Below are 57,671 nucleotides of genomic sequence, written 5' to 3'. Positions count from 1 at the left end.
GCCGCTGTACCATCGGGAGTTATTAGCCGAAGCACCAGAATATGCCCAAAAAGCTTGGCAATGGACGGCTGATTCTTTGCCAAATTGCACGGCTGCGGGTATTGAAATTGGGGGAAGTTGGCAAAGTTGGAATGATATTTTATTAACTTTGCTAGATACGCCCACTATTGCTTCTAAAAGCTGGGTATATCGCCAGTATGACCATCAGGTGCAGAATAATACCGTAATCCTACCAGGGGGCGCAGATGCGGCTGTGGTGCGCTTACGTCCCCTTGAAGGAATTCAAAATTCAAAATTCAAAATTCAAAATTCAATATCTGGGGTGGCGGCGACGGTAGATTGTAATCCTCGCTATGTTTATCTTGACCCCTACGAGGGCGCTAAGGCAGTGGTGGCAGAAGCAGCCCGCAATCTTAGCTGTGTGGGTGCTGAACCTCTGGCGGTGACGGATAACTTGAATTTTGGTTCTCCCGAAAAACCGATTGGTTACTGGCAATTAGCTGAAGCTTGTCGCGGTTTGAGTGAAGGTTGTCTCGAATTGGCAACGCCAGTCACTGGGGGGAATGTCTCTCTGTACAATGAAACTCTTGATGGACAAGGCAATCCCCAACCAATTTATCCGACTCCTGTTGTGGGGATGGTGGGGTTAATTCCTGATTTAAGCAAAATTTGTGGACAAGGTTGGCAAGGGGTAGGCGATGTAATTTATCTGTTGGGATTGCCGATCGCCAAATCATATCCAAATCTAAAATCTAAAATTGAATTGGGAGCATCAGAATATTTAGCCACTATCCACGGGATTGTTGCGGGTAAACCGCCACGGGTGGATTTTGACTTAGAACGTCGGGTGCAAAAAGTCTGCCGTGAGGGTATTCGTGCTGGGTGGGTACGTTCAGCCCATGATAGCGCTGAGGGGGGAGTGGCTGTTGCTTTAGCCGAATCTTGCCTTTCTGGCAACTTAGGCGCCGTGATCAATTTAGAAATTTCCGCCAACCAGTCACAACGCTTTGATGAACTGCTTTTTGGCGAAGGTGGGGGGCGAATTTTAGTTTCTGTAGCGTCAGCACAACAAGAAATTTGGGAATCCTACTTACAGGAACATCTGGGGACAGAGTGGCATCAACTGGGTACAGTGACTGATGCAAAGGCAGGTATGGCGATTTTTACCGCTGATAACCAAACCTTAATCAAGGTTAGCATCGAAGATATGAGCGATCGCTATTCCCATGCGATCGCTAGACGTCTAGCCATCCACACCACTACCCCTCAGTCCTGAGTTCAGAGTCCTTCCGAACTGAGTCGAGTCTAAATACTCAGTTCGGAATAAATCGGCATTATTCGCATCACCGAGCATAAATACAGTACTGTTTTAATAGGTAGTTAAAGTTTTGTTAAGAATACTGCAACTACCCATCGACATAGTCCCAGTGACTTGATACCCCCACCAGGAGCAAAGCCAGCATGATTCCCATTCATTCCGTCACTTCGGATGATCTTCCCCAACAGATCAATAGTCTGGAAAATCGTCCAGACAAGCCAGAAGAAGCTTGCGGTGTTTTTGGTATCTACGCACCCGGAGAAGACGTTGCTAAACTGACCTACTTTGGATTGTATGCCCTCCAGCATCGGGGTCAAGAATCAGCCGGCATTGCCACCTTTGAGGGTACACAAGTACACCTGCACAAAGATATGGGCTTGGTGTCCCAAGTTTTTAATGAAACTATTTTGGCGCAATTGCCTGGTAACCTAGCTGTTGGTCATAATCGTTATTCCACTACCGGTTCTAGCCGCAAAGTTAATGCCCAACCGGCTGTAGTTGAAACCCGCTTGGGTTCGTTAGCACTTGCACACAATGGTAACTTAGTCAATACAGTGCAACTGCGGGAAGAGTTAATTCAGAGCCAAGTTAACTTAATCACGACAACAGACTCAGAAATGATTGCTTATGCGATCGCACAAGAAGTCAACGCAGGTTTAGATTGGTTAGAAGGTGCTATCCGGGCGTTTCACCGCTGCGAAGGAGCCTTTAGCTTAGTTGTAGCTACCCCCGACGGCGTCATGGGAACCCGTGACCCTAATGGCATCCGCCCCTTAGTAATTGGCATATTAGAGGGTAATCCAGTTCGTTACGTTCTTGCTTCGGAAACTTGCGGTTTAGACATTATTGGCGCTGATTACCTGCGGGACGTAGAACCAGGAGAGTTAGTTTGGATCACCGAACAAGGTTTAGCCTCCTTTCACTGGAGTCAACAGCCCCAGCGGAAATTGTGCATCTTTGAAATGATTTACTTTGCCCGTCCTGATAGCCTCATGCACAACGAGAGCTTATATAGTTACCGGATGCGGTTAGGGCGGCGAATAGCACAAGAATCACCCGTAGATGCCGATATGGTTTTTGGTGTTCCTGATTCTGGGATACCTGCTGCCATTGGATTTTCCCAAGTATCCGGTGTTCCCTATGCTGAGGGACTGATAAAAAATCGCTACGTTGGGCGAACCTTTATTCAGCCAACCCAAACCATGCGCGAGTCGGGCATTAAGATGAAACTCAACCCCCTCAAAGATGTGTTGTTCGGTAAAAGAGTGATCATTGTAGATGATTCTATTGTCCGGGGAACCACTAGCAGAAAACTGGTTAAAGCCTTGCGTGACGCCGGTGCAGCGGAAGTACATATGCGAATTTCTTCCCCCCCAGTGACTCACCCTTGCTTTTACGGCATCGATACCGATACCCAAGATCAACTAATTGCTGCCACCAAGTCAGTTGCAGAAATTGCCAAACAACTAGAAGTAGATAGCCTCGCTTATCTCAGTTGGGAAGGAATGCTAGAAGAAACCCGCGAAGACACGAATAGTTTCTGTTCTGCTTGCTTCACTGGTGATTACCCTGTAGCGATTCCTGAACAGGTGAAGCGTTCTAAGTTGATTTTAGAAAAGGTTGTGGTTTAGGTAATTCTACAATCTTGTAGGGTGGGCTGTCCCGCCCACCCCAAGATTAATAGCAGGCTTTCCCGCCTGCACCACAAGGCAAAGAAGAAAATTTGAATATGAGGTGAACATAGATTTAGAGGCTGAAGATATCCAACAGACTCTTAATTATGCTGCTGCGGTTATTAAAAATAGATGATAATAGGAATATCTAAGAACTTTACCCAAGATAACAGATATGACAATTGTTGTTTCTCTCAGCCCTGAATTAGAAGCAAGATTGCGTCAAAAAGCTGTACAGCAAGGACAAGATATTAGTTTGCTTGCGGCTGAGTTATTAACAACAATCTTAGAGTGGGAAATACAAGACTCAGAAGAGGCTGTCAAGGGCATTCAACAAGGTTTAGATGATTTTGAAGCTGGTAGATTTCGTCCATTTCATGAGTTTGCAGAGGAACAGCGGCGTAAATATAACTTGCCAGCAGATTCATGAAATACCGCATTGAAATTTCTACTATAGCTGAGGCTGATAATGCTTTTATGAGATTATCTCAAGTTACCTCACCTACAGAAGCCAGTCAATGGTATGCAGGATTACTTCAAGCAATTGAATCTCTTTCACAAAAGATGAATTACTCATGTCAAAGAAAGCCGAGAAATAGAAAAAGAAAATTCAACCTGAATACAATAAGCGAATGTAATATATTAAGCAATATCAAGTTCATAGGTTAAAATAATCAAATTCCCACACATCAATGCTTTATGAACCAGCCGACAACAGAAAGAGTGCGCTGGACAACCGCCGATTTAGAATTGTTTCCCGATAACGGGAATCGCTATGAAATTATCGACGGAGAATTATTTGTGACAAGAGCGCCTCATTGGAATCATCAAAAAGCCTGTGTCAAAACTACCACTGCTTTAGATAATTGGTCACAAATTACAGGTTTGGGAGAAGTCGTACCTGCTCCAGGTATCATTTTTGGCGATAATGATAATGTTATTCCTGATGTTGTCTGGGTTAGTAAGGAAAAATTAGCCGAACTGTTAGATGAAGCGGGACATTTGACGGCTGCACCGGAATTAGTGATAGAGGTGCTATCTTCTGGTGTTGAAAATGAAAAGCGAGATAAAGAACTTAAATTAAAGCTTTACTCATCAAGAGGAGTAAGAGAATATTGGATTATAGATTGGCGTAGACAACAGGTGGAAGTATATAGACGAGAACAAGGGATTTTAAAGTTAGCTGCCACCTTGTTCAAGGATGATGAATTGACATCACCGATTTTACCTGGATTTACTTGCGCGATCGCTTCCTTGTTCACCTAAAAGCTTAACTATGCTGCAAAAACTCAACCTTGGGTAACAAAGGGTCAGTAACAATCCCCACACCGCTAAAACCCCAGCGTTTGACCAAGTTTCCCACCTGAATACCAGGAATCGATTCTACAGCAAAGCGGTTTGCCACCTCAGCCGCGTGGGTGTTGAGATAGCTTAAGGCATCATAGTTTTCACGAAATAGCAACAGATAGCCAGATGCTTCAGCGTTGGGACGAGCTGTGAGATAACGACCATCAGATTGCGATCGCACCAGATAATAAACTTCAGACAACATGAGACCAATAACTAATTTAAATCTTCTAGGCGAATGCGAGGATCAGCAGCTTTTAGCAGCAAGTCGGCGATTAAGTTACCGACAATTAGCAGCACAGCACCCATGATCAAGCTAGCCATTAACAAATATAAATCTTGCGCTTGTAAAGCCTGTAAAGCTAATCTGCCTAAACCAGGCCAGTTAAAGTAAAATTCGGCAATGAATGCACCACTTAATAAACCAGCTAATTCAAAACCCAATAAGGTAATTAAGGGATTAATCGCGTTGCGGAGAGCATGAACATAAATCACGCGGTTTTCTGGCAATCCTTTGGCGCGAGCCGTTTGGATGTAATCTTGACGTAGAACATCGAGTAATTCGCCGCGAGTGATTCGTTGCAAACCAGCAAAACTGGTAATCGACAGCGCTATAGTCGGTAAAATCATGTGCCAGCCGATATCTAGAATTTGGCCAAACCATGACAGTTCTGTATAATTGACGCTTGTCATGCTCCCTACTGGAAACAGAGGCGTGGTAATTTGGGCAAAGACCAGCAACGCTAAGGCAGTGATGAAACTAGGTAACCCTTGTCCGGCGTAGCTAATCACCTGTAAACCGCGGTCAAATAACTTATTTTGATTGACAGCAGCGAGAATACCTAAAGGAATGGCGATCGCCCATGTGGAAATTAAAGATGCGATCGCTAAGAGCAAAGTCGCCGGTACCCGTTCCCACAACAGCGACGCAACCGAGCGCTGGTAAACAAAACTCGTGCCAAAATCCCCTTTAGTCAAAATTCGCCACAACCACAGCCCAAACTGCTCTGGCCAAGACTTATCTAACCCAAATTGCTGCTTGATTTCCGCAATTCTCTCCGGGGAAATCTTTGGGTTTTGCCGTAGCGTGTCTACATAATCCCCCGGAGCCAGTTGAATAATAAAGAACGACAACGCCGACGCTAACAACAAAGTCAGCAACGCCTGCAACAGCCGCTTCACCACATAAACAAAAGTCTCGCTTGTGACCAGCTTAATCAGCCAACCCCTGTTTGTTTCCCAAGAAATTTTCGTAGAAGTCATAGCAGTTTATCAGGTGTCAATTGGTAGGGTTAGGGTTTCCCCGCTCTTAAAGTCGTCAGTTGTCAGTCTTTCAAACCACTGACCGTTCACCACTGACCACTCACCACATTAATATTCAATTAGAGAGATTATCGGCACATCCGGCAGATATTTACGCCCTTGCAAATCCCGCAGCTCGATAATAAACCCAAACCCCACTAATTCGCAGCCAATCTTCTGTAGCAACTTTGCCGTGGCGATCGCAGTTCCACCCGTAGCGATCAGATCATCCACAATCAAAACTCGGCTACCTGGTTGTAAAGCATCCTGATGCACTTCCAAGCTGTCTGTACCATACTCTAGTTCGTATTCAATCGTGTGAACTGCTGCTGGTAACTTACCTCTTTTGCGGACAGGAATGAAACCCGCTCCTAATTGATAAGCCAGAGGTGGGCCAAAAATGAACCCCCGCGCCTCCATCCCCACGATGTAATCTGCCTGTATTCCCGATTCAACACACTTTTGTGTTAAAAAGTCAATAGTGTAGCGCAGTCCCTCTGGATCGCGCAGTAGGGTGGTAATATCCCGAAATAAAATTCCGGGTTTAGGAAAATCTGGGATGTCACGAATCAGAGACTTCAAATCCATAAAACAGGGATTGGTGATTAGGGATTGGGAATTAGGGATTGGGAATTAGGGATTAGGGATTCAGTAAAGATTTCCCAGTACCCAGTACCCAATACCTAGTACCAGATACCAGATACCTAAAAAATCGTACACTATAATGTCATACGCTGGGGATCGAAGCTCCAGATTCGCTATCCATTGACGATCATGAGAATTTAACTCAAGCTAGTGATGGAATTTTACTACTAAATAAGGAAGGTACACCTATGCTTTAAAGCCTAAATTTCAGTATACGGGAACCTTTGAGTAGAAAGACTAAGTAATGTATATATTGGGCTGCTCACGCCCCAACCACAAGCCTAACGTTCTAGTTTGGCTACCTATCTTAAATTTGTTTTGCCCAGTCTGTTGGAACCGCACAAGGTATTTTATAGAATGAATGTCTCCGCAAGTTTAACGCCGTTCAACAGTCCAACATCCCCAGCATTACCGATGATTCTGGACACCCTACCAGATCCGGCGATCGCCGGACAGGGATGTCCTCGGAGAACTAGGTTGCAAATTGACCTGATTTTACTGGCAATTGAAGCTTTAGAACTTGGTGGTTCTGAAGCCATCCTCGGTTTTGCCCAGGAGTTGGAACTGAAAGAAATTATTAAAGACAGAGTGAATTTATGGCGGATGCGTAGCTCGAACCCTCTACGCAGAGCGCATATCCGCCGCCCCTTAACCATCTTGGAAGCAAAAGCTCTGGTAGTCATTGCTTGCTACATAGCGCGGCGGTTAACGGTTGTCATCCGTCAGCTACTAATGATATATCAACAATTGTATGAAAAGCAGATTCCACCAGAACAGAATTTGCGGTTATCTAGTTACCTAGAACGGTTTAGAGCGCATTTTAAGAGCCGGATGAATGCCCGACGTTCTGGTTTATTGGCATTAAATTCTGATGAAAAATTAGATGAACTAGCTATAAATTTATTAGGACAATTACTATTCTGTACCGGTACAGCTGGAATGCAGCGGTTCTGGATTGGTCTTTTTGACGGTGAAGTAGAATGAATATCCAACGTAAGTACAGTTTACCTAATTGTACGCTGCTTTTAGAAGGGTTAAGCGATGTCACCAAGGCTGCACACTTTCAGGAACTGCGCCCGGAACTGTCTATATTGGTAAATGCAGAATGCTATTTATCTAGCTATAGTCAACCCCTAGCAGGAGGGCGGGAATTTTTTGAAAGTTTGGTGAGGGCGGTTAGTGCTTATGCCCAAGAATTTTTGAGCAACGTCCCGAATCCGCAAGCCCATAACCAGGAATCAGAACTTGTGGAGTTGCAGAAAATTAACAGCAACCGACACAGGCTGATCGTGCATTCGGAAATTGCACCAGAGGGTTTTGAGTCCAACCCTAACTATAGTAAACAGCCCCCCGTTCAAATTGACTTGAATACGGTACAGTTGTTTGATTTAGTGGAAGCAGTGGATCAGTTTTTCGCTGATACTCAAACCTTACCAGAGTTATCACTAGAACTACAAACAGTTACCAGACGCTATAGCGGCACTAGTCAAGCCTTAATCAAGCAGGCGGTACCTGCTGCTGTGGGAGTGTCGAGTCTAGCAGCAGCAGCATTCGCCTTTAGCTTGATTCCCGCTCCCCAAGTGCGTCCACCAGAGATCAAGCCAGATGAGCAGGCTAGCACTACAGCACCCAACGTCACTCCTTCTCCATCAGCTGCGGCAATCCCCACACCGACAACAGCACCCACAGAGGCGGCAATCCCCACACCGACAACAGCACCCACAGAGGCGGCAATTCCCACACCGACGATAACACCCATAGCTGCTGTAACACCTATACCGTCAACAGCACCCGCAACTGCCGCAACGCCTGTAGTTAGAGATTTAGAAGCACTTTTAACTACGGTTCCCGAAATTGCTGACCCGTCCCAGCTGCGTGCATTGAATCGCCAAGTGTATAACAAAATTCATCCAGCTTGGAATAATCGCTCAGGATTCGCACAGGATTTGGTCTATCGTTTGGGTGTGGCTGCGGATGGTGAAATCGTCGGTTATAAAGCAGTGAATCAAGGGGCGAATGAAGCAATAGGGCAAACTCCTCTGCCTAATCTCCTTTACAATCCTGCTAACCGCCCTCCTATTGCCAATGAAGCGATCGCACAATTCCGAGTAGTCTTTACTAAACAAGGTGTACTAGAAGTTAGCCCTTGGCGGGGTTACGCCAAGACACCGCAGGTGATTGGGGCAAAAATCGCAGACACCAACGTGGTCAAAGATTTAAACCAAAAGCTTTATGGTACAGTTCGCCAAAGCTGGAGTGGCACTCCCACCTTTACACGAGATTTGAAGTACCGAGTAGCGGTGAATAAAGATAGCGTCATCGCTGACTATGAGCCACTCAACCAAGTCGCCTTTGACTATTTTCGGGAAACACCCTTACCGAAGATGTTCCAAGCCATTTATGGCTCAAATGTAGCTGCCCCCAATAACAAGGACGCTCTCGCCCACTTCCAAGTGGTATTTAAGCCTAACGGCACACTGGAAGTTACCCCTTGGCAGGGATATCGGTAATGGTTAATGGGTAATTGGTAATGGGTAATTGGTAATTGGTAAAACTCTTACCCGTTACCCATTTATCTTGTGATTCTCCCCATATAATTCCCCCAAAGCTGTGCTGCTTGAGCGCTGCTGCCAGATGTGGGGGAATTATTGTCATTTCCTAGCCAAATACCAGTCACGAGTCGCCGACTAGGAATAAAGCCAATAAACCACAAGTCAACGTTGTTATTAGTCGTACCGGTTTTACCCGCTTCCCCCAGTCCAATGGCAGCACTGCGACCGGTTCCACTGGTGATCACGCCGCGCATCAAACTAGTCATCTCATTGGCAACTTCAGGTTTGAGAACTCGCTTGTTTCCATCTGGATCTTGGTCGAAGGAGTAGATGACACGGCAGGTTTTGAAATCCTTGCGATCTTTGCAATCACTGCTGTCTAGAATGCGGCTAATAGCATGGGGAGGATTCCACACGCCGCGATTACCAAGAGTGCCAAAAGCACCGGTCATTTCTAAAACATTAACTACACTTTGACCCAGCACCAAGCCAGGAACTGGATCAAGGGATGATTTTACCCCCAAACGCTTCGCCATCCTCACAACTTTATCTAGTCCGATATCCCTAGCAACTCGTAAAGCGATCGGGTTTTCTGAAAGCGCTAGCCCTGTAGCAATATCTAAACTGCCACCACCACTCCGACAGGGTCTATAGGTGAAGCCTTGCCAAGGTAAGGCGGCGCAAGAATAACTACTGGATCGCGATCTTCCCTGCTCAATCGCGGCGGTATAGGCAAAGATTTTAAAAGTGGAACCTGGTTGTCTTTGGGCTTGGACAGCACGATTGAACTGGCTTTTTTTGTAATCAGTCCCGCCCACCATCGCCAGGATACCGCCTGTGCTGGAGTCTAGGGTGACGATCGCACCTTGGGAAAAACCAAAGCTTGAGCCAGCATTGCTGACTGTATTCCGCAGCGCCGATTCTGCTTGTGCCTGAATGGCTGGATCTAGCTGAGTTTCGATAATATAGTTACCTTCATTAGCCGCTCCCTCCCCTAAAATTGATTCCAGTTCCCGAAAAACGTAACTGTAAAAATACGGGCTAATAGTTTTGGCTTGCTGTTCGCAGACTCTGGGGACAACTTTAACCGTGGAGCGTCTAGCTCGGTTGGCATCCTCTTGTTTAATTGTGCCCATCTCCAGCAGCCGCTTAATTACGCGATTGCGGTAATCCGCCGCTTCTAGCTTATTTGGACCATCCCCACAAAAATCAAAAGCGTTGGGGCCAGGTAAAATTCCCACCAAGGTTGCAGCTTCTGCCAAAGTTAATTCTTTAGCTGGCTTATCAAAGTAATATCGAGCAGCATCTTCAAAGCCAGAGGTGTCCCCCCCCAGAAAAACCCGATTTAAGTAGGTCAGCAAAATTTCATCTTTGCTGTAAAACGTTTCTAACTTCAGGGCAACAACAGCCTCTCGCAATTTGCGCCCCAGGGAGTCTTGCCTACCCACATAATCGCGGAACAAACTGCGGGCGACTTGCTGGGTAACTGTGCTAGCACCTTGTTTCGCATCACCCTTGCTATTGATTAGCAAGGCTCGCAATATTCCCAAGGGGTCAACTCCAAAGTGCCAGTAATAACGGCTATCTTCAGAAGCGATCACAGCGGCAGGTAAATAAGGACCAAAGTCTGCCAACTGCTTCATATCGATGTGAGCAGTAATCCGAGGCTCCCTTAGTGGGGTAGAGCCATCACCTGCATAAACAACCACCGGGGCGCGAGTGGCTGTTGGTAGAGGTCTGACGGAAAATTTCAGCCATTCAATGCCAATTGCTAGGGCTAACACGGCACTGACACCGCCAACACCATAAGCAGACAAAGTCGCAGCTTTTACATACCAAGCTGGTGGATCAACGTATTGCAACCGCACGGAAGCGGCCAGCTCTGGTGGCCCTAGGGTAAAGACATCCCCGTGACGCAGTTCTAGAGAACTAACCCGACGCTTGCCGCGATAAATACCATTAGTGGAGTTTTCATCTTTAATGATGAAACCAGGGGTGCGTTGCGTAGAGTCCCGCGACAGTGACAGGTGAATTTGGCTGACAACTGGGTTGCGGATCACAATATCACAGGATTTGGAACTGCGACCTAGAATATAGCGATCGCCCAACAGCGGATATATTTCCGCCTTATCCGCCCCCGCATCCTGCACCCAGAGTTCCGGTACTTTAGCATTAGGCTTGAGCGCCAGTTTGGAAAAATCAACCCTAGCTTGAATAGTATGTACTGCTTGAGTCAGTTGACCAAGTAACGTTTGTGGCTTTTGAGGGGGATGGGGGGAACTCATCGGCTATTTACATCACAGTTTATTAGTTAAAAATTGGGCAATTGCCATCTTGATGCTGGTATTTCACTATTTTAATCACAAGCCAAAAAATAAATTGGCTGTACGGAATTTTCCCGAATCAATCTTACACCTAGACCATATCTAGCGAGCAAGATTAATTTGTAATTTATTTCACTTGTTTACCTAGGAAATAATTTTTCTCCCGACTCTAGAATGCCTATTCTATCTATCATTACTAGCTTAAGAACTACAGCTAGTAAATAAACGTTAGTATTTATGAAAACTACCATTTAATCAACAAATAATTTAATTCTTACAGCATTAACATATCCACACATTATGCATCAAAGCTATACATCTTCATTTAGGAAGATTTTCTCCAATTGATTGTTTGATTTAATGGGCTGAGTGATCCGTTGACCTTGAGGTTAATTTCAGAATGAAGGGAAAATCTCTGACCCTGATTGGTACAGCCATGACTTTGGCTCTCACCACCAATGTGGCTGTAGCCCAGTCTAGTAAATCCCCTATAGAAGAATCCAGCAGCTCGTCCATTACTTCACCAACGGAAATAAAACTGTCACCAGAAGGTATGAAAATTCTGTGCGAGTATTTCCCGCTCAATTCCCGTTGTCCGGGTGGCACAGCAATTAATTCGAGTTCTCCTAGTAACACTAAGATACCAGAAGCAAAGCCTACTGAGGACAACACTAATTCTGGCAGTACAGTTGTACCAACAAATTCAACTTCACCTGAGTCTGACAATTCTGGGAACTTAAATCCAGCACCAGCAAACCCCACTTCAACAGAGTCTGGCAATCCTGGGAACTTAAATCCAGTACCAGCAAACCCCACTTCAACAGAGTCTGGTAATTCCGGCAACTTAACTCCAGCACCAGCAAGCCTCACTTTACCTAAGTCTGGTAATTCCGGCAACTTAACTCCAGCACCAGCAAGCCTCACCGAACCAGGTGCTAGTTCCCCCAGTCAATTACCCGATACAAGTTTGCCACAAACTCCTGCTCTGGGCAGTTAACTACCTTATTGGGAAGTCTCTAGCAATAACATACTCATTTAATAGGATTGAGTAGGAGTTTTATTTATCAGCAGCCTGGGGGTGATCAACCTCCAGGCTTGTTATTAGAGCGAGTAGTCAATACCCTTCAGGCAGGGTGCAGGGGAATAGGGGAACCCATAACTAAAGTTAGGGGCTTGATATAAGGATGCTATCAACAAAAGCACTGCGTGTCTCGGTTGATATCTTTAATATTTTTTCATATTTCCTTCGGGGCTAATCTCTCCCTACAGCCTTACACCTGAACCTTCGGGGCTTGGTCACGGTAATCTACGACTTCCTGTCGGTGTTTTTTGTACCGAGGCAATTAGCAGGCAAACAATGCCGATACTTATAAATGAATCAGCCACATTAAATACAGCAAAGTTAATCAGTCGGAAATCGAGAAAATCAACGACGTAGCCTAAAACAAACCGATCGATGCCATTGCCTATAGCTCCACCTAAAATTAAGCCATAGCCTAACTGATCCCAAAGACTTAACGTTGGGCCAAAGGCTGCTATGGCAATCAATACTAAACTTACTCCTAAAGATAGCCAACGCAACCACTCTACTTTCCCGCTTAACAGACTAAAAGCTGCACCAGTGTTTGTGACATAGGTAAAATGAAATATTCCCGGTATGATTGGTAGTGTCTGTCCCAAACTAAAGGTTTGCATCACCCAATATTTTGTCAGTTGGTCTAAGAAAAAAGCTATGAAGGCAGCAATCCAGAAGAATCGATTTTTTAAACGCATAGTGAATTAGTCATTAGCCATTAGTCATTAGTCATTAGTCATTAGTCATTTGACAACTGACAACCGACTAATAAAACATTAAGTGTCGTAGCACGTATGCTATTACACTGACGGCGCAGATTACAGCTAGTTGCCCTGGCAGGTCAAACCAGGAATATCTGAGGATTGCTTGCATTAAGGGCAGATTTTCTGTACCTTTCAACTGAAAAAGATAGCTGAGGATTAAATAAGCAATACCGCAGCTGTGGACAGTTAACAAACCACAAACGCAACTAAAGGTGAGAGTTTCTAGTCGAGGTCTAGCTTTAAAGGCAAAATGACCACAAATCCAAGCTCCAGGAATAAAGCCTAGGAGATAACCAAACTGTGACAGTTTAACATAACCGATACCTCCACCCTCAGAAAATACAGGTAACAAGGTTAACCCCATAACTAAATAAGCAATTTGCGAGAGCGCACCAGCATTTTTGCCTCCTAAACAACCCACCAGCAACACTGCGCCAATTTGATAGCTGACACCTAAAGAAAAGGTTTGAATTCCTTGCTGACTCCAACTCCAAGGTAAAGTGATTCCATAGGCTTCTAGGAGAGTGCCACCCATTGTCAGGAGTAAGCCAATCATGGACCAAAGTAATTGATTAGAAGCAGCAAACATTTATCAGGCAGAAGGGAAAAGGCAAAAGGGAAAACCGACAGCAACCAGTATAGGCGAATGGCGGGAAGATCAGGTTTCGGAGGGGGGTGAGATAGCTAGGCAGAAGTGTTTATCGAATCATAGCTTTGCTGTGCTTATCCTATGGTTCAAGCATATCTCTACCTAACTTCCGCCTGATGAAGATCCACGGGTAAAAATCATTCCTTGATCTCCAAGGCATTGAGATCGGCAGGGGAGAAAAAGTGGGTCAAAAAATAGGTTTTGTACATATGTATGGTAATGAATTTTACGTCTTTTTTATTACAAAATATTACGCGAGTAAGTAGAAAATTGCTTAGTCCATAGAAGAAATAAAAATTTGCTATTCATCTAAGAAAACCATAGATTTTTCTCTTTGTTAACCTCTTGTTTACCATAAGCTGCACCAATTAGGGGTATCTTAGAACCGCAAATAGAAGTTTATAAAAAAATTGACAGCAATGCTCTCACTTCTAAACGTAGTAAAAAATAATCGCTTCACAACTTCAATAACCGTATTAACACTGGGAATCAGCTTGACTGCTTGCGGTGGTTCGCCAAGCCCAGACAGTTCAGCTACCAAAGAGAGTCCTGTCCCGGCTCAAGATACTGTTGCCTCCAGCCCAACCAAACTGGATCTTGGTGGAAAAGTTACCTTAACTGGTGCTGGTGCATCTTTTCCAGCACCGCTATATGCAAGTTGGTTCATTGAGTTGAACAAAAAATATCCGAATTTGCAAGTCAACTATCAGTCAGTAGGTAGCGGTGCTGGGGTTGAGCAATTTATTAAAGGTACTGTAGACTTTGGTGCCAGCGATGTGGCAATGAAGGATGAAGAAATCCAGAAAGTACCACAGGATAAGGGCGTCATTTTGCTACCAGTAACTGCTGGGAGCATTGTGCTGGCTTACAACTTGCCAGATGTTCCCGAACTCAAGCTACCACGAGCAGTTTACATCGATATATTATTAGGCAAAATCAAGTCTTGGGACGACCCCCTAATTGCTAAGGCTAATCCTGGAGCAAAGCTGCCTAAACAGCCGATTACGGTTGTGTATCGTTCTGATGGTAGCGGCACTACTGGTGTATTTACAAAACACCTTAGCGCCATTAGCCCGGAGTGGAAGAGTAAAGTTGGCGACGGTAAAAGTGTAAAATGGGCTGTAGGAGTTGGTGCTAAGGGGAATGAAGGTGTGACCGCCCAAATCCAACAAACTCAAGGGTCTATTGGTTATGTCGAGTATACCTACGCTAAAGAAAATAAACTCAATTTTGCTGCTTTGGAAAATAAATCAGGCAGTATTGTGGTAGCTAGCGACAAGTCAGCAGCTAAAACCCTGGAAGCTGTAATTCTGCCGGATAATCTCCGCGCTTTTATTACTGATCCAGAAGGTGCAGATTCCTATCCTATTGTTACCTATACTTGGGTTCTGGCGTATAAAAAATATCCCGATGCGGCAAAAGCAAAGGCAGTGGAAGCGGCAATTGAGTACGCTTTGACTGATGGTCAGAAGTTGGCTACTGAATTGGGGTATGTGCCTCTACCGCAAAGCGTGATTGCCAAAGTGGCTGCCGCAGCTGACCAAATCAGTCCTGACTATAAAATCGCTGTTAGCAGTGGTTCTAGCGCTAGCAAGTAGTCGAGCGAGATTGATTAAGCGATCGCAATTAAAGCACCATCGCTAGATTTGTCGCTCTCTGGGTGTTTATAGGTGGGAACCCTGATTTACTGATGTCTCGGATTCACTCATCTGATGAGGCGAAATTTCCCTAAATCTGGTTCCCCCCTTACATATTTACAGCTTAAATTGTTACAGTCAGTAGTCATGACTACAAATTCTCAGAACCTGCCATCAGCGATTAAACAGCGATCGCCACTAGATAAGTCTCTAGATAGCGGCTTTATTACCCTAACTCGGATTTTTGCTTTAGCGATCGCCGCCACTTTATTATGGATTACCTTACAAGTTGCCATTGGGGCAAGTCCAGCCATCCAAAAGTTTGGCACCGACTTTCTCGTTAAGACCAGTTGGAACCCCGTTAATGATGAATATGGGGTGCTGCCACAAGTTTATGGCACTCTCATGAGTTCTTTTCTGGGTTTGCTGTTAGCTGTCCCTATTGGCGTCGGCACCGCTGTTTTACTCAGCGAGAACTTTCTGCCATCCAAGGCGCGAATCGTACTGGTATTTTTGGTAGAACTGCTGGCTGCCATTCCCAGCGTCGTCTATGGAGTATGGGGCATTTTTGTTTTGGTTCCCATCTTAACCAACTTGGGAAAATGGCTCCATAGTTCCTTTGGCTGGCTGCCAATTTTTAGCACTCCTCCCACAGGGCCGTCCATGTTATCTGCGGGAGTCATTTTAGCGATTATGACTTTGCCAATCATCACCGCTATATCCCGTGATGCCTTAATTTCTGTACCCCCCAGTTTGCGCCAAGCAGCCATCGGACTGGGTGCAACCCGTTGGGAAACTATTTTTCAAGTTATCATCCCCGCTGCCTTTTCTGGCATTGTCAGTGCGGTGATGTTGGCACTTGGTAGGGCTATGGGAGAAACAATGGCTGTAACGATGTTGATTGGCAATTCCAACAACATTAGCGCTTCACTTCTAGCACCTGCCAATACAATTTCGTCTCTACTGGCAAGTCAATTTTCCGAAGCTGGTGGTTTGCAAGTTGCAGCTTTAATGTATGCTGCTTTAGTTTTGTTTTTCTTGACACTAGCAGTCAATATTTTGGCAGAGTTTATCGTTCTCCGGGTCAAGCGACTGTAGTTATAGGTTGAATTATGTCTTCTCTTTTTCCCGAAAGCAGCCTGACTCGCTCCTCTTCTTCCCGGACAATGTTTAACACGGCAATGACCGTGGTAGCATTCATATGTGGGGCATTGGTGCTTTTGCCTTTGCTGGCAGTGCTTTCTTATGTCCTGATTCAAGGCTTTAGCAGTCTGAGTCTCAGCGTGTTTACGGAATTGCCACCAGCACCTCTACGCAAGGGAGGAGGCTTTGGTAATGCTATTTTGGGAACGCTGCTAATGGTGGGGATTGGTGCGCTGATTAGCATTCCTTTTGGTGTATTAGCAGCAATTTATTTAACAGAATTTAGCTCTAGTAAAGTAGCTAGGTGGGTGCGGTTTGCGACTAACATCCTCAGTGGAGTACCCTCAATTATTGCCGGGGTATTTGCTTATGGGATTGTAGTTTTGACATTAGTAAAACTCAACTTAGGTTCCTACTCAGCTTTTGGTGGGGGGTTTGCGCTGGCAATTTTGATGTTGCCTATTATTGTGCGAACCACGGACGAAGCTTTGCAGTTAGTATCCCAAGATTTGCGGCAAGCATCTGTGGGGTTAGGAGCGACTAACTTTCAAACGGTGACACAAGTAGTGTTACCAGCAGCTCTACCAGCAATTGTAACTGGTTCAACTTTAGCGATCGCCAGAGCATCTGGAGAAACAGCACCATTACTGTTCACTGCACTATTTTCCTCCTTCTGGCCTGAGGGCTTATTCAAACCCACAGCATCCCTGGCTGTTTTGGTTTACAACTTTGCGACTACTCCCTTTAAAAATTTGCAGTCACTAGCTTGGGCGGCGTCTCTAATTTTAGTGTTGATGGTGCTGATTACTAGTATCATCGCTCGCTGGGCAACCAGGCAAAAAGCTTAGTGGAATCTCAGAGCGCATAACCATTCCGAAAACTTAAACCAGACTATTTATGGCTACTAACATTAGTACAGAGAATGGTACCGAAACCGTTTTACGTACAGAAAATCTCAACGTTTACTACGGCAAATTTTTAGCCTTGCAGAATATTTGGCTAGACATCCCGAAAAATCAGGTAACAGCTTTCATCGGCCCTTCGGGTTGCGGTAAAAGTACGTTACTACGATGCTATAACCGCCTCAATGACCTCATAGAGTCATTTCGGGCAGAAGGCCAGATTTATTATTATGGTAAAAACTTGTATGCATCCGAGATTGATCCTGTAGAAGTACGCCGGCGTATTGGGATGGTGTTTCAAAGACCAAACCCATTTCCTAAATCAATTAAAGACAATATTGCTTTTGGTGCCAAAATCAATGGCTACAAAGGCAATATGGATGAATTGGTAGAACAGAGTTTGCGGAAAGCGGCTTTATGGGATGAAGTGAAAGACAAACTCAACCAAAGTGGTCTTTCCTTATCCGGTGGACAACAACAGCGGTTGTGTATTGCCAGAGCGATCGCCGTACAACCAGAAATTATCCTAATGGATGAGCCTTGCTCCGCCCTTGACCCCATCTCCACCTTGCGGGTTGAAGAACTGATTCACGAACTCAAAGAGCAATACACCATCGTCATCGTCACCCACAATATGCAACAAGCAGCACGGGTTTCTGATAAGACGGCCTTTTTCAATGTCAGAACTACAGAAACAGGCGGTCGTAACGGCTATTTGGTGGAGTACGACGAGACGGCAACAATTTTCAACAATCCGCAGCAGCAAGACACAAGAGATTATATCAGCGGAAGATTCGGTTAAATTCCTCCCTTAGACTGAAGTTTGCCAACGTCGAAATAATCTAGCCAACCATCAAAATTAAACCCCCATACCCTCAACGGGTGAACGGGGAAATTTTCTCAGGCAAAATTCAAAACCCCTAAATTCATTTATGGGGTTATAAACCCATTTGGGGCTAAAACCGACTTTTCTTGCTTGAAAGTCAACAAGCTAAAAGAAGTTAAATCTAATATCTATCCCTAAAATTTTACCTTCTTACTTTTGGAGAATAGATATTTTTTAAAGCGCGTGGCGGGAATCGAACCCGCATTATTAATTAGCTTGGAAGGCTATGGATTCACAAAAAAATAGACACAACGAATACCTTGCAAATAATATTAATTTTAGTTGAGTCACTATCTAATGAATAACCAAGAAGTTAAAGAGATATTTGCTAATTTTTGGAGAGCGCGTCGTCTCCTTGATTTAGCTGTAAAATTAAAAAACGAGCATACACAAGACAGTAAAAGAACCAGTCAAGATTTGCTTGGTGCTTCTGTGGTATTTCTTCATGCAACTTTAGAAGAACTTTTACGAACGGTAGCTCGTGCAAGATGGGTAGAATTAAGTAATGATGATTGAAAAAAAATAATAAAATAAACAAGTATAGTGGTCGAATTAGAAATAAAAAAGCTAAATTAACTTTGTTAGAGTTAATAGATGGAAGAGAAGAGAAAATTGAATCAATCCTCTTGAATGAAATGGAATATTTTATTGATAACGCTATACTGTTTAATTCTCTTGATGATGTGACTTCCTTTTTAAATCTTCTTCATATTTCAGTACAAGAAGATGGCGAAAAATTGAAAAAACAAGATTTGGATAATATTAATTTATTGATTCAGAAACGCCATTCAATAGCGCATAAAGCAGACTGTAGCAACTTAGAACCCGATCAAATAAAAATTTGGGGTAAGTCTTTATTAAACTTTTTCCGCTACATAGCACAAATTTTTGGCGTGAAGATAGGGGTTGACGAGAATTAAGGATACTGCCTCTTACATAGAAATGTTAAATGTTAGGAGTCCCGTTTCCTGAACGTCTCTAAGAATTATTAATTTGACGATAAAAGGTTATGAGTCCCAATGAGTTAGACAGTTTAGGATGTTGAGTATGCAACTTAGGGTGTTGAGTATGCAACATTTTTAGCTAAAATATGCAATGACAATTATATGTGCTTTATATAATACTTAATGTCAGCACTTGTATCAGTTCAACTGTCTAGTAGCTGTATTTTTGGAAAATTTACTCTTGGTGGAAAATTGGTAGATGCTATTTTCCACACCATACAAATGTACTAACTACTAACTACAAACTAGTTCACTGAGTAGTATTTACAATTGGTACAAAATTGCTAGAAAGTGAGTCAAGGGAGTTTTTCACTTTCTACCAATAAAATACTGAACCCATATACAATATGGATGTTTTTTAAAGCGGGTGGCGGGAATCGAACCCGCATTATTAGCTTGGAAGGCTAAAGTTTTACCACTAAACTACACCCGCGTAACTCCAACCGTTTTAAGTTAGCACAGTCTCGGTGAAAAATCAAGCATCTTTTTACGGCTGGCTGTCACTGATTGTGAACTCTACAAACACATTACTTAAGGAGGGCGGTGTTTTACCATCGGGGAAGCGAGCCGGCTGAAATTGCTGTTTTTGGAAAGTTTCTTTGGCGAATTCTGCCAATTTTTTCTTTTCCTGTGGTGGTAAGTCTGAACCTTGAACCTCAGCACCTATACACTTACCAATGTTATCAATTACTAAGCTAACGAGGAATACACCTTTGGGGAGATTTTGGTTAGTGTTGCCAGTTAAATCAATTTCGCCTTCGCCAGTCCTGATTGTGGGTAGAATTAAATCATCAGGAGGGCGATCGCTTCGACTCTTTTCCCTCTGTTCCTCTGGATTTAAAATTTTCCAAGCAGCTATTAGTCCTCCCCCTGTCTGAGATTCGGGAGTTTGGCTAGTCGGACTTGGTGAAGGGTTCGCAGTCGGACTTGGTGAAGGGTTCGCAGTTTGACTTGGTGAAGGGTTCGCAGTCGGACTTGGTGAAGGGTTCGCAGTTTGACTTGGTGAAGCGTTCGTAGTCGGACTTGGTGAAGGGTTCGTAGTTGGACTTGGTGAAGCGTTCGTAGTCGGACTTGCTAAACCTGATAGAGGGTCTTTTGGTAGTAGTTTTCCCTCTCCCAGTATGACTTGTTGACGGCGGTTTCCGGGGAAACTACCAACTGGATTTGTCGGTGTTGGTGTCGGTGTTGCTTCTGGTTTCGGTGTTGGTGTTGGTGTTGGTGTTGGTGTTGCTTCTGGTTTCGGTCTCGGTGTTGGTGTTGGTGTTGGTGTTGGTGTGAGCCTCGGTTCTGGTACGAATATAGATGTCGGTGTCGGTTCTGGAGCAAGTGTTGCTGTCAGCTTAGGCTGGGTTGTCGGTGGTTTTGGCGAAACTTTTGTGGCTATTGATGTGGATTTGGCTATTGGTTTTGCTGATGGAGAAATATCTACAAAGTCAATGGCGATTGAGCCAGGCGATACTTGAGGAAACCAGGGTTTAAACTCATTAGATGAGCGCATTAGCCAAAACCCCAGCAAGTGCAGGGAAACTGAACTTATAGCTACAGTAATCCACAAAAGAGGTGGATCTGTATGTCTCCTCCAGGCTTTGGTGGGAATTAGAGTTTTATCCGTAACCGATGGTGCCATATTAAAAAATTTGAAGCAAGAAACCCACCAGTATAAACCTCCGACTTTTAGCGGCTAGCCATTAGCTCTGGTGAAACAGAGAAAGTTAGAACTGTTTCATCTATTCCTTTGAGTTCTAGAGGACTACCTTTAGTAATTTCTTCTTCCTGCAAATAATCGGCTACAGCAGCAGAAACCAGAATGGTACCGGGAAGAGCAGCAGATTGTAGTCTGGCGGCAATATTCACACTTGGTCCGATGGCGGTGTAGTCGGCGCGTTCAGCGCTGCCAAACATCCCCACAACAGCTGTGCCTTGGTGGATACCGCAGCGAAACTGTACGCCATTGCGTCTGTCGGAATCAAAAATACCTTGGTCATGCCAGCGCTGGTTCAACTGAGCTAGCGAGCGGTGCATTGCTCTGGCTGTACTAATAGCACGGCGCACCTGCTCATTTGGTGTTAGTTCTTCTGGCGCTCCATATAAAGCTAAAATAGCGTCTCCCATAAATTTATCTACAGTGCCGCCATTGTCAAAGACAACTTTGGACATAGCTTCTAAATATTCATTTAGCAATTCTGCGACTCTTCGAGAGCGGAGGGTATTTGATAGCTGAGTAAAACCGACAATGTCACTAAACAAAACTGTAACCAAGCGCGGTTCCGGTCGCAAATCTAGAGTCAAAGTCCCTGCGGCGGCTTTTTTTACCAATGCAGGCGGTAAAAAGCGCTTGAGTACCGATTCTGTGAGATAAGTGTTTAACTCCAAAACTCGGCGTTCGTTTTCCTTTAAGGCTAAAAGATTCCGCACCTCTGCCAAAAGTTCCCGGTCATTAAATGGTTTAGCTAAATAAGCATCAGCGCCATGTTCTGTACTTTCAATGCGGGTTTCCTCATCAACTTTGGCTGTGAGTAGAATGATCGGTGTGCCTCTCAATTTCTCCTCGCTGCGGATCATCCGAATCATCTCTAGTCCTGTCACCAAGGGCATCATTAAGTCAGTGACAATTAAGCTGGGTGCAATTTCCTTGGCTATACCGTACCCCTCATAACCGTTACGAGCCGTCTGCACTTGATAGCCACTGCGGCGGAGTATATCAGCTACATAGCCTCGGAGATCTGGGTTATCGTCTACGACTAAAAGTAGGTGTCCATTTCCTAGGGGAACAAGACTTTGCCCGCTGGAGTTCTGAGTGTCAGTACTAGGTGATAAATTTCCGCTAATACCTTCAAAGTTATCTGTGGTTGACTCTACTTGTTCTAAATCAGCCAATTCGACCCTAGCGCGGCTGGTGTTTATTTGTTCAGGAGTTTCTAGTACTTGCTCGGTGGGTAAGTGAGCTGTGCCAGTGACTAGCAATAAGGTAAAGGTGGTACCTTGTCCATAAACTGATTCCACAGTGACTTGACCACCGTGCATTTCCACCAATTCTTTGACTAAGGCTAAACCCAAACCACTGCCTTCATAGGAGCGATTTTCGGAGCCTTCAGCTTGGCGGAAGCGCTCAAATAGGTGGGGAATTTGTTCTTGAACAATGCCAATGCCTGTGTCTTCTACTTGTAAGATGCAACATCCATCTCCTGGTTGCAGTCTGACAGTGATCGTGCCCCCTTCGGGAGTAAATTTCATCGCATTTGACAGCAGGTTGTAAACAACTTTGTCAAATTTTTCTATATCCAAGTACACTGTTGGGCATTCAACCAACACTGTAGCGAGATGCAGTTCCTTTTTCTCACAGTAAGGGCGAAACGATTCGACAATTTGGTTGACAAATTCGACTAAATCACAGGGACGGAAACTAGGCTGCATTTTCCCGGCATCTAGGCGTTGTAAATCTAGTAGTTGATTTACTAATCGCAGCAGACGGCGGGAATTGCGGAGGGCGATCGCACTTTGGGAATAAGATAATCCCTCACCAATCGCCACCGCTGACTCTAAAGGACCTTGAATCAAGGTGATCGGAGTCCGAAATTCATGGGAGATATTTTGGAAAAATTCAGTTTTTTGTTTGTCTAGTACTAATAAGCGTTCTGCTTGCTCGCGAGTTTTATGGTATAAGCGGGACTGCTGAACGGCGATCGCGGCTTGTGCTGCTACTGCCAACGCCAGTTCAATATCCGATGCCAGCCACCGTCGCACTTTACTCCCTTCTCGCAGGGTGATGCTGCCGATACATTTGCCATCAGCCACTAGGGGAACAACCATCAGCGATCGCGCGGAGTGAAGTGCCGTAAGTCCTGCGGACAGGCTATGCCAACGTTGAGCATCTACGTAAGCATTTGGCGATTGCCCTGGCACATTCAAGGGTAAATCAAAACCCTGAACGAATGCCGGAGAATTGCTGACATCCGCAATTACCACAGGTTCCAGTGTTCGCAAAATTTCTTGCAGTATCGGATTTTCCTGAATTGGGGCTTGCGAGTGAGGCAATTGCAGTAGCTCAAGGCGATGATTGCTATTTAAGTGATTGTCCTGACTTGACTCTAGAGATTGAGAACTATCATACAAACCTACACACTGAACAAATTCATCATCTTCTGTCCACAAAGACAGGGCACAGCCATCAACTTGTAAAGCTTGTCCCAGTTGTTGAGTTATAGCCGCAAATATATCTTGAGGGTCTAGGCTAGAGCGAATCGCACTAGTAATCGTATTAATCAGAGCTTCTCGCTTGGCCAAAGCACGTACTTGCTCGTAAGCATAAGCCTGAGACAAAGCTAGAGCTGCCTGATCCGCTACCATTAACACCAGTTGCACCTCCTCCTCCGCCCAGAGGCGTTGTTGGGAGCACTGGTGTAGCGCCAGCACTGCCATCAGTTCTTGCTGGCAAATCAGCGGCACAATTAAGCTGGAGCAAATATTAGCAGCAGCAAAAGCTGCGGCACGTTGGTCAGAGATGCGATCGTCACCAACCACATCGGCAATTACCTGCACTTCACGGGTTTCCCACACCGTTTGAGCTAATAGGGCGGATGGGGAACCAGAAGAAGCAATACTGCTGCTATCGCCTGAAACCTCTGCTTCACCTTCACTAGCCGTTTTCAGGTAAATAAATCCCGCCTCCGACAACTGCTCATCATGTACGGGACGCAACAGACAGACATCCGCCACCAACATATGGCCCACCGTGTCCACAATTGCTTGCAAAATTTGCCGATAGTCTAAGGCACTGCGAATCGTATTGGTGACAGTATTCAGCAGCGATTCCTGACGGAGTGTACGGGTGAGTTCGCGGGTGCGGGCTTTGAGAACATTGTGGGTGTCTAAAGCTTGGCGTACCACGGCTTTGAGTTCCTCTGACTCCCACGGTTTAGTTACATATTTGAATACCTTACCAGCGTTAATTGCTTCCACCAAGTCTTCGACATCGGTGTAGCCAGTTAAAATAATCCGGATAATATCTGGATATTGAGTTGCTGTCAAACTCAAAAATTCTGTACCGCTCATCATCGGCATCCGCTGATCGGAGATGATCACAGAGACCTCCCCCTCTTGGGAGAGCAGTTCCAGTGCCGCAGGACCAGAGGTTGCCCTCAGCACCTTATAGTCGCGATAGAAAGTGCGGTAAAGCAAGTCAAGGTTGTCTGGTTCGTCGTCGACAACCAAAATTTTAGGCTTACTGTTTGCTTGAGATTTCATGCACCGCTTTCCTGCTGCAAAGGCAGTCGGATAAAGAATAATCTGATCTCTTAGAGATATTTCTGAATCAGGTAAGAGCAGAGCATTTTGACCAAGAAGACTGTCTGGCTACATGACTGCTGAATGTAGGAGCGTTTACTCACAGTAACCGATCTCAATGGCTCGTACCGATTGCCCCTGGCTCTGGTGCAGCGCAATTGGTTTCATGTAATTTTTAGTGTAAAAAAGTTGAAGTTGACTTGCCAAATCTGCCCTCACCTCTGCCGATAACTTTCTCATACTACATACAGTGCTCCTATCTGGCTGAAAAATCCACCCGTTGCCGCTTATTAAGTTTGCCCGTTGTAGAAGTTGTACTAACACTTGCAGGTCAATTTTATTTATTGTGGTCATGGTAGAGTCAGAAATATTACAACAATAAGATTTAAAGGCAAAGTATACTATCTATTAGACAAATACCTCTTTCCCATTTAGAAATCAGAAATAATACTCAGACAAGTGGCACTGGATATTAAATTGGGGATTGAGCATTGGGTGGCTTTGCAGATTCTTCTCCTAGTATCCAGCACCCAGTACCCATACAACCAGTCCCCTTGATCAAATAGCAGCCAAGAAGCCAGTAGCTGCTGCCAGGGGTGATTGGAAACCAGAGTCGCCTTTTGGTTTGCTGGGCCAACAATTAGACAGGTTCTGCTACGCTTGTAGGTACTCACCCAAGTCAGATCACTGCCAACCAATTTTTTATTGAAGATCTTGCTCACCTCTCTACCCTCAAACCAGGGATACACCTGAACTTCATGAACTCAGCAGGGTGGATTTATCAAAGAGCTAGTCCTAGCCACTTTGACGAGTACAACGAACGAAACCCCAAACAAAGTTTTACACTTTGTTTGATTCACGATCAACAGCGAATTGTAAATTCTGTACTGAGTTGCTGTTTGAAGATAATAACTGAAGTATAGGAAAATGCACAGTAACCCACAATCTGCACCCCGTATGAGGCTATTTCTGCTCGCGACTTAGTATCACCGCCAGTTGCATCTTCTAGGGAATTGAGATTTTTCATCCAGGTTGGATGGTGTTTGAGCATACTTGAGAAGATTTTCATTAAATAAAATCAATAATAAACTAGCCTTGACATCCTGGTTTTTTCACCCATACCACCAACAGCCAGTCACAAATGCTGCCGAAGAGACTTCTTGGCAATTGCAATTCCGTGTGGCTACACCTGCCGATTTTACTGGTGTTACCCAAATTATTGCCGAAAGCTTTCACTCTCAAAAGGGTCTATGGGGATGGGCTTTCCCGTTGCTACGGTTGGGTATTTACGAAGACTTAAGGCACCGTTTAGCCTCGCCTTCACCCCATCACGTTTGTTTGGTTGCGGTTGACACTACTACTGGTGGAGCTAATAATGTCGTGGGAACTGTGGAACTGGGTGTACGTTTCAGTGACTCGTGGACAAATGTTAGCCGGAGTTTTCCTTACCTATCTAATTTAGCTGTTCACCCAAAATATCGTAGGCATGGTGTGGCAACTGGATTGCTGATTAGCTGTGAACAAGTTTGCCAAGAATGGGGATTTAAAGATTTATATCTTCATGTTTTGGAAAATAACCATCAGGCACGGCAGCTTTATTTCAAGTTGGGATATCGGGTGCATAAAGTCGAATCTCATTGGAATCTATTTCTCCTCAGCCGCTCACGGCAAATATTCTTGCACAAGCATTTGAGCCCTAACTCAAATATGTGACATCCGAACAGTGGGCTGGAGTGCAAATATTATTTGAAAATAGCAAATTTGCCTGGGGGGTCTTAAGACTCCCTAGCCCCCAGAGTAAGCGAGAAGCGCTATGACTAATTCTCCGGTAGAGATTTTATCTAGGCTTTTTTCAAGCTAAAATAACTATTATCTGGGCTTTGCTACTTATCAATATTAAGTTATATCTTAATTTATTGTTTTTGTTTAACAATAAATATTATCCGCCAAATCACATTTAGTAAATTTTCCCTTCCTCATCCTAACTTTGTATTTAGGATTTCATCTTTATAAAAGCTTTAAAAAATGACCCCCACAGTTGGAGACAAATCCAGCCAAATCCCATAGAATATGATTAAATTACTGAACAACACCTATTTATTTCTAACTTAGTTAAATTTGCCAGCCATTGCTTGAAAATTTCATATAAATCAAAAACTTGATTTGATTGAATAGCCAATTTTGTCTTGTAAGTGCATAGTACTACCAAATTCATCGGAAGTTTGAGAAAAAATGGATAGCGAAAAGCGTCGCCGCTATCAGACTGCTATGGTATCAACTTATTGCTCTGACACCAGTTTCCTTGACCCTATGGTCATGCTAGATGGAGCCGAGCAATCTCAAGGCTCGGATATACTCACGCTTCTGCACAGTGGAAAAGTTTTTATCGTCAATAGTCGTAGGCGGAATGGGTTAATACTCTTTAAACAATACCATGCAGAGTTTGCTGGGCCGGGAGCAGCAGTGGGTGGAGATCATGATGCTGATTGCCAATGGGTGCTGCCTATAGGTAATCTGTCTTTATTAACTCCTGACTCGAATGAAGATCGCCAGAAAGCTTACTTGATTAGGCGACAATGGATTCGGTTGATCAAACAAATTACAGAAAACCCAGTGTCCGGGCAGCGAGTGCATAAAATTCTCGACCAATTTGAACAATGGTTTACACCAGAAATGGTGGCTGATTTACCGGATGTGGCTTTTGCCCAGTTAGTGGGTGTGCTGCCACAAACGGTGGGAATAGTCAGCCGTCTGGGCAGCGAGATAGACAGTAGTTTTAATTAATCAGTCAGTAGCTAAAGCAGCTTGGATTCGAGCCAGTGTGCGGGCGTTTTCTTCGGGAGTGCCTACAGTAATTCGCAATCCGTCACTCAGCAGCCGCACAAGCGTGCCGAGATTCCTCAGTTTTTGGTTTAGGCGGAAAGCTGCGTCTTGTGGCTGAATCGGAGGATAGGAGCCATTTGGTTGAAGACGCAAGTAAATAAAGTTAGTGGCACTTTCTGTTATTTGTAATGCTGGGTGTGGGGATAAAGCGGTGATCAGTTTGGCTCGTTCGCTGAGGGTTTGGGGAATTGAATCTAGCAAAAGAGTGCGGTTTTGCAAAGCTACTAATGCTGCGGCGAGAGAGAAGCTAGGAAGATTATAGGGTAAGCGGACTTTTTCTAAAATAGCGATCGCATCTGGATGAGCAATACAATAGCCAACACGTAGCGCTGCTAACCGAAAAGCTTTAGAAAAGGTACGTAGCACTACCCAGTTAGGACGCTGTGCTAATTCCCCAACTAGGGACATCTGACTAAATTCAAAGTAAGCTTCATCAATCACTACCAAAATCTGCTCGCTCAGACTTCTTAACCAAGCCAACTCTGCCGCAGTTAAGCGATTGGCGGTGGGAGAATTGGGATGCACGACAAAAACCACCCGAATTGGCGGATTTTGAGTTTCTTCTATCGCCGACTGGGCGGCTTTTAAGTCAATTTCAAAGTTGTTTGCATCTCTACCCACTCTCACCACGGGTATTCCCAAAGTTTCTGCCAAAATTCCGTACATTGAAAAGGTGGGATTGGCAACGAGAATTGAACCTTCTCCCTTCAGACAGGTGGCAATTAATAATGAGCGGATTAGTTCATCTGAACCATTGCCCACGGAAATATTAGCAGCAGTGAAGGTTGATGGCGAGAGGGCGGCTGACTGATTAACGTATTCGGCGATCGCATCCTTGAGTGTTTCATGTCCACCGTCAGGATAACGATTTGTTTCGATTACTTGCTGATATGTCCAGGCTAGCTTTGCTTTTAACTCGGTTGGCAAATCATCGGGGCTTTCATTTGTATCCAGCCGGTCAAACTGCGCGGGGACGGCTTCAGCTGTATCGCTGCTGGGGTGGGGTTTGTAAGCGTTGAATTGGGCTAAGTCTGACCGGATGAAGGGAAGCATAATTTTAGTCATTAGTCATTAGTCATTAGTTATTAGTCATTAGTCATTAGTCATTAGTCATTAGTCATTAGTCATTAGTCATTAGTCATTAGTCATTAGTCATTAGTCATTAGTCAAGATTAGTTAATTAAGGTCAAATGACTAATAACTTGAGTGGGAATTTAATATCTTACAACTTCAAGGTAATTGGCAGAAAAGGCGGATTGCCTGCCAAATTTCTGCGGTGACATTGCCTAAAGCGTGATCGCTTTCTAATTCTATTAAATCTACCCAAGGACGCGATCGCACAAAATCGCGACTGGCGGTAATCGGGATGACTTCATCATGAGAGCCATGCAAAATCAAGGTAGGAATGGGACGTTGCAACTCCTCCTCTTGATATTGAGTGGCATCTGTCAGGAAATCGTAACTTAAAGGCAACAATCGCTCTTCGCCGTAGTGGTACACCTGGAGAAATTTTTCTTGCTGCCAATGTTGCACCCCTATCTCCCCTAACTTAGTCAACCAATGGGATAAAAACCCAAAAGCTGGTGCTAGCAAAACAAGGCGTTGCACTTGTGGGTATCGCTGCCCTAAGTGGGCAGCTGTTAAACCGCCCAAACTAGAGCCAATCAGTGTCACAGGTGCAGCATCGTCACTGAATTCGGCAGCGACTTGAGTTAACTGACGAGTGATTGTCAGTTGGCTAAAATCGCCTGCATTCAGATCGGGAATTTTCAGCTTGAGGAGAATTTGGGCAAAGCGATCGCTAATTTCCTGCGCTTTGGCAGATTTAGGACTACTAGCAAAGCCGTGAAGATAGATGAAGGAATTCAAAATTTAAAATTCATCACGTCCATACAAAATTTACCGCATCGTGACGAATTCTTCCCCAGACGAGGGATGGATACCGACGGTAGCATCAAAATCTTTTTTGGTTGCGCCCATCTTGACGGCGATCGCCACACCTTGAATAATTTCAGCTGCGCTATCTCCCACCATGTGAGCACCCAGTACTTTGTCGGTGTTCGCATCCACCACCAACTTCATCATGGTTTTTTCTTGTTTCCCGGCCAAAGTATAGTACATCGGGCGGAAGCGAGTGCGATAAATGGTAACAGCATCACCGAGTTTGTCCCGTGCTTGAGCTTCCGTTAAGCCGACTGTAGCCGCTTCGGGGGTGGAAAATACCGCTGTGGGAACTGTTTCGTGACTGAATTCGCGGCGGTTGTTGCCAAATTCACTATCAGCAAAGGCGCGACCTTCACCAATGGCCACAGGAGTTAAATTTAAGCGATCTGTGACATCACCTACAGCAAAGATATGCGGTAGACAAGTTTGACTAAATTCGTTGACAGTAATGGCGTCTGTAGTGCTGTATCCTGGGCCTTCCACAGAACTAGGAAGGCAATCAACCCCAGCATTTTCTAAACCCAACCCATCAACATTGGGAGTCCGACCGGTCGCCACTAAAAACACATCAGCGATGATGTCTGTCTGATCTTCCCCGGATAAACTCAACTTCAGTCCTGCTTCCACCTTTTCAACTGCTGTTACCTCGGTGTTTTGGAGAATGCGAATTCCGTGATTTGTCATTCCCTCCTGAATACCTGTGCGGATATCTTCATCAAAGCCCTTTAAAATTAGGTCTCCCCGGATAATCTGCGTCACCTCACAACCCAAACCGCGCATAATACAAGCAAATTCTGTGCCGATATAACCAGCACCAATAATGGCGATATGTTTTGGTTGTGTTTTTAGGTGAAATATTTCATTAGAGGTAATGGCATACTCCATACCAGGTAAATCCGGTTTGATGGGACGTCCACCTACAGCAATTAAAATTTTGTCTGCTGTAAATTTTTTGCCATTAACTTCTAGCGTGTGGGGGTCTACCAAAGTGGCGCGACCAGAAATTAATTCCACTCCAGCCTTTTCTAACAAGCTGATGTGTATTGCTGACAGTCGCCGGACTTCCTGATCTATGGATGTGATGAAATGTTCCCAGTCCAATTCTGCATTACCTACTTTCCAGCCATAACCTGCGGCATCTTGGAATAGGGCAGGAAAGTGAGAAGCATAGACCATGAGCTTTTTGGGAACACAACCGCGAATTACACAAGTACCGCCAACTAAATCGTTTTCAGCGATCGCCACTTTCGCCCCGTAGCTAGCCGCCCGTTTGGAAGCCGCCAAACCCCCAGAACCAGCACCAATAACAAATAGGTCGTAATCAAAGGTCATAAATTTAGCTGTTTTTCGCTACAATTTAGCTGCTTTTAACTTACCCAGAAGAGTTGATTGAACTAAGATATTCAGCGCCCCTGGGTAAGTCTTGTCCTTGATTTAATCTAGCGTTAGCAGCTGCTCTGATGTCAGGGCTGAAGAATATTAGTTATTTCTACCATTACCGGAATTTGGGTTGTTTGTATTCCCACCGCCTGGTTGACCATCGGAATTACCCGGTGGAGAATCTTGGTTGTTTGTATTCCCACCACCTGGTTGACCATCGGAATTACCCGGTGGAGAATCTTGGTTGTTTGTATTCCCACCGCCTGGTTGACCATCGGAATTACCCGGTGGAGAATCTTGGTTGTTTGTATTCCCACCGCCTGGTTGACCATCGGAATTACCCGGTGGAGAATCTTGGTTGTTTGTATTCCCACCGCCTGGTTGACCATCGGAATTACCCGGTGGAGAATCTTGGTTGTTTGTATTCCCACCACCTGGTTGACCATCGGAATTACCCGGTGGAGAATCTTGGTTGTTTGTATTCCCACCACCTGGTTGACCATCGGAATTACCCGGTGGAGAATCTTGGTTGTTTGTATTCCCACCGCCTGGTTGACCATCGGAATTACCCGGTGGAGAATCTTGGTTGTTTGTATTCCCACCGCCTGGTTGACCATCGGAATTACCCGGTGGAGAATCTTGGTTGTTTGTATTCCCACCGCCTGGTTGACCATCAGAATTACCCGGTGGAGAATCTTGGTTGTTTGTATTCCCACCGCCTGGTTGACCATCAGAATTACCCGGTGGAGAATCTTGGTTGTTTGTATTCCCACCGCCTGGTTGACCATCAGAATTACCCGGTGGAGAATCTTGGTTGTTTGTATTCCCACCGCCTGGTTGACCATCAGAATTACCCGGTGGAGAATCTTGGTTGTTTGTATTCCCACCGCCTGGTTGATTATCAGAATTACCCGGTGGAGAATCTTGGTTGTTGATATTTCCACCGCCTGGTTGACCATCAGAATTACCAGGGCCACCAGAATTTTGATTACTGGAATTACTACCATTCCCAGATTGCTGGATAGGATCTGACAGGACTTCTCCTGTGTCCACAAAAGAATTTATCGGGGAATTTTCTGTGCTAACGTCCTTGCTAGGGGAATTTGTAGAACTAGCTGTGTTTTCTAAAAAAGATGGGTTTTCAACTACTCCTTGTCCGGTGATTGGTGACTGTGCCGTTAAAGCAGCAACGATTTCAGCTTGAACACTTGCGATCGCCGGATCTGGCGTAGACTCAAGACTTTTCTTCGTTAAATCAAGTCCCTGCACCAGATTGCTCGTTTCATAAAAAGTTCTCAGGTCAAAATCGTATAAGCCCTGAAATTTATCTTTAACGATAACCATCAGCTGCCCTGCTTGTAGCACCTGATTTTGATCAGCTTTTTTGTTTGCAACTTCAATACCGCTATTTGTCAACGCACCCACAATCGTGGTATCTGTTTCTTGGTTGTAGCGGACAAATAAAGCTGAACCGCGAATTGCAGCTGCTGCATTCGGTGTCTGGATACGTGTTTGCCCCCTTCCCGGTGGGATAAGCAGTAGCACAGTCCCATTTGACAGTCTAAAGTCTCGATTCTTCGGCAAAAATTGAAATACTGCCTGTTCTCCAATTCGTGCCAAAGAGCCATCATTGAAGCGCAAATCTGCTAGTGAAGCTCGACCTGTCGATAAACCATCCCCAGGAATCAGGGCATCTAATTTGCGTGCAGGACGTTTCTGCGGTTTATTTTTGGGAATCAGTTGCACCAAATTGCGGAGGTTCTGAATCTCAGCTCGCATCAGAGGAGTCATAGCACCTGCCTGATTTGTCAAAGGCAGCGATACAATCCCCCATAAACTAATGGCCAATAGTGGAAAAAACTTACGCAACATAATTTTGGAACCTCGGCAAAAACTATTGATAACAAGGCAGTAAAATATAAATTTTGATGTTAAAGCTTTGAAGCTCTGCTAGTAATTACAGTAAGTTTCATTAGGTTAATTTATCTAAATTTTATTGTAAATCTATTTTTTAGACAACAAATTTATCTATAAAATATTTAAGTTTATAATTTGAAACAGAGTTTGCCTGAATTTAAAGTCAGAATCTAACGTAACAAGAAATTCTTGATCAGCTAAAAGAGGTGAAGCACTGGCTGATTTTAACAAAATGGGCATAAAGAATATCTTTCTAGTTATTGCTGCTAACAAGTTGTGAATATATGTTTGCAAAATGCGATTAATATCATTAAAGATGCAACCCCTGTGGGGGAAAAATTTATTATTTTCGATTTTATTGGCATCCAGCGCTGGTAACTGGCTTTACATAGGGGTACACGGCGTACTGGCGGCAAATTCAGACACTGGATATCGTCAAAATCAAGTATTATCACGGTTAAATGCTTTAACCTTTTCAGAGGTAACTCAACAATCCAGTGATTTTCCTCCTTTATACACACAGATTGCGTCAAATCCAGCACCGCTTACGCAACCAATTGCTAAACCCGGCCAATTACTAACCGAAGAACTTGACAATACTCAACAGCGCAACGACCTAACACAACTAGAAGAGCCACCAAACAATCTTCCCAAATCTACTCCAGAAGCAATGGAGCAACTTTTGAGTCCACTTCAGATAGAGGAATCTGAAAAGCTTGAGAGGCAAAGGCGGCTGCTGTCAGAAAAAACACAGCCATATCCTGAATCAGATAGCAATCGGGAACTGGGGCTGCGGGTGAGGCCACGACCGCTAGAAGAACTGCCACCCCCAACGACAGTAAAACCCCTGGCTGAGTCGAAACCTATAGGCTACCTAAAGGCTCGCGTTGGCTACTTCCAGACAAGTAATATTTTTTCCACAAATAATCGACCCATAGAGGATGGTTTGATTATTTCCGGACTGACACTAGCCTCTGCATATTTCCCCTTGGGGCCTAAGACCTATTTAAACGGGTCAATTGATGGCAATCTGATTCGTTATATCGATCAATCAAAATACGATTACAACCAGTTGAGATTCAACCTTGGTCTTTACCGGCAACTATCACCGCGAATGTATGGTGAAATCAATTGGAGTAATCAACAGTTGTTTTTTGCTAAAAATGGCGATCGCTTTGATAGCATTCAAGCAGGCGATCGCTTTTTGAACGAAAATGCTCTGCGGCTATCATTGGGAAGACGCGACCCCATAACACAAAAATTATTTCTCGATAGCTTCTACGAATTGAGTGTAAATTTTTCTGACCCAGGAAACCGTAGCCGGGTAAATAATTTTGCTTGGGTTTCCTTGAGCTACTACTTGCAAAAGCCCCTGAATATTGGTCTTGACTACCAGTTGAGCTTGTCAGACTTTACACAGCGCGAACGAGAAGACCAATTTCATCGGCTATTTGGGCACTTAAATTACCGAATCTCCACCTCCAGCAATATGAATTTGCAGAGTGGTGTGACCTTAGGTGGTTCTACCGTCCCAAACATTGATTTTTCTAGCTGGTTCTTCAGTGTAAATTACAATTTACAATTAGGTAGATTTTGAAATCTGTCGGTTTTCTGTGATCATGACCAATTACCAATGACTAATAACTAATCCAATCACTCCAACTACCAGCATAAAGTTTACCTGTGGGAATGCCAGCTAGTGCTAAAGAAAGTAAATTTACGCAAGCTGTAACGCCAGAACCACAATAAACGAAAATTTCCTCGGCTGGATCTAAATTATTCCACCGACGGCGTTGCTCTAGCTGGGGAAGTAAGTAGCCTGAAGAGTCTGTGACTTCTTGCCAAGGGTAGTTAACTGCACCGGGAATATGACCGGCAATTTTATCAATCGGCTCTCGTTCACCGCGATAGCGATCGCTTTCTCTAGAGTCTACCAAAATTACCTCCGGGTTATCTTTGCGACTTTTAACGGCTGTAATATCTACCACCAGTTCTGTTTGGATCTGGGGGGTAAATGTAGCCAGACGTGCAGGAGGAATCAAATCTGTGACGGGATAATCAGCTTTTTGCCATCCAGCAAAGCCGCCATCGAGTACAGCTACTTGCTCATGTCCTAGATAGCGCAACAGCCACCACAGCCGAGATGCAAAGGCAAAGCGAGAATCATCGTAGGCGACAACCAGAGTTTTTTGGGAATTCACCCCAATTTTTGCCAACTTATTCGCTAAATCAGTGGGATTAGGTAAAGGATGTCTTCCCCCATGCTCTCCCACGGGACTAGATAAATCCTGATTCAAGTCTAGATAGTAAGATCCTTGGATGTGGCTTGCTTGGTACTGCTGTTGTCCTAGTTGTGGATCAGCCAGAGAAAAGCGACAATCGACAATAACAACTTGTGGATCATCAAGGTGTTCAAATAGCCATTTTTGAGAAACAGCAAATTGGTTATTAGTCATTAGTCATTAGTCATTAGTTATTAGTTAAGTAGAAGGCAAGAGGCAAGGGGCAAGGAGCAAAAGGGAAGATTGGACTTTTTTCGTTATTAGTTATTAATTATTAGTTTAGTGTTACTAGCAAAATGTCAGATTTAGATAATTTTGTACCCCAACCAACATACGATGGTTCTTTTACATTCTTCTCTGAAGAATTTGACGAAGCGTTTCACAGCCATTATGGAGCTAGACAAGAGAGTTATCTTAAATTCGCACTTCCTACTAAACTGACGACAGCAGCCGATAATGGAGTTGTGCGACTTTTAGATATTTGTTATGGTCTAGGATACAACACAGCAGCTGCTTTACAGGTAATTTGGGAAGCAAATCCCAATTGTTATGTTGAAGTCATCGGGTTAGAACTCAATCCAGCAGTTCCAAAAGCAGCCATTAACCAGCATATATTCCACGATTGGGACTACGAGTATCAAGAAATTTTGACTCAACTAGCTTTTAAGCATCAAGTCCAAACAGACCGCTTGAAAGCAAAGTTACTAATAGGCGATGCTAGAGAATCAATTCAGCCGGTACATCAGTCAGGTTTCCAAGCTGATGCCATTTTTCTTGACCCCTTTTCACCGCCCAAGTGTCCGCAGTTATGGACTGTAGAATTTATCCGCCAAGTAGCCCTGTGCTTACATCAAGATGGCTTACTAGCAACTTATTCCTGTGCGGCTACTGTACGCGCTGCGCTGTTAGCGGCTGGGTTGGTGATAAGTTCTACTACACCCATAGGTAGGCGGACACCTGGGACTATAGCCGCCCATTCTAAAGATGGGGAGGTGGGGGGTTGGGGAGATGAAGAGAAAGACATTACCCCAATTCCCCCACTTTCTCAAGCTGAACAAGAACATTTACAAACTCGTGCGGCCATTCCTTACCGTGATCCTGAATTGAGGGATTCAGCCGAAGTTATAATAATGCGTCGACAACAAGAGCAACAAGCCTCTGTTCTAGAACCTAGCTCCCGTTGGCAAAAAAGGTGGGCAAAAAAACTTAAGCAATCAAGATCCTCTGAGTTGTTTAACATTTTGGTCTGTGATGATTAGCTGATATGATTTGAGCCTGAATCTCAAAGAAGTAAAAGCATTCATCATTGAAATTTATTGATACCTAATTATGGTTGTAGTAGCAATTTTAGCGGCTGGAAAAGGCACAAGGATGAAATCAAACCTGCCCAAGGTTTTACATTGTTTGGGTGGGCGATCGCTAATTGAGAGAGTTATCGACAGTGTCGAACCGCTTTCGCCCTCACGGCGGCTAGTAATTGTCGGGTATCAATCCGAGGAAGTTAAAGCCGCGATGCATTCAATTCCTAACTTGGAATTTGTCGAACAAACTGAGCAATTGGGCACAGGTCATGCCATCCAGCAACTACTTCCCTATCTTGAGGGCTACACGGGGGATTTGCTGGTGTTGAATGGCGATGTCCCGTTATTACGCACCGCTACTTTAAAGCATTTGTGGCAAACTCACCAAGAAAATCAAAACGCCGCCACCATCCTCACAGCAAACCTGAGTGATCCTACAGGTTATGGAAGGGTTTTTTGTAACGGTGAAAATTTTGTGCAACAAATGGTAGAACACAAGGATTGTACTGCCACCCAAAGACAAAATCACCGCGTTAACGCTGGAATTTACTGCTTCCGTTGGCAAAATTTAGCCAAGGTGTTGCCCCATTTAGAGGCAAATAATTCCCAAAAGGAATATTACCTCACGGATGCTGTTACCCAGGTGGGACAGGTGATGGCGGTGGATGTGGAAGATGATCAAGAAATTTTGGGAATTAACGATCGCCTACAACTTGCCACAGCTTACGAAATTTTGCAAAGGCGAATCAAAGAAAAATGGCTACTAGCAGGCGTTACGCTGATTGACCCCCCAAGCATCACCATTGATGAAACGGTGGAATTACAACCAGATATCATTATTGAACCTCAAACCCACCTGCGCGGAAATACAGTGATTCAGTCCGGTAGCCGCATTGGCCCTGGTAGTTTAATTGAAAATAGCGATTTGGGTCAAAATGTCACTGTGCAGTATTCTGTGGTGACGGATAGCGTTGTGCAGACGGGAAGCAAAATCGGCCCTTATGCTCATTTGCGGGGTCATGCAGAGGTGGGTGCTAATTGCCGTGTGGGTAATTTTGTGGAGTTGAAAAATACTCAATTAGGCGATCGCACAAATGTCGCTCATTTATCCTATTTAGGCGATACCACAGCCGGATCTCAGGTAAATATTGGTGCAGGGACAATTACCGCCAACTATGACGGCGTCAAGAAACACAAGACTAAAATTGGCGATCGTACCAAAACAGGTTCTAATAGCGTTTTAGTTGCACCTATTACCCTAGGTGATGATGTCTATATAGCAGCCGGTTCAACAGTTACAGAAGATGTCCCCGATGATTCTTTAGTAATTGCCCGTAGTCGCCAAGTAGTCAAACGTGGTTGGCGAAACAAGAGTGTAAAAGATTAGCTTTGTAGGGTGCGTTCCCAACGCACCCCAAACAATCAGCAGTAGAGACACAATCAATCTTAAATAGTATCTGGATCAATATTTAATTCTCGAAGTTTAGCCGCCAATCGTTCTGCTCTTTGAGTTTCCTGTTCAGCCACTTCTTCTGGCGTAGGGACTAGCTGACCAACAGATGTAAAAAATCGCAAAAGTCCCTGATGAATTCCCAAATATAAACCTAGTTGCTGACTCCACAAATGTCCTTGTTCATTAGCTGCGAGAGGTTGATATGCACCATCAACTAAGTGAAATCCAGCAAATTCTAATGTATAGGGGTCAAACCAAAAATAATCAGGAGTGCGAAAAGTATCTTGATAAATTTTTTTCTTTAAATCTTTGTCAGTCGCAGCGGTTTTTGGCGACAGAATTTCCACAATTACATGAGGATATTTGCCATCCTCTTCCCAAACTACCCAACTTTTGCGGGTTTTGCGTTCAGTGTCCAGCACCACAAAAAAATCCGGCCCCCGGAAGTCTTCTGATTTGCGTTGGTGAGGACTATAGTAGATAGTCAGATTTCCAGCAGCGTAGAAATCATTTCTATCTCTCCACAACCATTCCAGGCATTTGAAAAGTAGGATTATTTGTCGCAGATGCAGTTCTGTTTCCAAGGGAGGCTCATCACTATATAAATCACTTGAGGGAAAGATAATCTCTTGTGAGATGTCTTTGGGAGAGTCCAATTCTTTGGTAAGAGTCATAGCTGCATAGTATCAGATATTTTTTATTTTAACCCTGCTGTAATTCTTCGGTGGTCTAGGTTCAGCCGAAGATTAAATATAAACTCGCCGAAATCATATTGACAGCCATTTGCAGGTAAATGAACTACATCTTGATGAAAGTTTCGCGCAAAGACGCAAAGGAGCAAAGGAAGAAAGCCATTAACTCAGATTGTGGACTCAATATATGAAATCTGCTCTAAGCAAGAGCAAATGAAGCAATAATGAAATTATACAAGCGCCTAGTTTTTGTGTTTAAAAAAATATGTGGTAATACGAGATTTAGTAGCTGAGATTAATCAGGCTGACTCTCAATTGCTAAATTATTATATTTCAACAAAAGTCTCTTTTTCAGGAGGTGAAACTGTAAACTTTAATAATCAAGATGAACAAAATATTTATACTACTTTAGCCAAAAGAATCTATTCTACTAGAAATGCTATACTTCATAGTAAAGAAGGTATGAGTAAAGAAACTGGAAAGAAAAATAAATACACTCCTTTTATAGACGATCATGTATTATCTAAGGAACTTCCTTTGATGCAATTAATTTCCGAGCAAATTATATTATCGACTAGTGATGAATTTAAATTATGAAACTAAGTAAAAATTATTATTAACAATTTCAACAACTAATATGGAAGAACTGCTAGAACTTAGACAACTTCTCGAACAAGGCAAAATTCATGAAGCTTTACTCTTAGTAGATGAATTAGAAGAAATGAGCCTGAGCGACAAAATCAATAAAATTGATAGTTATGGCGTGATTTTACTCATTCATTTAATAAAACAGAAAGCCGAAAACCGTTCTACTCGCTCTTGGGAAATTTCTATAGAAAATGCAGTGCGGGAAATCAATAAAATTAATAAGCGCCGCAAATCTGGTGGTGTTTACTTGAATCCCGCAGAAATCATGGAAATTCTACAACAAGGATATCAAGTATCACTAAAAAGAGCGGCGCTAGAAGCTTATGAAGGACGATATGAAACCGAAGAAATAGCAGCAATGGTTAACGAACAAGAAATTTTAGATCAGGCGCTGGAATTGATTCAAAAATAACCAATAAAACCGCAAAAACCCTCGGCGTTACTTTGCGCTTCCCTCAGCTATCTGGTGCGTTAAAAAAACCACCTTAGAGGATGTTTTAAAAGTCTTTGGTGATGTATCAAAAATATTGAGATCCCCCTAAATCCACGCCAGTCGCTCATGGGGGAGACCCCCAAGACCGCGCTGGCTCCCCTTAAAAAGGGGGACTTTGACTCCAATTCCCCCCTTTTTAAGGGGGGCTAGGGGGGATCTCGATACGACTTGATACTTTACAAACATCCTCTTAACAATAACCAATCAACTCGCCATTATTCCATTCCAGAGTATCGCCAATGGTTTCGCCATCGTGGTACGCCGCGAGGATGATTTCGCTGGTTTTACCCCATGATATCGCCCCAGTGGCATCAAGTGCGATCGCACCCAAGTCTCGTTGATTCTTGTGCGCTTCAGTAAAAGAACGCCCCATAGCATCCTTGAGAGACATCCCATCAGTGACACGCACGACAATCTTTGCGGCTAAACACTCATCAATAATATCTTCTCCAATCCCCGTACAGCTAACAGCAGCATAACCAGTAGCATAATTACCCGCAGGCATAGCAGAATCACTGACGCGTCCAATGCGCTCAAAGCCCTTACCACCTGTGGATGTGCCAGCAGCCAGCCTGCCGAAGGTATCTAAAGCCACTACGCCGATAGTACCTCGCCCAGCATTACTACTTTCCACTAATTCAGGTTCTGCGACTACCCCGGCCATCGTGCGTTTAAAATTATCCTGGCGTTCTTGTATCCACTCATGCAACCGTAAATCAGTTAAACCGTTGTAGCTAGGAACTTGCAACTCCCGCGCCAACTCAGCGGAACCGTAATCAGACAGTACTCGGTCTGGAGAGTTTTGTAAAAATAGCGCCAACTCAATCGGATTTTTCACCCGCGAAATATTAATTACGCCACTAAAACGCCCTAATGTACCATCCATCAGAGAAGAACTCATGCGGATTTGACCATCAGATTGCAGTACTGAACCAGTACCAGCATTAAAACGGGGGTCATCTTCCAACATTTGACAACCCCGCACAACTGCATCTGTTGCGGTTGCGCCTGTCACTAGGAGAGAATACACTTCTTCTACAACTGTATGGAGCGCACGGCGCACTGCTTCCAAGCCTCCCTTACCTTGGAGAGAACTACCAGCCCCGCCATGAATAATTAATTTAGGTTGTACTTGTAACTGCATTTATTTGCGTTTGTGTAGTTTTAACTTTGATTCGGTTCATTTTTAGCCTCAGAACGGCGACGGCGGCAACGTTCTGAGCAATATTTCACTTCGTCCCAGCAATCTTCCCATTTTTTTCGCCAAGTGAAGGGACGTTGACATACCGGACAAATTTTTTCAGGCAGATCAGATTTAGCACGATTACGTCCCATATCAAAACTGTGCCGATTTGATTCAATCTTTCTCAGACCAATGGAAAATAAACATAATTAGTTTACTACTAAGGAGGGAGATTTTTGGCGCATAAATTTATGTCAATCCTCCCAAAGTATGATTTCTAAGTGATCACCTTGGGGGATTTTGGCATGATGAAAGCGCTTAACTTGGCTAATGCAGTACTAAAAGTTTTGCGGCGCTAAGGGTAACAGTAAGCGACTGACTACCCGCTCATCTGGTAGTTGATATAAATGCAATTCTCCTCCCAACTGCTGCATCATCTGTTGGCAGATCAACAGATGTAAACCTGGTGGTTGGTCGAGGTTGGAGGGAGCGAGGAGATCCTTGGGTGTATTGTTATATAGATTTGACAGTAGCTGTGATTCAATGGCGCCATTGTCTGTGATTGACAGTTCTAGCAACCGCTCATCTAAACGGCGACACCAGATATCGATTCTGCTGCCATCTTGAGAACGGTGACAGGCTGCGACCAATAATTCATGAAGAACTAATTCAATTTTCACAATGTCGCCGGCGATCACCATTGCGAATTGATTACCTGGACTGATAGCGCCTCTAAGGAATGAATTGATTTTGGGCTGTTCCCGCTCCTCAATCGGTTGTCCTAAACCATGCACACCCACCCACAACTTTTGTTGTTTGAGTACATTTTCCACTCGTTCGAGCGATCGCTTCAACAAAGTGGCAATTGGCATAGTTTCCCAGCTGATATGCAACTGCCATTGCTCTAACTTGATCATGCCATTCATCGAGGCGGTTGTCTGGTCTAACTGCCGCAGCAGTAGCCGATAGCGCGTCTGAGTCAGTTCATTAGCAGGAATACCCAAATCCTGAATTTGACCAACTAACAGCGTCGCCATTCTTTGAATTTCTTCTAAACGGCGATTTTTGTACCAATTGAGTTGACGTAATTCCTCAGTTGTGGATTCTAGATGTTGGTTAATTTTCAGTTGACGGCGCCACCAGGCTAATTGAGTTACTAAAGTTACTGTGGCGCTGAGGCTTGGTTCTGACCAGCTACGTTCTCGATAGTCTGCCAATAACACTATACCTGTGGGTTCATAATCAGCAGGAGGACGTAACGCCATCACCAAAACTTGACTGTTATCAGGGACATTCAACCATTTCCTGGTTTCCGGTGGTAAATCATCCGCCTTGAGACTGAGATAACCTTCATGGCCCAATGCCCATTCGATCAGCGCTTCACTCTGGATTGATACAGGTACATCTGCAACAACGCCAAACCAACTATTGGCTCTAACACCAAGGATAATTTCTGCCCAACTTTCACCAGGCGACCAGGATAGTAGCACAGCCAGGGGACAGTCGAGAATAGAGGCTATTTTCTCAAGTGCGGCGCGTTCTAGATTTTGTTCTTCTGCCTTGGTGATGCTGCTTTGAGCTTGTGCGAGGATGCCTAGGCATTGTGCAAATATCTGGGAAATTTTTTGCTGCTGCTTGCTACTAGTGCGTAGTTGCCACTGACGGACAATTACACCAATTTGTTGACTGACAACCCACAGGAATTCTTTTTCCAGAGTTGTCCAAGCGCGATGGTGTTCGTGAGTGATGATTAAAACGGCTTCTGGTGTATGACCTTGAACGCAGTTGCAAACCAAGAGCGATCGCACACCACTTTCTAATAATGGAGGATGCCAGAGCGAAAACCGCAAGTCTTCGTCGAAATTCTCAATCTCTATCGCTTGAGTTGCTCTCTGCAAAAGCCGCCGATCTATTTCTGAGAGGTCATTCAGGGCAAATGTCCAAGGTCGGCGATTAGGGTGTGAACTCTGGTAAAGAACTTGATAATTATTGTGGTCAGGATCAAGCTGCAATACTACAAAGCGGGTGGCAGTTAGTCGCTCTAAAACTCTCTTAGCACAAATGTGTAATGTTTCGTGCAGATCATGCTCATTATAAATAGCTTGAGCAACTTGGTTAGTGAGTTGGGTATCTTGTTGAATTTTTTTGATCGTGCTTTCCATGTTGTCGGTGGGAGCAATTAAGGAGATTAACCCAGCCGCACCTTGGACGAAATTTTTGTCTGTATCCGTCCAAATCCGAGGTTCATGTCCTTCCACCGCGAGAAAACCTAACAGGTCTTTTTGCCAGAGAATCGGAGCCGCTAGGAGCGATCGCACCTGCAACCGTTTTAACAGTTTTCCCGTAAAATGGCTTTTCAAGGAACTGCGGGCCTCACCAATACAGACAATTTGATTGACTGCCAAAGCATAATAAAAGTCGTTCAAATCCTGTACTGTCATCCCTGCGGCTGTTTTCTGGGAGCTAGAATTGCGGCCCATGTTGACTAGCTGATTGCTCATTCGACACCAAAAGTAGTGCCCTTGCGGCTCAAACCAGTAAACACTTGTCCGACTAGGGCCGATAAATTGATGGGTTACCTCGATTACTGCTTTTAGTCTTTGATCGAGATTACTCAGGGGGCGTAAATTTTCCAGCAATCGCAATAACGGTTCATCAGAACGCTTGGCTTGCTTTTGCTGCGAGTCCATTTCATTGTGATAAAGCACTGTCCCCAGTTCACCTAAAACCATCTGCAACCGTGCTTTTATTTCCGCCGATAAAAGGTAGCCCCAGCGCTGCGAACCGAGCAACACCACACCGAGACAGTAGTCTCGATAGCGAATTGGCAAAATCACCGTTCCCTGAATCTGGAATTTGATGGCGACTTCAAGCCATAAGCCGGCGCGGGTTTCTCGGCGCAAATCAGCTACACCCAAGGGACACTGCTCAATCACCACTTGCTCTAATAAATCCCCAGGATTGAGCGCCATAGATTGTTGTAAAAAACTCGTGTCACCATCTGGGGTGCTGCCCCCTTTGCCAAGCAATTCGTGATTTAGGCGATCGTAAAGAGCAATCCAAATCAGTTGGTAGTTACACTGCTCTATTAAATAAGCAATAGTGATTTCAATCAGAACTTCAACATTATCCTCTTCTTTGAGGCTCTGGAGAACACGCCCCAAAGAGAGGAGTGGTTGTTCGGCGGCTATAGGTTTATGTGGCTGCCCCATCTGATCATTGGTTAACATAGCTTGTAGTAATATATAAGATGCCCAGAAAAGCACCCTAACTAATCTTGGCTCCGGTGCTTGTTAATAGTTGGTAGATGTTAACCTGATTTGGATATTTATCAAGTTGCAATTCGTCCACTTTTGTTCAATCTGGCAAAAACAGATCCAGAGTGGTTACACCAGCAGACGATTCGCAGTTTTAGCTGGTTATCGCAAACTAGAAATCACCCCCTTAGTAGCTGGTTAAACAACCGCCTACAGCGGTCTTTATGCCTACATGATACAAGTCTAGAACAAACTCTGTTTGGGCTAACTTTCCCCAATCCCGTAGGCTTGGCAGCTGGTTTTGATAAAGATGGAGTTGCGGCACGCGTATGGTCAAGCCTAGGATTTGGCTTTGCAGAACTGGGTACCGTCACATACCTTGCACAGCCAGGAAACCCCCCTCCGCGTTTGTTTCGCTTGCCATTGGACAAAGCCGCCCTCAACCGGATGGGGTTTAATAATAGCGGTGCAGCCGCAATGGCAGCAAGGTTGACACAGCAACAACAAGATTTCACCCAGTCAATACCTATAGGTATAAATTTGGGTAAATCTAAGATAACACCGCTAGATGCAGCCGCACAGGATTATCTCAATAGTTTTCGCTTGCTCCAGGATTTGGGCGACTATTTTGTTGTCAATGTCTCTTCGCCGAATACGCCGGGATTGCGATCGCTCCAAGATGCTGCCATGCTCGGTGCCATCTTAGATTTATTGCAACAGGCAAACAATTCACAAAAGCCAATATTTGTCAAGATAGCGCCAGATTTGGAATGGGTGGCGATCGCCGATATTATTACTCTCGCTAAAACCTACAAACTAGCGGGGATCATCGCCACAAACACCACCATCCGCCGTGATCAACTCAAAACCCAGGTAATTGAGCAAACTGGTAAATCACCTGAAGATGAAGCTGGGGGAATTAGCGGTGCGCCATTACGCGATCGCTCCACCGAAGTAATCCGGTTTATTTGGCAGCAAACTCAAGGACAAATGCCGATTATTGGCGTAGGTGGCATTTTTAATCCTGAAGATGCCTGGGAAAAAATTACTGCTGGTGCCAGCCTCATCCAAGTTTATACAGGCTGGATTTACGAAGGGCCACTAATGGTAAGCCGAATTCTCGCAGGTTTGCTTGCCAAGCTAGAAGAAAACGGCTTAACCTCCATCAGCGAAGCCGTAGGTTTGCATGGTAATGGGTAATGGGTAATTGGTAATCGGTAATCAGTAATCGGTAATTGGTTAACAACTCTTGCCTCTTGCCTCTTGCCTCTTGCCTCATTGCCTCATTGCCTATTTAACCTTCTTGTTCCAGAGGGAAAAACTCCTTAGTTTTTTGGGAGTATGTCCAGGAGATACCATCAGGATCTCGGCTGCGAGACCAAGCTGGAAAATCTGGATCATTGCGCCGCTTATAAACCGTGCTGGAATAAACATTTAGCCGCTTGGCTAGTTCAGATTGAATCAGAGAGCCAAAGACCAACTGATTTTCAAGCGATCGCTTTACTTCATGGCTAGCTTCAGGTAACGACTCAGTTTCTGGTTCCTCCTGCTGTGGCTTTGGTTCTGGTGGCGCCAAAAGCGAACGCGCAGTTTTGATAACTGGTTGAGCAGCAAGTGCTTTCACCGGCTCACTACTATCAAGAATGCCGCCCAGAATACTAGCAGTCATAAAATAATACGACTGACCCCCATCTTCAGAGTCCAGAAGACTAGCACCAAATTCCGTAGCTTTACTATCCAGGTAACGTTTTGCCTGCGTCCCAGAAAAATTACCTTTGATTGCCAAATCCATTGGCGTAATTCTGCCCTGGGTTTCTTGAATCAATCGATTGAAAATCGGGTTAACTTGCTGACACCATCGTTCCCATTGATACAATTGCCAAAGTTTGAAACAAGCTAGCAACACAATTAGCGCCAGCAGAATTTTCCATGTAGAAATCAGGAAAATAATCAAAAAGGAGATTGGCAAAAGAAGAACGAGAAAAGCCTTCCCGTTATCTTCCATTGGTTTTTCACTCATCTTTTTGCCAAGTGAATTTTTGCGAAATAATATATTATCTTGGCAAAAATTTGGACATTTTTTTGTATCTTTTGGCAAAGTCTTGGCAAAATGGCTAGCAGAAGCTAATCCGAGTAAGTGTTATGCCATAGAAACCCTGTAAATTATCTGCCCTTGTACAGATAAATGGGCAAAAGTTTTTTTCTAAATACCAAAGGGTAGTTCCCAGAAACGCAACCGGGCAAAGCCAGGCAAAATTAAGTTTTTGAATATCCAAAATACTTTTGTGTGCATAAACCATTCGTAGGGTTACAGCAATTTTCCCTACCGCGTGTTGCATCCAAGAGAGAACCGCTATAAATTAGCTTGCCAACCACTTGACAGTTTGTAATATGTATACTACATTGTATATTACAAGCGGATGTCCATCAAGGAGTTAGCTTTCAGCAGTAGCGGATAGCTCAAACGCTAGAGCGCCCACCCTGCCCGCAAGGGCCGACATATCGAGGGTTACCATATATAACTTAAACACCTTTGATTCCAATCCCGGAGATGCAGGCAAAATTCCTGCTCCGCTACACCAAACCTAAATTTGAATTTTGAATTGTAATAGTTCTGCGGGGATAGCTCAGTTTGGTAGAGCACTGAAAGGGGTAAAACCCATAGTCCTTAGTTTACAAACTTGCCTGAAAAGGCCGACTAATTGAGGGTTATCTTTAATTCACTGGTCGCAGGTTCAACTCCTGCTCTCCGCGCCAAACCTAAATTTTGAATTTTCTTGTAGTGGGTGGCGAAATTGGTAAACGCACTAGAATAAAACACCTTGATTGACCCTTGCCTGTAAAGGCCGACAAATTGAGGTTTATCGGGATCTGGCGACGAAAGTCTTGCAGGTTCAACTCCTGCCTCACTACACCAAACTTAATTTTGAATTGTCATGTGGCAGGTAGCTCAGTTGGTAGAGCACCGAAAACATCCTTATTCACCCCTTGCCTGCAAAGGCCAACGAATTAGGGTTATCGCCTTTTAAGCCGGTTGTCGCAGATTCAAATCCTGCCCTGCCACTTTTCACGTTGCCCGCAAGGGCCGGGAGATAAAGCCATGAACTACAATTTCTTTACCCGAAACAAAAACAGCACACCACAAACTCAGCCTATCCCTGGACGGGAAGCAGAGATGATTCAGGGCCGTTCCGGCGGCTTTATGTTTGATGCTGGTATTTGGCAGATGCTGCGCCGTTGTTTGTTAATAGGCACAGCAAAAAGCACATACTATGCAGGTAAACAGGAATTAACCGCAGATTTTGTGGCAGTTGTCAAACAAGCCGTGGCGGAAAATCCCGGTCGTGTGGCAGAAGAAATTCTCTATGCTAGCGATGGACGCGCCATTAACAACAGCGCACCTATCCTTGCTTTGGTGCTGCTGTCAATGGGTGAAGCACCAGAAGCTAAAAAGGCATTTGGTGAAATCTTCCCCCAAGTTATCCGCACAGGTAGCCACTTCTACGAATGGCTGAACTACACCAAATCTCTGCGGGGTTTTGGTAAAGTCGTGCGGGAAGCTGGTAAAACTTGGCTTTCGCGGGAAGATGTCAAAGGTTTAGCTTATCAACTCTTGAAATATCAACAACGTCAAGGCTTCACTCACCGAGATGCTTTGCGGTTGTTCCACGTCAACCCACCAACAGAAAATCACCGTCAATTATTTGAGTGGGTAGTCAAAGGCTGGTCAGATTTGCCAGCAGACATCCCCTCAGATGCATTAGCGCAGATTTGGTGGTATGAGTGGCTCAAGCGCAACCCTACCCAAACCCATGAAGCCATTGCTCAAGGACGCCTAACCCATGAAATGGCTGCACCTGTGGGCAAAATGGACAAGCAAGCTTGGAATTTGCTATTCCAAGAAATGCCAATCGGTGCAATGCTGCGTAACTTGGGTTCTCTAACTCAGTTGCAGGTGTTGCGAGCTGATGAAACTGCTAATTTGCAGCGAGTAGAAGCAGTTCTCAACAATTTGGAACATCTGCGTAAAGGACGCATCCATCCAATTGATGTTTTGAAAGCACTCAAAACTTATCAATCTGGAGGAGCATTAGGACGCAGCCAGAAGACTTGGAACCCAGTTCCCCGCATTGTGGACATTTTGGAAAAAGCGGTGGAAATGTCTTTTGAAGTAGTGCAACCCACAGGTAAAGTGTTCATGCACGCTGTAGACATTTCTGGTTCTATGGGTAGTTTGGTTGCGGATATGGGACTGACTTGTTGTGAAATTGCCACCACAATGGCACTGGTGACAGCAAAGGCAGAGAAAAACTACGCAATTCGCGGCTTTTCTACTAAGTTTAAGGACTTGGATATTACTGCGAAAGATAGTTTTAGTTCTGCGGTTCGCAAAGCTAGCAACCAAAACTTCGGGGGAACCGATGCTTCTGTAGCTTATGACTGGATGATTCAGCAAAAGTTTAAAGCAGATGTAATCTGCTTTTGGACTGACTCGGAAAGCTGGGCCGGGAATAAGCATCCTAGTCAAGCGCTGAAGGAGTACCGCAAAAAGGTAAATCCCAATGTTAAGGCGGTGTATATCAGTCTTGCACCTTACCAGATTACCTTGGTAGATCCTAAAGATCCGCTGTCTTGGGATTTCGGAGGATTTGATCCTGGTATGCCGCGCATCATCCAGATGCTAGCAAATGGTGAATTATAAGTTTGGCTGTAGATTGTAGGATGAGGGATAAATGAAAGTTTATCCTTTATCTTTCCTGGCGGGTTTTCCCTTGTTCGTAACTTGCCTTTCGGGGCCGAAGAATATAGGGTTATCGGTTAACGTCTCCACCATATTTGGGGATTAGCGGGTTCAAATCCCGTACCCGCCATTTTTTTTGTTTTTGAATTAGCTGCTGCATACATTGCTAGAATACTTAAAGAAGTTCCCTAAAATGGGATATGTCAGCAAAAGATAGATTTCACGACGCAGTAAAAACAGCCCTCAAAAAAGATGGCTGGGTGATTACCGATGACCCGCTACACATTGCAGTAGACCGCATCACCAATATGTTTATTGATTTAGCTGCTGAGAAAATGATTGTGGCAAATCGAGATAATCAAAAGATTGCGGTTGAAGTCAAAAGTTTTTTAAGTCCCTCGACCATATCAGATTTTCACACAGCGATCGGGCAATTTATTAATTATCGCTATGCTTTAACAGATTATGAACCTGAGCGCATTTTATATTTAGCTGTACCAGTGACAATCTATGAAGAATTTTTCACTACACCATTTATTAAGTCAGTAATTCAACGCAGTCAAATCAATCTACTCATTTTTAATCCAGCAACAGAGGAGATTGTTCAATGGCAAAATTAGAGGAATATCGGGAATATGTTCAGCGTGTATTAACAGATTATGCTCAACGCAGAACATCCCACAATAAGGATGAGGAATTGGAGATGCAAACCATTTTTGATCCGGTGCATGACCATTATCAGCTAATTTATGTTGGCTGGGATAAGGGAAAGCGGGTTTATGGGCCTGTGATACATCTAGATATTAAGAATGGCAAGATTTGGATTCAGTGGAATGGCACGGAAGATGATATTGCTGCTGATTTAATGGCGTTGGGTGTGTCAAAAGAAGATATTGTGTTAGGATTCCACACGCCTTATATGCGTCAGTTTACAGATTTTGGCGTGGGGTAGCGTTTTGTCGATAATAGCCTTGGCGAATAGAATTCGCGGCTACACAGGCAAAACCCGCCTGCGCGGGTTAAAAGGCGATCGCACGCAAATAAATATTTATATATTTCTGTGTATGAATTAACTGCAATATTCTATAGTAATTAATAAACTTTGAATTGCTTGTTGAACTTTCTTTGCTTCTTGATTGTCTTGAATTTCATTATAAATTTGTAAAGATTTTTCCAATTCAGACCTGCTTTCCTGAAAAGCAACTTTGCTTTGTTGCTCTTTTATTATTTTTGAATGATGTAAATATAATCCTAAGTGATGTAAGCTTATTCCTCGATAATAATGAGATTCTGCTAATGAATGACTAACTTTACTTACTAAGTTATAGTGTTTAACTCTCTTAGCGATTAGTAAGGCAGTTTGAAAAAACAATTTGCTTATTTCAAAACTTTTTTGACAATATTCAAATTCCTTTAAACTTTCTGTAAAATAACATTCTCGTTCATCACATACTGCTAGGATGTGCGTAATTAATCCATATTGGTTAAGTGATATACCTAAAATTTCATAACATTCAACATATTCAAATATCATTTGAATTACACTTTCTGCAAAAGGGTTATTTGATAATTTTGGATGGAGTATTAGTTCTTCAAAAGAATTTGAATGATAAAACTCTCCAGCATGATAAACTATTTCCAAGGCAACATTTTCTAGCTTATTAAGGTTACTATTAGCAGCTTTCTCTGCATTATCTATATTTAGATACATTTGCTCTTGACTGTTATTACCTTGAGTATAAATAACTTTTGGTATTAGAAATTGGTAATTTTCAGATATGCCGGATAAAAAAGTTCCCCAAAATATTCCTGCTTCACCATGAGATTTCTCCCATTCGCCATGTAATTTAATCCTGTCTATTGCTTCCTGACAAATCACTTGATACAAATAGTATTGGTTATCGCGAAATTTCACCAATGCACTCTCTCTGAGTTCCCTGACAACTCGGCGCTTACCTCGTTCACTTGGCTCATCCCAGAGTAAGCACAAAAGTCCTTCTTCTGGTATTGTAGAAATATAATTATAGCGATAACATCCTAATCTGTATAAAAGTTTATAAGCCTGTAAATTATCATTTCTGAGTTTATCAAACTGAGATTGTACAAGTTGTTCTAAAGAACGATGTCTTAATAAGTCCTCACTGTTATCTTGCCAGTATGCTTTTAAATCTCCTTGAGATTCTTTTAAAATATCAGCAGTGAGCAGATCCATAGCCGCAGCATTACCCCCATAATTTCGCCATATTGCATTTAGAGAATCATTATCTATATTTATTTCTTTATTTTTAAAATATTCTTGCCATGTTTTTAAACTTAATTCTTGCAAATCATAAATTTTAAACCTTGTTAAAGGCAATATTTTAGATTCATCAATTTGCTCACGGGTAGTTATCAGTGTAATACTCTGTAGATTTTTATCAGCTAACAGTATTAATAAGTCTACATAATTTTTATGGGTTTCTATGAACTGACCGTTTTTAAGCACTGGTTCTAGGTTATCAATTAAAATTCCGGGTTTTTTCTCCTGTAGCTTAGTTTTAAATTGCTCCAGCATCATCATAAAATTATGCTCTGGATTTTCATCAAAATGGTTCTTTAGCTGGAATCTTACCCAATCTTCTACAGAATTGAGGTTTTGAGATGTCGTTCCTACACGCAATTCAAGATATTTTAAACCTTGAATTTCAAACCATTTTTGAGCCAGGGTGGTTTTACCAATACCACCCTCAGCTTTAATCAGGATAACCTTTGCACCTTCGTTAACTAGGTTATTGAGTTGTGCAATATCTTCTTCACGCCCCACAAAATCAGAATCGCTTGCTATTTCCCTCTCAGGGCTTGACTTTTGGGGTTGTGGGTTTGTGCCTGAGTGCGATGTACTAGTCTTATATCCAGCTTCTTCCAGCCACTCACAGATATCTCTCCAATTCTTTACCGTTTTAGTAGGTCTATCTGTAAGTTTTTCAACATATCGGTAAAGGGTTTGAGAAAGATCAGCCTCAAGACCTCTAGGCTGCTTGTGAAGCTTTTTAGCCATTTCAACTGGACTATTACCGCAAAGCAAGCCTCTCAAATGCAGCTTTTCAATGGCTGTTAGTCCCTTTGTTTTATGAGGTGCTACCTGTTGCTTAGATGATTTGAGGTCTTTGTACAACCTGTCTAAATCCCAATCGTCAACAGCTTCTGTAAATTTTTCTTCAGGAGAATTGTGGATAGATGCCATTCCTAAAAATATTTATCAACTTCCTAACAATAATCCTAACCAAGTTCCTAATGCTTGTTTGGTAGCGTTCAAATAGAGGTCTGCGAAGCTATAGATGTAGTGATTCAAACGCACCAAATCATGACTAAACAGCCATCAGAACCAGTACAACTCTGCTTGTCTGTTGATAAGCGAATCTCATTTATCCTCAAAGACATTAAACAAAGCCGTCAGCCACTAGCTATCGAAGCAGTGAAAAAAATTGAGGAAGCACAGCATTTACTTGAAACTTTACAACAAGCAGAAGTTATAAAATCGGTAACAGCGAGAGTTGCTATCGATGAATTACTAGCAAAATTTTAACCTGCTTCTCTTGTGGGATAGGCATCCTGCCTGCCCTCCTCCATTGTGCCAAAAGAAAATTGCTGTAAAATGCGATCGCACTCCCTGCCCACCTTTGCTGATCTTCACGCTACGCGAAGGGCGATCGCATTTTCACATTCAAATCCAGGGTTAAACTCCTACCCAAGGCTTGGTGGGAGAGTCAGTATCCTCTAAAGATTCATTATTTGTTGATTCGCCTTTTTCTGACCAAGACTTTGTGTGATCAGAACTTGCCAACTCATCCAGGGCCGCTAGAACCTCTAATGCAGACTGATAACGCTCTTTGAAATCGGCCAGCACCATTTTACTGAGAATATCCCCTAAGGACTGGCTGACTATTGCTTGATGCATCCATTTCAACTCTGCCTCAGCATCTCGATCTAATTGATGGGTGGCGATACCAGTCAAAGCTCTAATCCCAATCATGCCGATTGCATAGATGTCGCTACTATATTGTGGACGCCCGAAACATTGCTCGCTGGGTGCATAGCCCTTTGTCCCAATGCCGATGGTGAAGGCGGTTTGCTCTTGATTTTCCAACTGTTGGGCGGTAACTTCTTTGACGGCACCAAAGTCAATTAGTACCAGCTTCCAGTCAGAGTGTCGGCGAATGATATTGCTAGGTTTAATATCTCGGTGAATTACGCCGTTTTCATGGACAAACACTAATATTTGCAATAAGTCTTTTAAAATATCGATAACTGCACTTTCCTCCAGAACTCTGCCTGATAGCAGTTCCTTATTTAGAGGATGACCAACTATATACTCTTGAACTAAATAAAAATCTTGGCTTTCTTCAAAAAAAGCTAAAAGCTGAGGGATTTGGGAGTGTGTTCCCAATTTTTCCTGGGTTTTCGCCTCGGAGTTAAATAAACGTCTGGCAAGTTCTAAACTTTCTGATTTGGTGTTAGATGGTTTGAGCTGCTTGACAACACATTGCGGGTTGCCAGGACGTTGGATATCTTCAGCTATATAGGTTTCGCTAAATCCACCTGCACCGAGAACTTTGACGATTTTGTAGCGTCCGCCAAGTATTTTGCCCGCGACAACTAAATCTCTTTGGTGGATCAGGTCTTGCATATCATCTTGTTGGCTGATAATCTCTTGGACGACGGGGGAAGATTTATATTTCTGAAAAATCGTCACTAATTGCTGTTTGCTGATTTTTTCCTTAGCCACTTCGCTACCCAGGTAGGAAAGTCCGCTGAGGGCGATCGCAATTATTGGCACTGTAGTTGGGAAAATTAACTCACCATAGACAAAGCTGCCATAGCTTATTCCTCCCCAAACGCTCGCCAGAAGTAGGCTAAACAGAAATCTCTGGGTGCCATACTTGTTTCTGGTAATGATGAAAGCTGAACCACCCACGAGTAGCAGCACAAATAAACCGCGTAGGGGTAAACTACTAATTGCGGCGGCGATCGCTTTTCCTTGCATCAAAGTGGCGATCGCATTGGCGTGAATTTCCACCCCTGGCATGCGCTCAGGATACAGCCAATTTTGGGAAATAGGCACAGGATGAAAATCATTGCTTAACTGGGCCGTGGCACCGATCAAGACGATCTTGCCTTTGAACACTTTTCCTTGCTGCAAATAGCCGTTCCAGTTGTCTGGATCTAGTACATACCACAAAGGAATAGTCTCAAATGTACCCCCATGCCCCCAAAAATAAATGCGATCGCCTTTTGGTTGGGGATAATTAACTTGCGCTGCCCCTAGGACTGCTTCCCCAAAAGAGGGTAGTTTAGTGGTCAGGATGTCTTCTTGGGCTAATAACTTCGGAAATTCGCTAGCCAATCGGTGAATTCTACCATCCACCTCCAAGGGAAAATTCACTGAACCAATGGAGACTGACCCCGTGCGAAACATCGACTGGGGCTGGGTTAGTTGCAAAAAGTTGCCTTGGTGTGTCTGAGAACTTTCGTAGAGTGCGGCTAAAGTAACTTTGCTACCATATTTTTGTAATGCTGCTTGAAATTGGCGATCGTCAGCTACTCCATAACTGCTTGGCGTATCAAAAACCACATCTAATGCCACGGAGCGGGCACCCGCCTTGATCAAATTGGTAATTATCTGGGCGTAAGCAGCACGCTTATAGGGAAAAGATTTCAGTGGTTCTAGGTAGGCGTACTGGTGCGGATCTGTTTTATAGTACTGTTCGGGGACTGATATAGACTGATCATCAATTGCCAAAATCACGATGTCTTTTGGAGGCAGCATCGCTCCACGCAGTTGAAAAAAAGTGGACAGCGCCTGACTTTCCATCAATTGAACCCAGCCCCAACCAGAAGCACTCAGCAGTGCTGCACCCAATGCTGAAGCACCAGTTAGCAGGTGACCTAAGCGGATCATTCTCTGAGACTGGCGGGCTGATGCCGTCGAAGTTGCTTTTGTCGGTTTACCTGACGTGCTACTGGCAGCAGTGACTGATTTTTTGGTTAAGGTAGATGTAGGTTCTTCTGCCATATCGTGTTACTGATTAATTTAGGTACAACACTTTTATTTATTCAGACCCTGTTTTACGGTAAACATTTTGTTGAAATCAGACTTAAATGAACATCTTATACATTTGTCAAGTATCCTTTAATCGTCACCAAACTTGCTTCTTCACAGTTACTCCAGGAAAGTCCCAATCCAGATACAGCCTAACTCATTGTCTGACTGAACCCTCATCTGTGATTTTGGCACAGACTTGAGCAATATAAGCTTTAGCGGCAGCAATTTATTACAGTGAGATTTTCCCCAACCCCCAACAAGCACACACCCGGCCAAGGATCTACTAGCAGCTACCCCAAGGGTGTTTTCTGCCTCTAGTGCAATATTGGGAGTCCCCACAAAACCTTTCCTACTGTTGATGACAAAACCTATTGATGAGCATCAGCCTATATCCTACTCCAAGCCTATGCCATACCTCTTTAGGAGTAAACTTGACTGTTATGCAGATCAGAATGCTGTTACTCAGTCAATTTTATTGGTAGATTTTGATCACGGGGCGTCTGTTAAAAGTGTCGGAGGTGAAAAAGGTGCAGCGCCCAGCATCTCAACTCTAATGTTTTAGCCGCTTCTCTGCTTTGCAAGAGGTAAGACAAAAGCTACACATGCAGATCTACTTTATAGATATTAGCAAACTTATGATTTAAGAATTGCTATAATCTATTGTTCCATCTAACATTCTTATCTATTATTAGGTGTAAATTTCTATGGGTTCTCCAATGAATCGTCTGTCTATTTTTGTAGACGGAAACAATATGTTCTATGCTCAACAAAAAAATGGCTGGTTTTTTGACCCGCGAAGAGTCTTAGAATACTTCAAAAACGAGCAGTCAGACACAACATTAATCAATGCATTTTGGTACACCGGCTTAAAAGACCCGCAAGATCAACGTGGTTTCCGAGACGCTTTAATTAGTTTGGGATATACAGTACGCACTAAAATTCTCAAAGAATACTATGATGATGTTTCCGGTCGCTACTCACAAAAAGCGAATTTAGATATTGAAATTGTTGTAGATATGTTTAATACAGTAGACCAGTACGACCGAGTTGTATTATTCAGTGGCGATGGCGATTTTGAAAGAGCAATCGAACTATTACGCTCAAAAAATACACATATTACAGTAGTATCCACAGAAGGAATGATCGCCAGGGAGTTACGTAATGCTACGGATAGATATATAGACTTGAACGATATCAGAAACCAAATAGAAAAAACGGAAGCTTAGTAACCTTAGCAATTATTCACAGAGGTAAAAGTAAAAAACTAAGTGTCAAAGTATTTTAAGCCGACAGTAAAAACTAAAAACTGAGCCACAAATGAGCAACAAACCCGATAAAATTCTCATTTTTGATACGACACTCCGAGATGGAGAACAGTGTCCTGGAGCAACCCTAAACATAGATGAAAAGCTAGTTATCGCCAAGCAACTGGCGCGTCTGGGCGTAGATATCATTGAGGCAGGTTTTGCCTTTGCTAGTCCTGGAGATTTTGCCGCAGTTAACAAGATTGCCCAAATTGTCGGCACAGAAGATGGTCCGATAATTTGTAGTTTGGCAAGAGCGCGGCACGATGATATAAAAGCGGCAGCAGAAGCAATCAAACCGGCGGCTCATGGCAGAATTCATACATTTATTGCTACTTCTGATATTCATCTCCAATACAAACTAAAAAAGACAAGACCAGAAGTAGTGGCCATCGCTGAAGAAATGGTGGCTTATGCCAAAAGCTTCACTGATGATGTAGAATTTTCTCCTGAAGATGCTGGACGCTCCGACCCAGAATTTTTATACCAAGTGTTAGAAAGAGCGATCGCAGCTGGAGCCACAACAGTTAATATTCCTGACACAGTGGGTTACACCACCCCCAGCGAATTTGGGGCGATAATTAAGGGCATTACAGAAAATGTCCCCAACATCGACCAAGCAATCATCTCCGTTCACGGTCATAATGATTTAGGTTTAGCCGTTGCCAACTTTTTAGAAGCTGTGAAAAACGGCGCTAGGCAACTAGAATGCACCATTAATGGTATTGGTGAACGGGCAGGAAATGCAGCTTTAGAAGAATTAGTCATGGCGTTGCACGTCCGACGGCAATATTTTAATCCCTTCTTGGGACGCCCAGCAGATTCTCAAGAGCCACTCTCGAAGATTGACACCAAACAAATTTACAAAACTTCGCGCTTAGTTTCCAATTTGACAGGAATGCTAGTGCAACCAAATAAAGCCATCGTCGGGGCAAATGCCTTTGCTCATGAGTCTGGCATTCACCAAGATGGGGTGTTAAAAAACAAGCTCACCTATGAAATTATGGATGCCCAATTGATTGGGTTGTCAGATAATCAAATAGTTTTGGGCAAACATTCCGGTAGAAATGCTTTCCGCACCCGCTTAAAAGAATTAGGCTTTGAACTGTCGGAAACTGAATTAAATAAAGCCTTCGTCAGATTCAAAGACGTAGCGGATAAAAAGAAAGAAATTTCTGATTGGGATTTGGAAGCAATTGTCAATGATGAAATCCAACAAGCCCCCGCTTTGTTCCGGGTAGAGTTGGTGCAAGTTTCCTGCGGTAGCAACGCCAAACCAACCGCTACAGTCACTCTCCGCACCCCAGAAGGTGAAGAATTAACCGATGCGGCGATTGGTACAGGGCCAGTCGATGCTGTTTATAAGGCTATCAACCGGGTGGTAAATGTGCCTAACCAATTGATTGAGTTTTCTGTGCAGTCGGTAACAGCGGGTATTGATGCCATTGGGGAAGTAACTATCCGCTTACAGCACGAATCTAGAGTGTATTCTGGTCATGCGGCAAATACGGATATTATTGTGGCTTCGGCTCAAGCTTACGTAAATGCACTTAATAGATTATATGCGGCATTACAAAATCAAGACCAGCCAGAGGAAGTAACTGCAC

Annotated in this window: 49 protein-coding genes and 4 tRNA genes (2 of these 53 running past the window's edge); 31 read left to right on the top strand and 22 right to left on the bottom strand. The window is 43.8% G+C overall.

Annotated elements, in window-relative coordinates; genetic code table 11:
* The 5 genes from purL to CYLST_RS01020 form a co-directional block, all read left to right on the top strand.
* Window positions 1–1,276: the 3' portion of a phosphoribosylformylglycinamidine synthase subunit PurL gene (gene purL, locus CYLST_RS01040; protein ID WP_015205852.1), read on the top strand. Its footprint begins 1,121 nt before the window's first position; only the last 1,276 of its 2,397 coding nucleotides appear in the window; its start codon lies off the left edge, out of view; its stop codon occupies window positions 1,274–1,276.
* 185 nt (window positions 1,277–1,461) lie between these two features.
* The gene (purF, locus tag CYLST_RS01035; protein ID WP_015205851.1) at window positions 1,462–2,949 is read left to right on the top strand and encodes an amidophosphoribosyltransferase; all 1,488 of its coding nucleotides are present in this window, start codon (window positions 1,462–1,464) and stop codon (window positions 2,947–2,949) included.
* A gap of 217 nt (window positions 2,950–3,166) precedes the next feature.
* Window positions 3,167–3,421, top strand: coding sequence for a hypothetical protein (locus tag CYLST_RS01030; protein WP_015205850.1), 255 nt, complete (start codon window positions 3,167–3,169; stop codon window positions 3,419–3,421).
* Entirely contained in the window at window positions 3,418–3,660 is a 243-nt protein-coding gene (locus CYLST_RS35665; protein WP_015205849.1) for a hypothetical protein, read from the top strand. Before CYLST_RS01030 ends, CYLST_RS35665 begins: the two co-directional genes overlap by 4 nt.
* A gap of 30 nt (window positions 3,661–3,690) precedes the next feature.
* The gene (locus CYLST_RS01020; protein WP_015205848.1) at window positions 3,691–4,257 is read left to right on the top strand and encodes a Uma2 family endonuclease; all 567 of its coding nucleotides are present in this window, start codon (window positions 3,691–3,693) and stop codon (window positions 4,255–4,257) included.
* A gap of 4 nt (window positions 4,258–4,261) precedes the next feature.
* Here CYLST_RS01020 and CYLST_RS01015 read toward each other — a convergent pair whose 3' ends face one another.
* From CYLST_RS01015 to CYLST_RS01005, 3 genes are all read right to left on the bottom strand, one after another.
* A complete protein-coding gene (locus CYLST_RS01015; protein WP_015205847.1) occupies window positions 4,262–4,543 on the bottom strand; it encodes a hypothetical protein in 282 nt (93 codons plus the stop codon).
* A gap of 11 nt (window positions 4,544–4,554) precedes the next feature.
* The gene (locus CYLST_RS01010; RefSeq protein ID WP_015205846.1) at window positions 4,555–5,601 is read right to left on the bottom strand and encodes an ABC transporter permease; all 1,047 of its coding nucleotides are present in this window, start codon (window positions 5,599–5,601) and stop codon (window positions 4,555–4,557) included.
* A 108-nt stretch (window positions 5,602–5,709) separates the two neighbouring features.
* Window positions 5,710–6,228 carry an adenine phosphoribosyltransferase gene (locus CYLST_RS01005; protein ID WP_015205845.1) on the bottom strand — a complete coding sequence of 173 codons (519 nt, stop codon included), beginning with the start codon at window positions 6,226–6,228 and terminating at the stop codon, window positions 5,710–5,712.
* 414 nt (window positions 6,229–6,642) lie between these two features.
* Between CYLST_RS01005 and CYLST_RS01000 the strand changes: the two genes are divergently transcribed.
* Together CYLST_RS01000 and CYLST_RS00995 are read left to right on the top strand one after the other, a co-directional pair.
* Window positions 6,643–7,269: a DUF3038 domain-containing protein gene (locus tag CYLST_RS01000; RefSeq protein WP_015205844.1), complete on the top strand. Its 627-nt coding sequence runs from the start codon at window positions 6,643–6,645 to the stop codon at window positions 7,267–7,269.
* A complete protein-coding gene (locus CYLST_RS00995) occupies window positions 7,266–8,795 on the top strand; it encodes a DUF4335 domain-containing protein (RefSeq protein ID WP_015205843.1) in 1,530 nt (509 codons plus the stop codon). Before CYLST_RS01000 ends, CYLST_RS00995 begins: the two co-directional genes overlap by 4 nt.
* A gap of 62 nt (window positions 8,796–8,857) precedes the next feature.
* Here CYLST_RS00995 and CYLST_RS00990 read toward each other — a convergent pair whose 3' ends face one another.
* Complete coding sequence (locus tag CYLST_RS00990; protein ID WP_015205842.1) at window positions 8,858–11,122, bottom strand: transglycosylase domain-containing protein; 2,265 nt, start codon at window positions 11,120–11,122, stop codon at window positions 8,858–8,860.
* 439 nt (window positions 11,123–11,561) lie between these two features.
* Between CYLST_RS00990 and CYLST_RS32935 the strand changes: the two genes are divergently transcribed.
* Entirely contained in the window at window positions 11,562–12,158 is a 597-nt protein-coding gene (locus tag CYLST_RS32935) for a hypothetical protein (protein ID WP_085960561.1), read from the top strand.
* A 299-nt stretch (window positions 12,159–12,457) separates the two neighbouring features.
* Here CYLST_RS32935 and lspA read toward each other — a convergent pair whose 3' ends face one another.
* Window positions 12,458–12,934 (bottom strand): signal peptidase II, encoded by a 477-nt coding sequence (gene lspA, locus CYLST_RS00980; RefSeq protein ID WP_015205840.1) that lies wholly within the window; start codon window positions 12,932–12,934, stop codon window positions 12,458–12,460.
* A 67-nt stretch (window positions 12,935–13,001) separates the two neighbouring features.
* Window positions 13,002–13,589: a biotin transporter BioY gene (locus tag CYLST_RS00975; protein ID WP_015205839.1), complete on the bottom strand. Its 588-nt coding sequence runs from the start codon at window positions 13,587–13,589 to the stop codon at window positions 13,002–13,004.
* Between the two features lie 479 nt (window positions 13,590–14,068).
* Between CYLST_RS00975 and pstS the strand changes: the two genes are divergently transcribed.
* The 6 genes from pstS (at window position 14,069) to CYLST_RS00945 (ending at window position 19,137) form a co-directional block, all read left to right on the top strand.
* Window positions 14,069–15,247: a phosphate ABC transporter substrate-binding protein PstS gene (gene pstS / locus CYLST_RS00970; RefSeq protein ID WP_015205838.1), complete on the top strand. Its 1,179-nt coding sequence runs from the start codon at window positions 14,069–14,071 to the stop codon at window positions 15,245–15,247.
* A gap of 186 nt (window positions 15,248–15,433) precedes the next feature.
* Window positions 15,434–16,384 carry a phosphate ABC transporter permease subunit PstC gene (gene pstC / locus CYLST_RS00965; RefSeq protein ID WP_041232908.1) on the top strand — a complete coding sequence of 317 codons (951 nt, stop codon included), beginning with the start codon at window positions 15,434–15,436 and terminating at the stop codon, window positions 16,382–16,384.
* A gap of 14 nt (window positions 16,385–16,398) precedes the next feature.
* The gene (gene pstA / locus CYLST_RS00960) at window positions 16,399–17,277 is read left to right on the top strand and encodes a phosphate ABC transporter permease PstA (RefSeq protein WP_015205836.1); all 879 of its coding nucleotides are present in this window, start codon (window positions 16,399–16,401) and stop codon (window positions 17,275–17,277) included.
* 49 nt (window positions 17,278–17,326) lie between these two features.
* Window positions 17,327–18,133: a phosphate ABC transporter ATP-binding protein PstB gene (pstB, locus tag CYLST_RS00955; protein WP_015205835.1), complete on the top strand. Its 807-nt coding sequence runs from the start codon at window positions 17,327–17,329 to the stop codon at window positions 18,131–18,133.
* A 381-nt stretch (window positions 18,134–18,514) separates the two neighbouring features.
* Window positions 18,515–18,733, top strand: a complete 219-nt coding sequence (locus CYLST_RS00950) for a hypothetical protein (protein WP_015205834.1) — start codon at window positions 18,515–18,517, stop codon at window positions 18,731–18,733.
* Window positions 18,730–19,137 (top strand): hypothetical protein, encoded by a 408-nt coding sequence (locus CYLST_RS00945; RefSeq protein WP_015205833.1) that lies wholly within the window; start codon window positions 18,730–18,732, stop codon window positions 19,135–19,137. Before CYLST_RS00950 ends, CYLST_RS00945 begins: the two co-directional genes overlap by 4 nt.
* A gap of 446 nt (window positions 19,138–19,583) precedes the next feature.
* On the opposite strand, the gene CYLST_RS00940 is transcribed toward CYLST_RS00945, so the two are convergent.
* From CYLST_RS00940 to CYLST_RS00915, 4 genes are all read right to left on the bottom strand, one after another.
* Window positions 19,584–19,654, bottom strand: a tRNA-Gly gene (locus CYLST_RS00940).
* 54 nt (window positions 19,655–19,708) lie between these two features.
* Window positions 19,709–20,848 (bottom strand): hypothetical protein, encoded by a 1,140-nt coding sequence (locus CYLST_RS00935; protein ID WP_015205832.1) that lies wholly within the window; start codon window positions 20,846–20,848, stop codon window positions 19,709–19,711.
* 47 nt (window positions 20,849–20,895) lie between these two features.
* A complete protein-coding gene (locus tag CYLST_RS00930) occupies window positions 20,896–24,465 on the bottom strand; it encodes a response regulator (protein WP_015205831.1) in 3,570 nt (1,189 codons plus the stop codon).
* A 901-nt stretch (window positions 24,466–25,366) separates the two neighbouring features.
* Window positions 25,367–25,555 (bottom strand): hypothetical protein, encoded by a 189-nt coding sequence (locus tag CYLST_RS00915; protein WP_015205829.1) that lies wholly within the window; start codon window positions 25,553–25,555, stop codon window positions 25,367–25,369.
* Between the two features lie 44 nt (window positions 25,556–25,599).
* Between CYLST_RS00915 and CYLST_RS00910 the strand changes: the two genes are divergently transcribed.
* Window positions 25,600–26,217 carry a GNAT family N-acetyltransferase gene (locus tag CYLST_RS00910; protein WP_015205828.1) on the top strand — a complete coding sequence of 206 codons (618 nt, stop codon included), beginning with the start codon at window positions 25,600–25,602 and terminating at the stop codon, window positions 26,215–26,217.
* A 519-nt stretch (window positions 26,218–26,736) separates the two neighbouring features.
* Entirely contained in the window at window positions 26,737–27,288 is a 552-nt protein-coding gene (locus tag CYLST_RS00905) for a hypothetical protein (RefSeq protein WP_015205827.1), read from the top strand.
* Here CYLST_RS00905 and CYLST_RS00900 read toward each other — a convergent pair whose 3' ends face one another.
* From CYLST_RS00900 to CYLST_RS00885, 4 genes are all read right to left on the bottom strand, one after another.
* Window positions 27,289–28,440 (bottom strand): histidinol-phosphate transaminase, encoded by a 1,152-nt coding sequence (locus CYLST_RS00900; protein ID WP_172642170.1) that lies wholly within the window; start codon window positions 28,438–28,440, stop codon window positions 27,289–27,291.
* Between the two features lie 177 nt (window positions 28,441–28,617).
* Window positions 28,618–29,256, bottom strand: coding sequence for a YqiA/YcfP family alpha/beta fold hydrolase (locus tag CYLST_RS00895; protein WP_015205825.1), 639 nt, complete (start codon window positions 29,254–29,256; stop codon window positions 28,618–28,620).
* Window positions 29,257–29,286: 30 nt separating this feature from the next.
* Window positions 29,287–30,663 (bottom strand): glutathione-disulfide reductase, encoded by a 1,377-nt coding sequence (gene gor, locus CYLST_RS00890; RefSeq protein ID WP_015205824.1) that lies wholly within the window; start codon window positions 30,661–30,663, stop codon window positions 29,287–29,289.
* Window positions 30,664–30,810: 147 nt separating this feature from the next.
* Window positions 30,811–32,502: a FecR domain-containing protein gene (locus CYLST_RS00885; RefSeq protein WP_245587453.1), complete on the bottom strand. Its 1,692-nt coding sequence runs from the start codon at window positions 32,500–32,502 to the stop codon at window positions 30,811–30,813.
* Between the two features lie 442 nt (window positions 32,503–32,944).
* On the opposite strand from CYLST_RS00885, the gene CYLST_RS00880 reads away from it, so the two are divergent.
* Window positions 32,945–34,225 carry a porin family protein gene (locus tag CYLST_RS00880; protein ID WP_015205822.1) on the top strand — a complete coding sequence of 427 codons (1,281 nt, stop codon included), beginning with the start codon at window positions 32,945–32,947 and terminating at the stop codon, window positions 34,223–34,225.
* Window positions 34,226–34,265: 40 nt separating this feature from the next.
* On the opposite strand, the gene CYLST_RS00875 is transcribed toward CYLST_RS00880, so the two are convergent.
* Window positions 34,266–35,084: a sulfurtransferase gene (locus CYLST_RS00875; RefSeq protein ID WP_015205821.1), complete on the bottom strand. Its 819-nt coding sequence runs from the start codon at window positions 35,082–35,084 to the stop codon at window positions 34,266–34,268.
* Window positions 35,085–35,206: 122 nt separating this feature from the next.
* Between CYLST_RS00875 and CYLST_RS00870 the strand changes: the two genes are divergently transcribed.
* Both CYLST_RS00870 and glmU read left to right on the top strand, forming a co-directional pair.
* On the top strand, window positions 35,207–36,169 hold the full coding sequence (locus CYLST_RS00870) for a tRNA (5-methylaminomethyl-2-thiouridine)(34)-methyltransferase MnmD (RefSeq protein ID WP_015205820.1): 963 nt from the start codon (window positions 35,207–35,209) through the stop codon (window positions 36,167–36,169).
* A 70-nt stretch (window positions 36,170–36,239) separates the two neighbouring features.
* The gene (glmU, locus tag CYLST_RS00865) at window positions 36,240–37,598 is read left to right on the top strand and encodes a bifunctional UDP-N-acetylglucosamine diphosphorylase/glucosamine-1-phosphate N-acetyltransferase GlmU (RefSeq protein ID WP_015205819.1); all 1,359 of its coding nucleotides are present in this window, start codon (window positions 36,240–36,242) and stop codon (window positions 37,596–37,598) included.
* Between the two features lie 59 nt (window positions 37,599–37,657).
* On the opposite strand, the gene CYLST_RS00860 is transcribed toward glmU, so the two are convergent.
* Window positions 37,658–38,338 carry a Uma2 family endonuclease gene (locus CYLST_RS00860; RefSeq protein ID WP_015205818.1) on the bottom strand — a complete coding sequence of 227 codons (681 nt, stop codon included), beginning with the start codon at window positions 38,336–38,338 and terminating at the stop codon, window positions 37,658–37,660.
* 285 nt (window positions 38,339–38,623) lie between these two features.
* Between CYLST_RS00860 and CYLST_RS00855 the strand changes: the two genes are divergently transcribed.
* Together CYLST_RS00855 and CYLST_RS00850 are read left to right on the top strand one after the other, a co-directional pair.
* On the top strand, window positions 38,624–38,953 hold the full coding sequence (locus CYLST_RS00855) for a hypothetical protein (protein ID WP_157162504.1): 330 nt from the start codon (window positions 38,624–38,626) through the stop codon (window positions 38,951–38,953).
* 40 nt (window positions 38,954–38,993) lie between these two features.
* Complete coding sequence (locus CYLST_RS00850) at window positions 38,994–39,416, top strand: DUF29 family protein (RefSeq protein ID WP_015205817.1); 423 nt, start codon at window positions 38,994–38,996, stop codon at window positions 39,414–39,416.
* A 271-nt stretch (window positions 39,417–39,687) separates the two neighbouring features.
* Here the strand turns inward: CYLST_RS00850 and CYLST_RS00845 are convergent, their stop codons facing one another.
* The 3 genes from CYLST_RS00845 to CYLST_RS00840 form a co-directional block, all read right to left on the bottom strand.
* Window positions 39,688–40,641, bottom strand: coding sequence for an isoaspartyl peptidase/L-asparaginase (locus CYLST_RS00845; RefSeq protein ID WP_015205816.1), 954 nt, complete (start codon window positions 40,639–40,641; stop codon window positions 39,688–39,690).
* A gap of 20 nt (window positions 40,642–40,661) precedes the next feature.
* A complete protein-coding gene (locus CYLST_RS32930; protein WP_015205815.1) occupies window positions 40,662–40,832 on the bottom strand; it encodes a DUF2256 domain-containing protein in 171 nt (56 codons plus the stop codon).
* A gap of 186 nt (window positions 40,833–41,018) precedes the next feature.
* A complete protein-coding gene (locus CYLST_RS00840) occupies window positions 41,019–43,910 on the bottom strand; it encodes a sensor histidine kinase (protein WP_015205814.1) in 2,892 nt (963 codons plus the stop codon).
* A 90-nt stretch (window positions 43,911–44,000) separates the two neighbouring features.
* Here CYLST_RS00840 and CYLST_RS00835 point away from each other — a divergent pair, with 90 nt between their 5' ends.
* Window positions 44,001–45,137 carry a quinone-dependent dihydroorotate dehydrogenase gene (locus CYLST_RS00835; RefSeq protein ID WP_015205813.1) on the top strand — a complete coding sequence of 379 codons (1,137 nt, stop codon included), beginning with the start codon at window positions 44,001–44,003 and terminating at the stop codon, window positions 45,135–45,137.
* A gap of 94 nt (window positions 45,138–45,231) precedes the next feature.
* On the opposite strand, the gene CYLST_RS00830 is transcribed toward CYLST_RS00835, so the two are convergent.
* Window positions 45,232–45,957 (bottom strand): hypothetical protein, encoded by a 726-nt coding sequence (locus tag CYLST_RS00830; protein WP_041232904.1) that lies wholly within the window; start codon window positions 45,955–45,957, stop codon window positions 45,232–45,234.
* Window positions 45,958–46,553: 596 nt separating this feature from the next.
* On the opposite strand from CYLST_RS00830, the gene CYLST_RS34020 reads away from it, so the two are divergent.
* The 6 genes from CYLST_RS34020 to CYLST_RS00810 all read left to right on the top strand — a co-directional run bounded on the left by CYLST_RS34020 (window position 46,554) and on the right by CYLST_RS00810 (window position 49,630).
* Window positions 46,554–46,694: transfer RNA gene (locus tag CYLST_RS34020), tRNA-OTHER, on the top strand.
* A gap of 22 nt (window positions 46,695–46,716) precedes the next feature.
* Window positions 46,717–46,854 (top strand) — tRNA-OTHER (locus CYLST_RS34015).
* 22 nt (window positions 46,855–46,876) lie between these two features.
* A tRNA-OTHER gene (locus tag CYLST_RS34010) sits at window positions 46,877–47,001 on the top strand.
* 36 nt (window positions 47,002–47,037) lie between these two features.
* Window positions 47,038–48,639 carry a TROVE domain-containing protein gene (locus CYLST_RS00820; RefSeq protein WP_015205811.1) on the top strand — a complete coding sequence of 534 codons (1,602 nt, stop codon included), beginning with the start codon at window positions 47,038–47,040 and terminating at the stop codon, window positions 48,637–48,639.
* A gap of 239 nt (window positions 48,640–48,878) precedes the next feature.
* Entirely contained in the window at window positions 48,879–49,298 is a 420-nt protein-coding gene (locus CYLST_RS00815; protein WP_015205810.1) for a XisH family protein, read from the top strand.
* On the top strand, window positions 49,286–49,630 hold the full coding sequence (locus CYLST_RS00810; protein WP_015205809.1) for a XisI protein: 345 nt from the start codon (window positions 49,286–49,288) through the stop codon (window positions 49,628–49,630). The genes CYLST_RS00815 and CYLST_RS00810 overlap by 13 nt, the downstream gene beginning before the upstream one ends.
* A gap of 117 nt (window positions 49,631–49,747) precedes the next feature.
* On the opposite strand, the gene CYLST_RS32105 is transcribed toward CYLST_RS00810, so the two are convergent.
* Complete coding sequence (locus CYLST_RS32105) at window positions 49,748–51,901, bottom strand: type 1 periplasmic-binding domain-containing protein (protein ID WP_015205808.1); 2,154 nt, start codon at window positions 51,899–51,901, stop codon at window positions 49,748–49,750.
* Window positions 51,902–52,021: 120 nt separating this feature from the next.
* Between CYLST_RS32105 and CYLST_RS00800 the strand changes: the two genes are divergently transcribed.
* Window positions 52,022–52,243, top strand: a complete 222-nt coding sequence (locus CYLST_RS00800; protein ID WP_157162502.1) for a hypothetical protein — start codon at window positions 52,022–52,024, stop codon at window positions 52,241–52,243.
* A gap of 150 nt (window positions 52,244–52,393) precedes the next feature.
* Here CYLST_RS00800 and CYLST_RS00795 read toward each other — a convergent pair whose 3' ends face one another.
* Window positions 52,394–54,730 carry a serine/threonine-protein kinase gene (locus CYLST_RS00795; protein WP_015205806.1) on the bottom strand — a complete coding sequence of 779 codons (2,337 nt, stop codon included), beginning with the start codon at window positions 54,728–54,730 and terminating at the stop codon, window positions 52,394–52,396.
* A gap of 734 nt (window positions 54,731–55,464) precedes the next feature.
* On the opposite strand from CYLST_RS00795, the gene CYLST_RS00780 reads away from it, so the two are divergent.
* Both CYLST_RS00780 and CYLST_RS00775 read left to right on the top strand, forming a co-directional pair.
* Window positions 55,465–55,986: a LabA-like NYN domain-containing protein gene (locus CYLST_RS00780; protein ID WP_015205804.1), complete on the top strand. Its 522-nt coding sequence runs from the start codon at window positions 55,465–55,467 to the stop codon at window positions 55,984–55,986.
* Between the two features lie 91 nt (window positions 55,987–56,077).
* Window positions 56,078–57,671, top strand: the 5' portion of a protein-coding gene (locus tag CYLST_RS00775; RefSeq protein WP_015205803.1) for a 2-isopropylmalate synthase. It continues 11 nt past the right edge of the window; the window shows 1,594 of its 1,605 coding nt (coding positions 1–1,594); the start codon lies at window positions 56,078–56,080; its stop codon lies off the right edge, out of view.

The sequence above is a fragment of the Cylindrospermum stagnale PCC 7417 genome (assembly GCF_000317535.1).
Taxonomy (GTDB): domain Bacteria; phylum Cyanobacteriota; class Cyanobacteriia; order Cyanobacteriales; family Nostocaceae; genus Cylindrospermum; species Cylindrospermum stagnale.
Note: the sequence above shows the minus strand (reverse complement) of the source record. Positions and strands in the feature narration are given on the sequence as shown.

Coding starts and splice junctions, on each gene's coding strand:
- CYLST_RS00885 (WP_245587453.1), bottom strand. CDS start 32,502: ATGACTCCTCTGATGCGAGCTGAGATTCAGAACCTCCGCAATTTGGTG.
- CYLST_RS00950 (WP_015205834.1), top strand. CDS start 18,515: ATGAATAACCAAGAAGTTAAAGAGATATTTGCTAATTTTTGGAGAGCG.
- gor (WP_015205824.1), bottom strand. CDS start 30,663: ATGACCTTTGATTACGACCTATTTGTTATTGGTGCTGGTTCTGGGGGT.
- CYLST_RS00800 (WP_157162502.1), top strand. CDS start 52,022: ATGACTAAACAGCCATCAGAACCAGTACAACTCTGCTTGTCTGTTGAT.
- pstB (WP_015205835.1), top strand. CDS start 17,327: ATGGCTACTAACATTAGTACAGAGAATGGTACCGAAACCGTTTTACGT.
- CYLST_RS00830 (WP_041232904.1), bottom strand. CDS start 45,957: ATGAGTGAAAAACCAATGGAAGATAACGGGAAGGCTTTTCTCGTTCTT.
- CYLST_RS32930 (WP_015205815.1), bottom strand. CDS start 40,832: ATGGGACGTAATCGTGCTAAATCTGATCTGCCTGAAAAAATTTGTCCG.
- CYLST_RS00905 (WP_015205827.1), top strand. CDS start 26,737: ATGGATAGCGAAAAGCGTCGCCGCTATCAGACTGCTATGGTATCAACT.
- CYLST_RS01000 (WP_015205844.1), top strand. CDS start 6,643: ATGAATGTCTCCGCAAGTTTAACGCCGTTCAACAGTCCAACATCCCCA.
- CYLST_RS00930 (WP_015205831.1), bottom strand. CDS start 24,465: ATGAAATCTCAAGCAAACAGTAAGCCTAAAATTTTGGTTGTCGACGAC.
- CYLST_RS00810 (WP_015205809.1), top strand. CDS start 49,286: ATGGCAAAATTAGAGGAATATCGGGAATATGTTCAGCGTGTATTAACA.
- CYLST_RS00880 (WP_015205822.1), top strand. CDS start 32,945: ATGCAACCCCTGTGGGGGAAAAATTTATTATTTTCGATTTTATTGGCA.
- CYLST_RS00860 (WP_015205818.1), bottom strand. CDS start 38,338: ATGACTCTTACCAAAGAATTGGACTCTCCCAAAGACATCTCACAAGAG.
- CYLST_RS01010 (WP_015205846.1), bottom strand. CDS start 5,601: ATGACTTCTACGAAAATTTCTTGGGAAACAAACAGGGGTTGGCTGATT.
- CYLST_RS00995 (WP_015205843.1), top strand. CDS start 7,266: ATGAATATCCAACGTAAGTACAGTTTACCTAATTGTACGCTGCTTTTA.
- CYLST_RS00990 (WP_015205842.1), bottom strand. CDS start 11,122: ATGAGTTCCCCCCATCCCCCTCAAAAGCCACAAACGTTACTTGGTCAA.
- CYLST_RS32105 (WP_015205808.1), bottom strand. CDS start 51,901: ATGGCATCTATCCACAATTCTCCTGAAGAAAAATTTACAGAAGCTGTT.
- CYLST_RS32935 (WP_085960561.1), top strand. CDS start 11,562: ATGAAGGGAAAATCTCTGACCCTGATTGGTACAGCCATGACTTTGGCT.
- CYLST_RS00975 (WP_015205839.1), bottom strand. CDS start 13,589: ATGTTTGCTGCTTCTAATCAATTACTTTGGTCCATGATTGGCTTACTC.
- CYLST_RS00815 (WP_015205810.1), top strand. CDS start 48,879: ATGTCAGCAAAAGATAGATTTCACGACGCAGTAAAAACAGCCCTCAAA.
- CYLST_RS00845 (WP_015205816.1), bottom strand. CDS start 40,641: ATGCAGTTACAAGTACAACCTAAATTAATTATTCATGGCGGGGCTGGT.
- CYLST_RS00870 (WP_015205820.1), top strand. CDS start 35,207: ATGTCAGATTTAGATAATTTTGTACCCCAACCAACATACGATGGTTCT.
- pstS (WP_015205838.1), top strand. CDS start 14,069: ATGCTCTCACTTCTAAACGTAGTAAAAAATAATCGCTTCACAACTTCA.
- CYLST_RS00915 (WP_015205829.1), bottom strand. CDS start 25,555: ATGCTCAAACACCATCCAACCTGGATGAAAAATCTCAATTCCCTAGAA.
- CYLST_RS01005 (WP_015205845.1), bottom strand. CDS start 6,228: ATGGATTTGAAGTCTCTGATTCGTGACATCCCAGATTTTCCTAAACCC.
- CYLST_RS00850 (WP_015205817.1), top strand. CDS start 38,994: ATGGAAGAACTGCTAGAACTTAGACAACTTCTCGAACAAGGCAAAATT.
- CYLST_RS00795 (WP_015205806.1), bottom strand. CDS start 54,730: ATGGCAGAAGAACCTACATCTACCTTAACCAAAAAATCAGTCACTGCT.
- CYLST_RS01020 (WP_015205848.1), top strand. CDS start 3,691: ATGAACCAGCCGACAACAGAAAGAGTGCGCTGGACAACCGCCGATTTA.
- purF (WP_015205851.1), top strand. CDS start 1,462: ATGATTCCCATTCATTCCGTCACTTCGGATGATCTTCCCCAACAGATC.
- lspA (WP_015205840.1), bottom strand. CDS start 12,934: ATGCGTTTAAAAAATCGATTCTTCTGGATTGCTGCCTTCATAGCTTTT.
- CYLST_RS00935 (WP_015205832.1), bottom strand. CDS start 20,848: ATGGCACCATCGGTTACGGATAAAACTCTAATTCCCACCAAAGCCTGG.
- CYLST_RS00900 (WP_172642170.1), bottom strand. CDS start 28,440: ATGCTTCCCTTCATCCGGTCAGACTTAGCCCAATTCAACGCTTACAAA.
- CYLST_RS01030 (WP_015205850.1), top strand. CDS start 3,167: ATGACAATTGTTGTTTCTCTCAGCCCTGAATTAGAAGCAAGATTGCGT.
- CYLST_RS00875 (WP_015205821.1), bottom strand. CDS start 35,084: ATGACTAATAACCAATTTGCTGTTTCTCAAAAATGGCTATTTGAACAC.
- pstA (WP_015205836.1), top strand. CDS start 16,399: ATGTCTTCTCTTTTTCCCGAAAGCAGCCTGACTCGCTCCTCTTCTTCC.
- pstC (WP_041232908.1), top strand. CDS start 15,434: ATGACTACAAATTCTCAGAACCTGCCATCAGCGATTAAACAGCGATCG.
- CYLST_RS01015 (WP_015205847.1), bottom strand. CDS start 4,543: ATGTTGTCTGAAGTTTATTATCTGGTGCGATCGCAATCTGATGGTCGT.
- CYLST_RS00840 (WP_015205814.1), bottom strand. CDS start 43,910: ATGTTAACCAATGATCAGATGGGGCAGCCACATAAACCTATAGCCGCC.
- glmU (WP_015205819.1), top strand. CDS start 36,240: ATGGTTGTAGTAGCAATTTTAGCGGCTGGAAAAGGCACAAGGATGAAA.
- CYLST_RS35665 (WP_015205849.1), top strand. CDS start 3,418: ATGAAATACCGCATTGAAATTTCTACTATAGCTGAGGCTGATAATGCT.
- CYLST_RS00780 (WP_015205804.1), top strand. CDS start 55,465: ATGGGTTCTCCAATGAATCGTCTGTCTATTTTTGTAGACGGAAACAAT.
- CYLST_RS00820 (WP_015205811.1), top strand. CDS start 47,038: ATGAACTACAATTTCTTTACCCGAAACAAAAACAGCACACCACAAACT.